This window comes from Arhodomonas sp. KWT2 (assembly GCF_041949875.1).
Classification (GTDB): Bacteria; Pseudomonadota; Gammaproteobacteria; order Nitrococcales; family Nitrococcaceae; genus Arhodomonas; species Arhodomonas aquaeolei.
The window spans coordinates 223840-279346 of the sequence record NZ_JBHFPQ010000043.1; the positions used below are offsets into that span (position 1 = coordinate 223840).

At 70.2% G+C, this 55507-nt stretch carries 53 protein-coding genes (1 of these 53 cut by a window edge); 18 read left to right on the plus strand and 35 right to left on the minus strand.

Annotation, left to right across the window (positions count from 1 at the left end):
• The 17 genes from flgK to ACEZHJ_RS10470 all read right to left on the minus strand — a co-directional run.
• Positions 1-1982: the 5' portion of a flagellar hook-associated protein FlgK gene (gene flgK / locus ACEZHJ_RS10390; RefSeq protein WP_163138567.1), read on the minus strand. The gene continues 13 nt to the left of window position 1, outside the view; only the first 1982 of its 1995 coding nucleotides appear in the window; the start codon lies at positions 1980-1982; its stop codon lies off the left edge, out of view.
• 46 nt (positions 1983-2028) lie between these two features.
• Positions 2029-3027 (minus strand): flagellar assembly peptidoglycan hydrolase FlgJ, encoded by a 999-nt coding sequence (flgJ, locus tag ACEZHJ_RS10395; protein ID WP_163138566.1) that lies wholly within the window; start codon positions 3025-3027, stop codon positions 2029-2031.
• Between the two features lie 10 nt (positions 3028-3037).
• Entirely contained in the window at positions 3038-4153 is a 1116-nt protein-coding gene (locus tag ACEZHJ_RS10400; protein WP_018717351.1) for a flagellar basal body P-ring protein FlgI, read from the minus strand.
• A gap of 4 nt (positions 4154-4157) precedes the next feature.
• Positions 4158-4862, minus strand: coding sequence for a flagellar basal body L-ring protein FlgH (locus ACEZHJ_RS10405; RefSeq protein ID WP_245558743.1), 705 nt, complete (start codon positions 4860-4862; stop codon positions 4158-4160).
• A 109-nt stretch (positions 4863-4971) separates the two neighbouring features.
• Positions 4972-5697 carry a phosphate signaling complex protein PhoU gene (gene phoU, locus ACEZHJ_RS10410; RefSeq protein ID WP_018717969.1) on the minus strand — a complete coding sequence of 242 codons (726 nt, stop codon included), beginning with the start codon at positions 5695-5697 and terminating at the stop codon, positions 4972-4974.
• A 26-nt stretch (positions 5698-5723) separates the two neighbouring features.
• Positions 5724-6542, minus strand: a complete 819-nt coding sequence (gene pstB / locus ACEZHJ_RS10415; RefSeq protein ID WP_163139066.1) for a phosphate ABC transporter ATP-binding protein PstB — start codon at positions 6540-6542, stop codon at positions 5724-5726.
• A gap of 54 nt (positions 6543-6596) precedes the next feature.
• Entirely contained in the window at positions 6597-7763 is a 1167-nt protein-coding gene (gene pstA, locus ACEZHJ_RS10420) for a phosphate ABC transporter permease PstA (protein WP_163139065.1), read from the minus strand.
• Positions 7764-7776: 13 nt separating this feature from the next.
• The gene (gene pstC / locus ACEZHJ_RS10425) at positions 7777-9027 is read right to left on the minus strand and encodes a phosphate ABC transporter permease subunit PstC (RefSeq protein ID WP_163139064.1); all 1251 of its coding nucleotides are present in this window, start codon (positions 9025-9027) and stop codon (positions 7777-7779) included.
• Between the two features lie 171 nt (positions 9028-9198).
• Positions 9199-10215: a PstS family phosphate ABC transporter substrate-binding protein gene (locus ACEZHJ_RS10430; protein WP_163139063.1), complete on the minus strand. Its 1017-nt coding sequence runs from the start codon at positions 10213-10215 to the stop codon at positions 9199-9201.
• 215 nt (positions 10216-10430) lie between these two features.
• Positions 10431-11480 (minus strand): ACR3 family arsenite efflux transporter, encoded by a 1050-nt coding sequence (arsB, locus tag ACEZHJ_RS10435; protein WP_084594147.1) that lies wholly within the window; start codon positions 11478-11480, stop codon positions 10431-10433.
• Between the two features lie 76 nt (positions 11481-11556).
• Complete coding sequence (arsH, locus tag ACEZHJ_RS10440) at positions 11557-12273, minus strand: arsenical resistance protein ArsH (RefSeq protein WP_018717963.1); 717 nt, start codon at positions 12271-12273, stop codon at positions 11557-11559.
• Positions 12263-12691 carry an arsenate reductase ArsC gene (locus ACEZHJ_RS10445; protein WP_018717962.1) on the minus strand — a complete coding sequence of 143 codons (429 nt, stop codon included), beginning with the start codon at positions 12689-12691 and terminating at the stop codon, positions 12263-12265. Before ACEZHJ_RS10445 ends, arsH begins: the two co-directional genes overlap by 11 nt.
• Before the next feature lie 18 nt (positions 12692-12709).
• Positions 12710-13090 (minus strand): metalloregulator ArsR/SmtB family transcription factor, encoded by a 381-nt coding sequence (locus tag ACEZHJ_RS10450; protein ID WP_018717961.1) that lies wholly within the window; start codon positions 13088-13090, stop codon positions 12710-12712.
• A 253-nt stretch (positions 13091-13343) separates the two neighbouring features.
• A complete protein-coding gene (gene phoR / locus ACEZHJ_RS10455; RefSeq protein WP_018717960.1) occupies positions 13344-14660 on the minus strand; it encodes a phosphate regulon sensor histidine kinase PhoR in 1317 nt (438 codons plus the stop codon).
• A 19-nt stretch (positions 14661-14679) separates the two neighbouring features.
• Positions 14680-15369, minus strand: a complete 690-nt coding sequence (gene phoB, locus ACEZHJ_RS10460; protein WP_018717959.1) for a phosphate regulon transcriptional regulator PhoB — start codon at positions 15367-15369, stop codon at positions 14680-14682.
• Positions 15370-15444: 75 nt separating this feature from the next.
• Positions 15445-16236 carry a 1-acyl-sn-glycerol-3-phosphate acyltransferase gene (locus tag ACEZHJ_RS10465; protein WP_018717958.1) on the minus strand — a complete coding sequence of 264 codons (792 nt, stop codon included), beginning with the start codon at positions 16234-16236 and terminating at the stop codon, positions 15445-15447.
• Positions 16233-18548, minus strand: coding sequence for a DUF1631 family protein (locus ACEZHJ_RS10470; RefSeq protein ID WP_163139061.1), 2316 nt, complete (start codon positions 18546-18548; stop codon positions 16233-16235). The genes ACEZHJ_RS10465 and ACEZHJ_RS10470 overlap by 4 nt, the downstream gene beginning before the upstream one ends.
• 255 nt (positions 18549-18803) lie before the next feature.
• On the opposite strand from ACEZHJ_RS10470, the gene ACEZHJ_RS10475 reads away from it, so the two are divergent.
• From ACEZHJ_RS10475 to ACEZHJ_RS10515, 9 genes are all read left to right on the plus strand, one after another.
• The gene (locus ACEZHJ_RS10475; RefSeq protein WP_375036479.1) at positions 18804-21572 is read left to right on the plus strand and encodes a monovalent cation/H+ antiporter subunit A; all 2769 of its coding nucleotides are present in this window, start codon (positions 18804-18806) and stop codon (positions 21570-21572) included.
• Positions 21573-21575: 3 nt separating this feature from the next.
• Complete coding sequence (locus tag ACEZHJ_RS10480) at positions 21576-21899, plus strand: Na+/H+ antiporter subunit C (protein WP_018717955.1); 324 nt, start codon at positions 21576-21578, stop codon at positions 21897-21899.
• The gene (locus ACEZHJ_RS10485) at positions 21896-23434 is read left to right on the plus strand and encodes a monovalent cation/H+ antiporter subunit D (RefSeq protein ID WP_259203155.1); all 1539 of its coding nucleotides are present in this window, start codon (positions 21896-21898) and stop codon (positions 23432-23434) included. Before ACEZHJ_RS10480 ends, ACEZHJ_RS10485 begins: the two co-directional genes overlap by 4 nt.
• A 1-nt stretch (position 23435) precedes the next feature.
• Positions 23436-23930 (plus strand): Na+/H+ antiporter subunit E, encoded by a 495-nt coding sequence (locus tag ACEZHJ_RS10490; protein ID WP_163139060.1) that lies wholly within the window; start codon positions 23436-23438, stop codon positions 23928-23930.
• Positions 23924-24193, plus strand: a complete 270-nt coding sequence (locus tag ACEZHJ_RS10495; protein WP_018717952.1) for a K+/H+ antiporter subunit F — start codon at positions 23924-23926, stop codon at positions 24191-24193. The genes ACEZHJ_RS10490 and ACEZHJ_RS10495 overlap by 7 nt, the downstream gene beginning before the upstream one ends.
• A gap of 12 nt (positions 24194-24205) precedes the next feature.
• Entirely contained in the window at positions 24206-24550 is a 345-nt protein-coding gene (locus ACEZHJ_RS10500; RefSeq protein WP_163139059.1) for a Na+/H+ antiporter subunit G, read from the plus strand.
• Positions 24547-25392 carry a nicotinate-nucleotide diphosphorylase gene (gene nadC / locus ACEZHJ_RS10505; protein ID WP_375036480.1) on the plus strand — a complete coding sequence of 282 codons (846 nt, stop codon included), beginning with the start codon at positions 24547-24549 and terminating at the stop codon, positions 25390-25392. Before ACEZHJ_RS10500 ends, nadC begins: the two co-directional genes overlap by 4 nt.
• Before the next feature lie 38 nt (positions 25393-25430).
• Complete coding sequence (locus tag ACEZHJ_RS10510) at positions 25431-25679, plus strand: SH3 domain-containing protein (RefSeq protein WP_163144259.1); 249 nt, start codon at positions 25431-25433, stop codon at positions 25677-25679.
• A 108-nt stretch (positions 25680-25787) separates the two neighbouring features.
• Positions 25788-26606 (plus strand): UDP-2,3-diacylglucosamine diphosphatase, encoded by an 819-nt coding sequence (locus ACEZHJ_RS10515; protein WP_163139058.1) that lies wholly within the window; start codon positions 25788-25790, stop codon positions 26604-26606.
• A gap of 10 nt (positions 26607-26616) precedes the next feature.
• On the opposite strand, the gene ACEZHJ_RS10520 is transcribed toward ACEZHJ_RS10515, so the two are convergent.
• On the minus strand, positions 26617-27141 hold the full coding sequence (locus ACEZHJ_RS10520) for a TIGR02281 family clan AA aspartic protease (RefSeq protein ID WP_163139057.1): 525 nt from the start codon (positions 27139-27141) through the stop codon (positions 26617-26619).
• Between the two features lie 72 nt (positions 27142-27213).
• Here ACEZHJ_RS10520 and ACEZHJ_RS10525 point away from each other — a divergent pair, with 72 nt between their 5' ends.
• Positions 27214-27528 (plus strand): hypothetical protein, encoded by a 315-nt coding sequence (locus tag ACEZHJ_RS10525; protein ID WP_375036481.1) that lies wholly within the window; start codon positions 27214-27216, stop codon positions 27526-27528.
• On the opposite strand, the gene ACEZHJ_RS10530 is transcribed toward ACEZHJ_RS10525, so the two are convergent.
• A complete protein-coding gene (locus tag ACEZHJ_RS10530; protein WP_259203103.1) occupies positions 27506-29767 on the minus strand; it encodes a molybdopterin-dependent oxidoreductase in 2262 nt (753 codons plus the stop codon). The genes ACEZHJ_RS10525 and ACEZHJ_RS10530 overlap by 23 nt on opposite strands.
• A 167-nt stretch (positions 29768-29934) precedes the next feature.
• On the opposite strand from ACEZHJ_RS10530, the gene ACEZHJ_RS10535 reads away from it, so the two are divergent.
• Complete coding sequence (locus ACEZHJ_RS10535; protein WP_163139054.1) at positions 29935-30558, plus strand: flagellar brake protein; 624 nt, start codon at positions 29935-29937, stop codon at positions 30556-30558.
• On the opposite strand, the gene hppD is transcribed toward ACEZHJ_RS10535, so the two are convergent.
• A complete protein-coding gene (gene hppD, locus ACEZHJ_RS10540) occupies positions 30540-31640 on the minus strand; it encodes a 4-hydroxyphenylpyruvate dioxygenase family protein (RefSeq protein WP_375036482.1) in 1101 nt (366 codons plus the stop codon). The genes ACEZHJ_RS10535 and hppD overlap by 19 nt on opposite strands.
• Positions 31641-31769: 129 nt before the next feature.
• On the opposite strand from hppD, the gene ACEZHJ_RS10545 reads away from it, so the two are divergent.
• Positions 31770-32255, plus strand: coding sequence for an Lrp/AsnC family transcriptional regulator (locus tag ACEZHJ_RS10545; RefSeq protein ID WP_259203089.1), 486 nt, complete (start codon positions 31770-31772; stop codon positions 32253-32255).
• Here ACEZHJ_RS10545 and ACEZHJ_RS10550 read toward each other — a convergent pair.
• From ACEZHJ_RS10550 to ACEZHJ_RS10560, 3 genes are all read right to left on the minus strand, one after another.
• Positions 32247-32549 carry a chaperone modulator CbpM gene (locus tag ACEZHJ_RS10550; protein WP_259203087.1) on the minus strand — a complete coding sequence of 101 codons (303 nt, stop codon included), beginning with the start codon at positions 32547-32549 and terminating at the stop codon, positions 32247-32249. The genes ACEZHJ_RS10545 and ACEZHJ_RS10550 overlap by 9 nt on opposite strands.
• A gap of 71 nt (positions 32550-32620) precedes the next feature.
• Positions 32621-33841 carry a ribonuclease H-like domain-containing protein gene (locus tag ACEZHJ_RS10555; RefSeq protein ID WP_375036483.1) on the minus strand — a complete coding sequence of 407 codons (1221 nt, stop codon included), beginning with the start codon at positions 33839-33841 and terminating at the stop codon, positions 32621-32623.
• The gene (locus ACEZHJ_RS10560) at positions 33819-36233 is read right to left on the minus strand and encodes a DEAD/DEAH box helicase (RefSeq protein ID WP_259203084.1); all 2415 of its coding nucleotides are present in this window, start codon (positions 36231-36233) and stop codon (positions 33819-33821) included. The genes ACEZHJ_RS10555 and ACEZHJ_RS10560 overlap by 23 nt, the downstream gene beginning before the upstream one ends.
• A gap of 125 nt (positions 36234-36358) precedes the next feature.
• Here ACEZHJ_RS10560 and lexA point away from each other — a divergent pair, with 125 nt between their 5' ends.
• Together lexA and ACEZHJ_RS10570 are read left to right on the plus strand one after the other, a co-directional pair.
• Positions 36359-36958, plus strand: coding sequence for a transcriptional repressor LexA (gene lexA / locus ACEZHJ_RS10565; RefSeq protein ID WP_259203081.1), 600 nt, complete (start codon positions 36359-36361; stop codon positions 36956-36958).
• 1 nt (position 36959) lies between these two features.
• A complete protein-coding gene (locus ACEZHJ_RS10570; RefSeq protein WP_375036484.1) occupies positions 36960-38144 on the plus strand; it encodes a histone deacetylase in 1185 nt (394 codons plus the stop codon).
• On the opposite strand, the gene ACEZHJ_RS10575 is transcribed toward ACEZHJ_RS10570, so the two are convergent.
• Entirely contained in the window at positions 38065-39384 is a 1320-nt protein-coding gene (locus ACEZHJ_RS10575) for a hypothetical protein (RefSeq protein ID WP_375036485.1), read from the minus strand. The genes ACEZHJ_RS10570 and ACEZHJ_RS10575 overlap by 80 nt on opposite strands.
• A 253-nt stretch (positions 39385-39637) precedes the next feature.
• On the opposite strand from ACEZHJ_RS10575, the gene ACEZHJ_RS10580 reads away from it, so the two are divergent.
• Complete coding sequence (locus ACEZHJ_RS10580) at positions 39638-43132, plus strand: FAD-dependent oxidoreductase (RefSeq protein ID WP_375036486.1); 3495 nt, start codon at positions 39638-39640, stop codon at positions 43130-43132.
• 102 nt (positions 43133-43234) lie between these two features.
• Here the strand turns inward: ACEZHJ_RS10580 and murI are convergent, their stop codons facing one another.
• The 10 genes from murI to ACEZHJ_RS10630 all read right to left on the minus strand — a co-directional run bounded on the left by murI (position 43235) and on the right by ACEZHJ_RS10630 (position 52427).
• A complete protein-coding gene (gene murI, locus ACEZHJ_RS10585; RefSeq protein WP_018717934.1) occupies positions 43235-44059 on the minus strand; it encodes a glutamate racemase in 825 nt (274 codons plus the stop codon).
• 134 nt (positions 44060-44193) lie between these two features.
• Entirely contained in the window at positions 44194-44727 is a 534-nt protein-coding gene (locus ACEZHJ_RS10590) for a DUF2937 family protein (RefSeq protein ID WP_018717933.1), read from the minus strand.
• 142 nt (positions 44728-44869) lie between these two features.
• Positions 44870-45697 (minus strand): hypothetical protein, encoded by an 828-nt coding sequence (locus ACEZHJ_RS10595; protein WP_375036487.1) that lies wholly within the window; start codon positions 45695-45697, stop codon positions 44870-44872.
• Between the two features lie 51 nt (positions 45698-45748).
• The gene (locus tag ACEZHJ_RS10600) at positions 45749-46252 is read right to left on the minus strand and encodes a hypothetical protein (RefSeq protein ID WP_163143564.1); all 504 of its coding nucleotides are present in this window, start codon (positions 46250-46252) and stop codon (positions 45749-45751) included.
• A 129-nt stretch (positions 46253-46381) separates the two neighbouring features.
• Positions 46382-47071 (minus strand): CPBP family intramembrane glutamic endopeptidase, encoded by a 690-nt coding sequence (locus tag ACEZHJ_RS10605; RefSeq protein ID WP_375036488.1) that lies wholly within the window; start codon positions 47069-47071, stop codon positions 46382-46384.
• Positions 47068-47532, minus strand: a complete 465-nt coding sequence (locus ACEZHJ_RS10610; RefSeq protein WP_018717929.1) for an FxsA family protein — start codon at positions 47530-47532, stop codon at positions 47068-47070. The genes ACEZHJ_RS10605 and ACEZHJ_RS10610 overlap by 4 nt, the downstream gene beginning before the upstream one ends.
• Positions 47533-47563: 31 nt before the next feature.
• Positions 47564-49924 carry a helicase-related protein gene (locus tag ACEZHJ_RS10615; protein WP_375036489.1) on the minus strand — a complete coding sequence of 787 codons (2361 nt, stop codon included), beginning with the start codon at positions 49922-49924 and terminating at the stop codon, positions 47564-47566.
• 420 nt (positions 49925-50344) lie between these two features.
• Entirely contained in the window at positions 50345-50854 is a 510-nt protein-coding gene (locus tag ACEZHJ_RS10620) for a phosphatase PAP2 family protein (protein WP_375036490.1), read from the minus strand.
• A gap of 131 nt (positions 50855-50985) precedes the next feature.
• Entirely contained in the window at positions 50986-51327 is a 342-nt protein-coding gene (locus tag ACEZHJ_RS10625) for a DUF3301 domain-containing protein (protein ID WP_084594135.1), read from the minus strand.
• A gap of 11 nt (positions 51328-51338) precedes the next feature.
• On the minus strand, positions 51339-52427 hold the full coding sequence (locus ACEZHJ_RS10630) for an AEC family transporter (protein WP_259203952.1): 1089 nt from the start codon (positions 52425-52427) through the stop codon (positions 51339-51341).
• Here ACEZHJ_RS10630 and ACEZHJ_RS10635 point away from each other — a divergent pair.
• The gene (locus ACEZHJ_RS10635; RefSeq protein ID WP_018717924.1) at positions 52426-53088 is read left to right on the plus strand and encodes a hypothetical protein; all 663 of its coding nucleotides are present in this window, start codon (positions 52426-52428) and stop codon (positions 53086-53088) included. The genes ACEZHJ_RS10630 and ACEZHJ_RS10635 overlap by 2 nt on opposite strands.
• A 94-nt stretch (positions 53089-53182) precedes the next feature.
• A complete protein-coding gene (locus ACEZHJ_RS10640) occupies positions 53183-54295 on the plus strand; it encodes an alkene reductase (RefSeq protein WP_375036491.1) in 1113 nt (370 codons plus the stop codon).
• Positions 54296-54340: 45 nt separating this feature from the next.
• Here ACEZHJ_RS10640 and ACEZHJ_RS10645 read toward each other — a convergent pair whose 3' ends face one another.
• Positions 54341-54583, minus strand: a complete 243-nt coding sequence (locus ACEZHJ_RS10645; RefSeq protein WP_018717922.1) for a YdcH family protein — start codon at positions 54581-54583, stop codon at positions 54341-54343.
• 327 nt (positions 54584-54910) lie between these two features.
• Here ACEZHJ_RS10645 and ACEZHJ_RS10650 point away from each other — a divergent pair, with 327 nt between their 5' ends.
• Entirely contained in the window at positions 54911-55240 is a 330-nt protein-coding gene (locus tag ACEZHJ_RS10650) for a TraR/DksA C4-type zinc finger protein (protein ID WP_018717921.1), read from the plus strand.
• The last annotated feature ends 267 nt before the right edge of the window (positions 55241-55507 follow it).

Sequence of the window (55507 nt, forward strand, 5' to 3'; positions counted from 1 at the left end):
GCCGACAGCAGCGCGTCGAAGGTGGTGCGGGCGATGGAGATGGACTGTGCGGCGGCCTGGTAGGCCTGCTGGAAGCGCATGAGGTCCGCCGCCTCCTCATCGAGGTTCACGCCGGAGACCTCGTCACGGGCGGCCCTCGCCTGCTCCAGCACGGATTCCTGGGCATCGCGGCCGGTCTGCGCCTGCAGGGTCTTCGTGCCGACCTCGCCGACCAGCCCGGCATAGAATTCCTGCAGGGTCGTGTCACCGCCGTCGAACACGCCCTGCTCGGCGATGTCGCCGAGGGCCACGGCATTGCTGCTGTCACCCACGGCGCCGGTATTGCGCTCCAGGGTGAACGCGTCGCCGACCTCGGGACGGCCGCTCAACGCGCCCGAGACGGTGGCAGTATTGCCACCGCCGAGCGCGACGTCCACCGAGAACGCCTTGCCCGCGGCGTCAGTCGCGGGATCGTAGGCGATCGTAACCGGGTTGCCGGCGCCATCGTTCACCGCGTTGCCGCCGCCGTCCACCAGCTCGTAGCCCGTGCCACCACCGGGCAGGCTGTCGGTGTATTCCAGCCGGTAGGCCGGCCCGCCCGACGGCAGACCGTCGATGCTGTCGACGCTGAAATCGTCGACAGCCGCATCACCGTCGTTGCCGCTGACCTCGCCCACCCGCAGCGGGGCGGCGACAGCGACCTGGCTGGCCCGGTCGATGGCGACCCGCATGCCTGTCGCGGCGTCCTGCAGTGGATCGACGCTGATGGTCGCACCATCGGAGGCACCGGAAACCTTACCCATGTCCAGGTTCATTCCGGCAAACGAGACGACCTGGTCATTGTCCTGAAACGTCTGCGTGTCGCCGGTGGCGACGTTCTCCGCAGTCCACTGCGAGCTCGCCTGGTCGAAGGTCAGGCGCACCCCGTTCAGGGCCGGTTCGCTCTCGGGGTCGAAGGCCGCAAATCCGCTGTCAACGGTGGCACCATCGGCGACGCTGCCGGGCCCGCCCAGCGAGAACAGGTCGCCGCCGAGGCCCCCTTCGTTGCCGCCTCCGAACTGCAGGCCGTCGCGATGCTGGGCATTGAACGTCTGCGCCAGGCCGGCGGCCATGCGGTCGATCTCCTCGCGGGTCGGGTTGAGTACATTCTCGCGATAGTCGAGCAGACCGCCGATCTCGCCACCGCCTATCTGGCGGGAAATGTCGGTGGTACCGCCGGAGCGGGTGGTGATCGCAACGTTCAGCCGAGTCGGGTCACCGTCGGGACGGACGGTGGTCAGCTCGGAGTTGCTGAATCCGGAAACCAGTGTCTGGCCGGTGCCCACGAAAACGTTCAGCGAACCGTCGCTCGCCTCCACCGTGCGGGTGTCCACGAGTCCGGAGAGCTCGCGGACGAGCTGGTCACGCTGGTCGAGCAGGTCGTTCGGCGGCTCGCCGAAGCGCCCGCTCTGTACCGAGATCTCCTGGTTGAGGTCCGCAATCGAGCCCGCGAGCTGGTTCACCTCGGCGGTCTTGCCCTTGAGCTGGGTATTGACGTCGTCATTGAAACCGCGGAGCTGCTCACCGACGCCGCGGAAACGGCTGGAGAGGTTGCGCGCCTGCGTGAGCAGCGTATCCCGACTGGTCGCGGACGATGGATCCGCGGCGACATCCTGGACCGCGCCGTAGAAATCCTGCAGGGCGCTGGAGATCCCCGAGGATTCGTCGCCGAGCATGTCGTCGATGCGCCCGGCGCTGTTGGCCAGGGTCTCCAGGCGCTGGTACTCGGACGTGTTGCGCTGTACCGAGGTCTCCCGGGTCTGGTCGAAGATCCGGCGCACGGTCTCCACCTCCACGCCGCTGCCGGAGAAGCCGTTGCCCGCACCAAGGGGCGTACGGGTGGCGAACTCCGTGCGCTGACGGCTGTAACCGTCGGTGTTGACGTTGGAGATGTTGTGCGAGGTGGTGTTCATCGCGCGCTGCAGGGCCTGCAGCGCGGAGACACCGTTTTCGAATACACCCATACCGGTTCCCTCGTCGGGCCCCTCGCGCGCTCACGCGGGGTACATGTCAGGTTGTCGACCGTTCGCCGGAATCCTTGAGACCCGCCATCGTGTCCCGGAGGGTGGGACCGTCAAGGATCCGGCGCAGTTTTTCCGAATAACGCGGGTCCGTCGCGTAGCCGGCGTCCTCCAGGGCGTCGGCGAATCCGGCGGGATCGTCGTCGCCCGCGTTCAACGCGTCGCGATAGCGGGGATTGCTCTGCAGGAAGTCCGCATAGTCTGCAAAGGCCTCGTCAACCGAGCGGTAGGCGCGGAACTCGGCCTGCTCGCGCACCGCCGCGCCGTCGCGGTATTCCAGCGTCGGCACCCGCACCCGGGCGCCCTGCCAGCCGTGGGCCTTGATGTTGAACATGTTGAAGCTCGGACTGCCGTCAGCGGCCTGCAGGGTTCTCGCCCCCCAGCCCGTCTCGAGGGCCGCCTGGGCCACCAGGGCCTCGGGGGGGACGCCAAGGCGCTCCGCGGTACGCCGGGCCGCGGGGAGGACGTCCTCGACAAAGGCCTGGGGGCTCTCCCAGCGTCCGCCACCGTCATCGCTGTCCGTTGCCCCGACGCTCTCGTCGGTCTGCCCGGCGGTGCCGCTCCCGGAAGCGGCGGCATCCGCCCCGGCGGCCGCCCAGCCGGTCGGCGGCGCAGCGGCGGGTACGGCCCGCTGCCGGTAATCCGCCAGTGACGTCCCGTTAACCACGCCCGCGCCGCCCTCGGCCTGGCCCCGCATCTGGCGCTCGACCATGGCGGCGATACCGAAGCCCTGACCGTCGGCGGTCTGCATCGCCACCTGCTTGTCGAAGAGCTGCTGGTACTGGCGCGTGGCGTTATTGGAGAACATCCCACCGTCACCGATGGAGGCATCGCGCATGCCCTTGAGCATCATCTGCACGAACAGCGACTCGAACTGCTTCGCCACCTGCCGGACGGCGTCCTCCCCGCCGGAACGGGCGTCCCGGCGCAAACGCGTCAGGTCGCCGGAGTTGACGGCGTTGTAGCCTCCCAGTCCATCGGCACGCATGGCGACGGCCTCAGATCACTATCAGCTCGGCACGCAGGGCGCCGGCCTTGCGCAGTGCCTGGAGGATGGCGACCAGGTCGCTGGGAGAGGCACCCACGCGGTTGACGGCATTGACGATCTCCGAGAGCTGGGTGCCGGGGCCGAACAGGAACATGGGGTTGTTCTCCTGATCGACCTGTACCCCGCTGTTCGGTGTGACCGTGGTCTGCCCCTGAGAGAGGGGCTCGGGCTGGCTGACCTGGGGATTCTCGGTGATGGTGACGGTCAGACTGCCATGACTCACCGCCGCGGCGCGCACCTCGACCTGGTTGCCGATCACCACGGTACCGGTGCGCGAATTGATGATCACCTTGGCCGGCGCCTCGCCGGGGTCGATCTCCAGGTTCTCAAGGAAGGAGACGAAACTCACCCGGGAGTCCCGGTTCGCAGGGGCACGCACGCTCACGGTGGCGGCGTCCATGGCGCTGGCGGTGCCGTCGCCGAGCTTGCCATTGACCTTGGCAGCGACACGTTTGGCGGTGGTGAAGTCCGGAGTGTGGAGGTTGAGCATCACCGTGCGACCCTTGCCGAAGCTGTCCGGCACCGTGCGTTCGACGGTGGCGCCGTTGGGGACCCGGCCGCTGGTCGGGATATTGACGGTGACGTTGGAGCCGTCGTTGCCGCCGGCGCTGAAGCCTCCGACGAGGAGATTGCCCTGGGCCATGGCGTAGACGCGGCCGTCCGCGCCCTTGAGCGGGGTCATCAGCAGGCTGCCGCCACGCAGGCTGTCGGCATTGCCGATGGAGGAGACCGTGACGTCGATGCGCTGGCCCGGCTTGACGAAGGGCGGGAGCTCGGCGCTGACCATCACCGCCGCGACGTTCTCGACCTGCAGGTTCTGGTCCGCCGGCAGGGTCACGCCCTGGCTGGCGAGCATCGACTTGATGCTCTGCACGGTGAACGGGGTCTGGCTCGTGCGGTCGCCGCTGCCGTTGAGGCCGACCACGAGGCCGTAGCCGACGAGCTGGTTCTCACGCACCCCCTGCACGGAGGCGAGGTCCTTGATCCGTTCCGACCAGGCCGGCGGCACGGCGAGCATCAGCGCAGTGAGCACGAGGAGAATGAGTCGCGTGCGTGTCATGTTCATGCCCTCAGAACGGCCAGACCACACTCAGGAAGAAGCGTCCCAGCCAGCCCATGCGACTGCTCGACGCCAGCGCACCGGAACCGGTGTAGCTGACCCGGGCGTTGGCGACGCGGGTGGAGGAGACGGTGTTCTGTGCATCAATGTCGTCCGGCCGGACCACCCCGGAGATGGTGACGTACTCCTCGCCCCGGTTCAGCGTGATCTGCTTCTGCCCCCGGATGACGAGATTGCCGTTGCGCTGCACGCGGACGACGGTGGCCGTCACCGTGCCCGACAGGGCGTTGCTCTGGGACGCGGAGCCGCCGCCGTCGAAGTCCTGCTCGCTCTGCACATCAAACGACAGCGGATTGCCGTCGACCGTGGGCGTCTTCCCCGCGAGGGTCGGCGACGGCATGCTGTAGCTGGAGCTGCGGCCGAGCGCCATGTTGGCGTTCTTGCTCGCGTCGGTCTCCTCCTCGAGCCGCACCGTCACGATGTCGCCGACGCGATGGGCGACGCGGTTCTCGAACAGCCGCGTATCCAGCCCTGGCTGGTAAATCGCGCCATTGTCCTGCTGCTCCGGCTCATAGAGCTTGGGCTGGGGCAACGGCTCCGGCGGTGTGCGTGGCGTGCTCGCGCAGCCGACGAGGAACAGCGCCACCAACAGGCAGGCGAGCAGCCCGCGCAGCATGCCGGCACGGCCGCCACCCGCGGCGGGCCATGACGTCACGCAGGTCGGCTGCTCCCGGCAGCCGACATCCCGCCAGATCGGCCGCGAACCTATCGCTCGGAAGCGATCGACAATCGGCGGTCCGCAACCGGCGCCTACCGGGACCGGGCTAGCGCCGGTCGCCGGTGGCCTCGGCGGCCATCTGCTCGAAGCTGGTATGGCGTACATCCTTGCCGCGGACGAAGTAGACCACGTACTCGCAGATGTTGCGGGCACGGTCACCGATACGCTCCAGCGAACGCGCCGACCACATGATATCCATCACCGGCGAGATCGCCTTGGGGTGATCCTCCATGTACTTCATCAGGTGGCGCATGATGCTGTCGTACTGCGCGTCAGCCGTGATGTCCTCCTGGGCCACCCGCACCGCCTGCTCGGCGTCCATGCGCGCGAACGCATCCAGGGCACCGCGAAGCATGCCCTTGACGTGCTCGCCCAGGGCCTCGATCTCACCCATGGGCCCGCTCTGGCGGTCCGCCTCCAGCAGATGCAGCGCCATGCGGCCGATACGCTCGGCCTCGTCGCCGATACGCTCCAGGTCCGTGATGGTCTTGATCACCGCGAGCACCAGGCGCAGGTCGCTCGCCGTGGGCTGGCGGCGGGCGAGCACCTGGGTGCACTCCTCGTCCAGCTCCACCTCGATGGCGTTGACCTTGTAGTCACTGGTGACGACCTTCTCGCCGCGATCCGTGTCGCCCTCCACCATCGCCACCAAGGCGTCGGCGAGCTGCTGCTCGACCATCCCGCCCATGGCCATGACGCGGTTGAGGATCGCCTCGAGCTCCTCGTTGAACTGCTGGGAGATGTGCTGGGAAATCGATTTCTTGTCCACCATCCTTTCCTACCCCGCTGGACCGGTGCTCAGCCGTAACGCCCGGTGATGTAGTCCTCGGTCTTCTGCTCACGCGGGTTGGTGAACAGCGTGTCGGTATCGTTGAACTCCACGACCCGCCCCAGGTGGAAGAACGCCGTGTAGCCGGCGACACGGGCGGCCTGCTGGAGATTATGGGTCACGATCACGATGGTGTAGTTGTCTTTGAGCTCGTCGATGAGCTCCTCGATGGTGGCCGTGGCCAGCGGATCCAGCGCTGAGGCGGGCTCGTCCATGAGGATCACCTCCGGATTCACCGCGATCGCCCGGGCGATGCACAGGCGCTGCTGCTGGCCGCCGGACAGCGCCGTACCGGGCGTGTGCAGCCGGTCCGCCACCTCGTTCCACAGCCCCGCGCGACGGATACTCATCTCCACGAGGTCGTCCATCTCCGAGCGGCCGTTCACGAGCCCGTGCAACCGCGGCGCGTAGGCGATGTTCTCGTAGATACTCTTGGGAAACGGATTGGGCTTCTGGAAGACCATGCCGACGTGGGAGCGCAGCTGCACGACATCCACGCTCGGGTCGTAGATGTCCTCGCCGTCGAGCTCCACGCGCCCCTCGATGTGCACCCCCGGGACCAGGTCGTTCATACGGTTGAGGCAGCGCAGGAACGAGGACTTGCCGCAGCCGGAGGGCCCGATCAGCGCGGTGACCTGACGCTCCTGGATGTCCATGTTCACGTCGAACAGGGCCTGGGTGTCGCCATACCACAGGCGCAGGTCCCGGACCTCCACCTTGGTCGGCGGCGTCTCCGAGTGACGGTCCCGTGGGGTGGCGGTAGTGTCTTCGGTGTCGGTGTTCGTCATCTCGGACCGGCTTTCAAGCGTTTCGGCAGAATACATAGCGTTACGGTCCCCTGGCTACCAGCGGCGTTCGAAACGGCGGCGCAACAGCACGGCGGCCGCGTTCATGGACAGCAGCACGACGAGGAGCACCACGATGCCCGCCGCCGTCTTCTCGACGTAGGCCCGCTCCGGCATGCTCGCCCAGGTGAAGACCTGGGCGGGCAGCACCGTCGCCGCCTGGGTGATGGAGGTCGGCGCATCCGGGATGTAGGCGATCAGGCCGACGATGATCAGCGGTGCCGTCTCGCCGATGGCCTGGGCCAGGCCGATGATCGTGCCGGTGAGGATCCCCGGCAGCGACAGCGGCAGGACGTGATCGCGCACCACCTGCCAGCGCGTCGCCCCCATGGCCAGGGCACCCAGCCGGATCGGGTCGGGCACCGCGCGCAGCGCCGCCCGCGAGGAGATGATGATGATCGGCAGCGTCATCAGCCCGATGGTCAGCCCGCCCACCAGGGCGGAGGAACGCGGCACACCGAAGAAGTTGATGAACACCGCCAGCCCCAGCAGGCCGAAGAGGATCGACGGCACCGCGGCAAGGTTGTTGATGTTCACCTCGATGGTCTGGGTGAGGCGGTTGTCCGGCGCGAACTCCTCTAGGTAGACGGCGGTCATCACGCCGATCGGAAAGGCGAACAGGAATGTCAGCACCAGCAGATAGATCGAGCCCACCGCCGCAGACCAGATGCCCGCCATCTCCGGCAGCTTGGAGTCGCCGTTGGTGAAGAACGGCGTATTGAACGCGGTGCGCAGCCGCCCGCTTTGCTCCAGCTCGTGGACGGTCTGCACGACGTCATCATCGAGCTTTTTGGTATGCCCCTTGCGGAACTGGTCGATGTCGGACTTCGCCGGCACCCAGCGCTCCACGGTGGTCCCCAGCAGGTCCGGGTTCTTCTCCACCTCCTGCGGGATCACCCGGAGCACGCCACGGGAGACGATGGGCCGCAGCTTGTCAGAGACCGCCAGCGGCGGCAGCTCCACCGTATCCTGGTTATAGGTGATCTGCGCCTTGACCTCGGTGTAGTAGAACGCCGGCAGCCCCTGGCTGAGGATGTCTGCGAAGAACGCCACCAGGAACGCCACGGCGAGCAGGATCGCGCCCCCGCAGATGGTGTGGAAGCGCCGCTCCGCGCGATAGCGCCGGCGCAGACGCGGATTGTCCCTGGAACCCTTGAGTTTCATGCGCTGGCCCCGTTCAGTCGTACTGCTGCTTGAAGCGCCGGACCATCACGGCGCTGATCACGTTGAGCGAGAGGGTGATGATGAACAGCACCAGGCCCAGGCCGAACGCCGAGAGCGTCGCCGGGCTGTTGAATTCCTGATCGCCCGTGAGTGCGTCGACGATACGCACGGTAACGGTGGTCATCGCCTCCAGCGGGTTCGCGGTCAGGTTCGGACGCAGGCCCGCGGCCATGACCACGATCATCGTCTCGCCCAGCGCCCGGGAGACGCCCAGCAGCGTCGCCGAGACGATGCCCGGCGTGGCCGCCGGCAGCAGGATCTGCTTGATGGTCTCGCTCTTCGTCGTACCGAGCGCATACGCCCCCTCCCGCAGGCTCTGGGGAATGGCGTTGATGACATCGTCGGACAGCGAGGAGATGAAGGGGATGATCATGATCCCCATCACCAGACCCGGCGAGAGGATGTTGTTGTAGGACGCGTCCAGCCCGAAAAACGCGGCGATATCCACGATCAGCGGGCTAACCGTGATCGCGGCGAAGAAGCCGTAGACCACCGTGGGGATACCCGCGAGCACCTCCAGAACCGGCTTGGCCATACCACGGACCCGGCGGCTCGCGTACTCGGACATGAAGATCGCGGAAAACAGTCCCACCGGAAGCGCCACCGCCATCGCAATGAGCGTGACCATGAACGTGCCCGCGAACAGCGGCACCGAACCGAAGGTATACCCCGAGGCGCCCGCCTCGCCGGCCCGGCCGGCACCGACCAGGAAGGCCTTGTCCGGCGCCCACTCCGTGCCGGTCACGAAGTTCCAGATGCTGACCACCTTGAAGAAGCGGATCGCCTCGAAAACGATGGACAGCACGATGGCGATCGTCGTGGCGATAGATACCAGCGCCGCCGCGAGCAGCAGCCAGCGCACCAGCCGGTCCAGGTGATTGCGTGCACGCAGCTCCGGGCGGATCCGGTGCAGCCCGGCGGCCAGACCGCCGGCGGCCAGCACCAGTGCGGCGGTAAAGGTCATCGTCACCGGCGGATGGGCAATGCCCAGCAGGCCGGCGAAGCTCGCCACCAGGGCCACCGCGATGGCCGGCATGGCCATCCAGACCACGGCGTACCAGCCATACTGCTGGGGCCGCGAATGCATGCGTTCACCGCCGCCGCGGGCCAGCGAGACCGCGCGCCGCCGCCCCATGACGAAGGCAGCATAGCTCAGGGGGATCAGTCCCCCGAAGAACACCAGGATTGCATTACCCGTATCCACCGGGCCCTCCGTTCAGCGTCTGCACCGCGGGTCGAGACTGGGCGCAAGCCTAAGGCAAACGCGCGCAAGCGCAACCCCTACCAAAGGAACCGGCCACCCTCCGGATGGCCGGTTCCAGTCGCGGGGCGCCGCCACGTGGGGTGATGGCGCTCCGCTCCACCTCACCGCGTGTTACTTGAGCTCGGAGAGCTTCAGCGGCTCGAGGTTCTTGACCACCTCACGGTACTTGTCCTGCACGTCCTGTGGCAGCGGGATCAGGCCAAGATCCTTGAGGTAGCCGACCCGGCTGATCATCTTCTTGCTCATGAACAGGTTGGCGTATTCCTGGATGCCCGGGACCTGACCGACGTGGGCGTTCTTGATGTAGAAGTACAGGCTGCGCGAGACCGGATAGTCACCCGAGGAGATCTTCTCCGGCTTCGGCTCGACACCGTCGATGGAGGCACCCATGATCTTGTCGGTGTTCTCCTCGAGGTAGCTGTAGCCGAAGATGCCGAACGCGTCGGTGTTCTGGGCCAGCTTCTGGACGATCAGGTTGTCGTTCTCGCCAGAGGGGACGTAGACGCCGTCCTGGCGGATATCGGTGTAGCCGCCGCCGTAGGCGTCGATGTCCTCGGAAGCGGCCTCCATGACCAGCTCCTCGAAGGCGTCACGGGTGCCGGAGGAGGTCGGCGGGCCGTAGATCACGATCTCGCGATCCGGCAGGCTGGAGTCGATCTGGTTCCAGTTGTTGTAAGGGTTGTCCACGAGCTTGCCGTCCTGCGGCACCTTGGCGGCCGTCGCCAGCAGCAGCTGCTCGCGGGTCAGGTTGATCGGCTCATCACCCGCGGACTGGGCGAAGACGATGCCGTCGTAGCCGACGACCGTCTCGGTGATTTCGGTCACGCCGTTGTCCTGGCAACGCTGGAACTCGCTGACCTTGATGCGGCGCGAGGCGTTGGTGATGTCCGGGGTGTCCTCACCGGCGCCCTCGCAGAAGAGCTTCAGGCCGCCGCCGGAGCCCGTGGACTCGATGACCGGCGTGGGGAAATCGGTAGTGGCACCGAACTCCTCGACCACATAGCTCGCGAAGGGATAGACCGTGCTCGAGCCGACGATGCGGATCTGATCACGCGCCTGCGCACCGGTGGCGGCGCCCAGAGTGATCACGGCGGCAGCCGCGATGGCGGACTTCTTCCAGGTCTGCATCAGGTAACTCCTCGTTGACGTCGGGCAGATATTCCCCCGTTCGGGGGCCTGGCAACGTGGCCCGGCCTGTTTTTCCCGCCGGGCAACTGGGCGCAAAGTCTAGGCATGGAAAATGACAAACATGTGAACGCAAGGCTGAAGTTCGATGGCAGCCCGCACCCGGACTCCGCACCGTACCCTCTAGCAGCGCGCCCCGGACGGGTCCATGCGTCAGATCACGCCCGCCGACCGGCGGCCGCCACGGGGGCAGGAAAGTGCCCGCGGGTGGCGTTGGCGATGCGCACCAGTGCGAGCATCAGCGGTACCTCCACGAGCACGCCCACCACCGTCGCCAGCGCCGCCCCCGACTGCAGCCCGAACAGCGCGATGGCCACCGCCACCGCGAGCTCGAAGAAATTGCTCGCCCCGATCATCGCACCGGGCGCCGCCACGCAGTGCGGCACCCGCCAGGCCCGCGCCCAGCCGTAGGCAAGGAAGAAGATCAGGAAGGTCTGCACGACCAGCGGCACCGCGATAAGCGCGATGTGCAGCGGCGCCCGCAGGATCACCTCGCCCTGAAAGGCGAACAGCAGCACCAGGGTAATGATCAGCCCCGCCGGGGTCACCGGGGCGATCCGGGCGAGGAAGACCTGCTCGTACCAGTCACCGCCGCGCCGCGCGGTAAGCGCCCGCCGTGTGAGATAGCCGGCGGACAACGGGATGACGATGTACAGCACCACCGACAGCGCCACCGTGTCCCAGGGCACCTGGATGCTGGAGACCCCGAGCAGGAACACCACGATGGGCGCAAAGGCGAACAGCATGATGAGGTCGTTGAGCGCGACCTGCACCAGCGTGTAAGCGGCGTCCCCGCGGGTGAGCGTGCTCCAGACGAACACCATCGCCGTGCAGGGCGCCGCCCCCAGCAGGATCGCGCCCGCGAGGTATTCGTTCGCCAGCGGCACCGGGATGAGCGGCGCGAAGACCACCTTCAGGAATAACCACGCTATGGCGAACATGGTGAACGGCTTGATCAGCCAGTTCACGGTGGTGGTGATGATCAGCCCGCGGGGCTGGTGGCGCACGCCGATGACCGCGGTGAAATCGATCTGCGCCATCATCGGGAAGATCATCGCCCAGATCAGCACCGCCACGGGGATCGACACGTGGGCATATTCCCAGCGCGCCAGGGCCTCGGGCACCGCCGGTGCAAACTGGCCCAGGGCGACCCCCGCCGCGATGGCCAGCGCCACCCACACGGAGAGGAAACGCTCGAATACGCCCATCCCCTCGCTGACGGCCGGTGCGGCGGTCTGTGTCTGTTGCTCGGCGTTCAAGGCGCCCCTCCTGTTGCCCGGCGCCTCACAGGGCGCGCTGATTGACCCGCGCCGAGAGCGCGTCAGCACTCTCGCGACGCTCGGAGTAGCGGTCGGTGAGTGCCCCGACACGGTCCCGGACCAGCCAGGTGAAGCGCACCAGTTCTTCCATGACGTCGACGATCCGGTCGTAGTACGGGGACGGTTTCATGCGATCGTCGTCCCCGAACTCCATGAAGGCCTTCGGCACCGACGACTGGTTGGGGATGGTGAGCATCCGCATCCAGCGCCCGAGCACGCGGAGCTGGTTGACCGCGTTGAACGACTGGGAGCCACCGCTGACCTCCATCACCGCTAGGGTCTTGCCCTGGGTCGGTCGCACGGCGCCCAGCGACAGCGGGATCCAGTCGATCTGCGCCTTGATGACGCCGGTCATCGCCCCGTGACGCTCCGGCGAGCACCACACCATGCCCTCCGCCCAGGTGGCGAGGTCGCGGAGCTCCTGGACCTTCGGATGCGCCGCATCCCCGGCGTCCGGCAGCGGCAGGCCGCTCGGGTGGAAGATGCGCGGCTCCGCGCCCATGGCCCGGAGCAGTCGCGTCGCCTCCTCGACCACGAGCCGGCTGAACGAGCGTTCCCGCAGCGAGCCGTAAAGCAGCAGGATACGCGGCGGGTGCGTCACCTCCGGCTTCAGGCCAAGCTCGGCGGGGTCCGGCGCACGGAACAGCTCCGGGTCGATATTGGGCAGGTCTTCATGCGCCATCGTCGTCACCCTCGTTGAGAAGCCGTGACACGCGCTCGCGGATTCCGTCACGGCAGGCGTGAAAGATGGCCCGGAGCGTGTCCCCGTCGCCATCGGCCCGGGCCGGGTCGTCCACGGCCCAGTGCACCCGTCGGGTGCCCGGCGGCAGGACCGGGCAATGCTCGTCGGCGTGTCCGCAGACGGTGACCACAAGATCAGCCCACTGCAGGTCCTCGCCGGTCAGCCGATGGGAGGCCTGCCCGGAGATATCCACACCGGCGTCGGCCATCGCCTCCACCGCCCGCGGGTGCAGCCCGTGGGCCTCGATGCCGGCGGAGCGCACGTCAACACGCTCACCACCGAGATGACGGGCCCATCCCTCGGCCATCTGGGAGCGGCAGGCGTTGCCGGTGCACAGGAACAGAATGCGGCGTTTCACGATTCCACGGCCCCCCGCTCAGCCACAGCGCGCGCCCGGGCGCTCCGGCATGGCGTCCAGGCGGTCCCGGTCGGCCGTGAATGGTGCCCGCGCCGCCAGCTCGCAAGCGGTGCTCTCCAGCACCCGCAGCTGCCAGGCGGGCAGGGACGGGGCGATCCGGTAATGGATCCACGCCCCTTCGCGGCGATCGCGTACCAGTCCGGCCTCACGCAGCGACGCCAGGTGGCGTGACATCTTCGGCTGGGAGACTCCGATCGCCGCGGTCAGCTCGCACACGCACAGCTCCCCGGCCGCATGCAGCAGCATGACCGCCCGTAACCGTGTCTCGTCACCCAATGCCCGGAAAAACGCCGAAGCGGCGCCGTCCATGACCCCGGTTACCGTCGCCGGCTCCCCCATGCATTCACCTCCATATCCCACGGCACAGCACCACCGGCCAATCCGGCACGCCAGTCCGTGAGGTTGTACCCCGGGAATATATTTGGATATTCGTATATACGCAATTACAGATATATTACCCGGGCCACGCTGGCTGCCAGTGACGACGCTGCCCGATGGGACATGGCGGCGAACGCCAGCGGGGCCGGTCGTCCGGACGGCACGGGGTTAACCGCGCCATCAAGGGATGCACGGCGCCGGAACCGGTGAACGGTCAGTGCCGGCGCTCGGCAGCCCCCGCACGGACCCGCCGGTAGACCGGAAACAGGCAGCAGAAGGTGCTGCCCTCGCCCACCCGGCTCTGGATGTCGAGCCGCGCACCGTGGCGCGAGAGCACGTGCTTGACGATGGCGAGCCCCAGCCCGGTGCCGCCGGAAGCCTGGCTGCGGCCACCGTCGACGCGGTAGAAGCGCTCGGTGAGGCGCGGGACGTGGTGGGCGGGGATGCCGGGCCCGGTATCCGCGACGCACAGGCCGGCGCCGCCCGCGCCCTCCTGCCAGCGCACGTCGATGTGCCCGCCCTCGGGGGTGTACTTCACCGCGTTGACCACGAGATTGCTGAACGCACTGCGCAACTCGCCCTCGTCGCCCTCCACCACCAGGGCCGGATCCGCGGTGAGGTGGATGACGTGCCGCCCGTCGCTGAGCGCCCGGGCCTCCTCCACCACGCCTTCGAGCATCGCAGCAACGTCCACCTGCCGCGGCTCGCGGGGCCGGTCAGCGGTCTCCAGGCGGGAGAGCAGGAGCAGATCGTCGATCAGCCGTCCCATACGCCGGGTCTGCTGGTCGATGAGCTCCAGCGAGCGGCTGATCTCCTCCGGCTCGCCGCCGAACTCCGCCAGCGTCTCGGACAGGCCCTGGATCACGGTCAGCGGGGTGCGCAGCTCGTGGGTGATGTTGGCGACGAAGTCCCGCCGGATCACCTCCAGGCGGTGCACGCGGGTGACGTCGCGGGCCAGCAGCAGGCGCCGGTCCTCGCCGTAGGGCACGATCCGGATCTCCAGGGTGAGCTCCTCGTCCACCGGCGAGGGGATCTTCACCGCCTCGTGGGTCTGTCCATTGGCGAGGAATTCGGCGAAGTCGGGATGACGCAGGAGGTTGGCGACACGCTGCCCCTGATCCAGCGGCCAGCGCAGCCCCAGGTAGCGCGCCGCCTGCGGGTTCCACCACTCCATCTCGCCACCGGCACGGAGAACGACGGCCGCGTCCGGCAGGGCGTCGCTGGAGGCCTTGAAGCGGTGCAGCAGCGAGACCAGACGCCGTCGACGGCGGACCTGGGCGCGCTGGCGGCGAAACAGCAGCTCCGCGATATGCGCCCAGACCCCCTCCAGCCGCGGCGGATGGACCCGGCGGCCCTGGCGGACCCAGCGCTCCAGGCGCATGAGCATACGCCCCTGCCACGCGATCCAGGCGAGCAGCACCAGCGCCAGCACCATCCACGGACGGCCGGCGAGTGCACCCACGACGAGCGCCCCCGCGACCATCAGGGCCACCTGCAGCCAGGCCTCCGGCCAGGGGTTGCGCGGCATCATCGGGGCGGCGCCGGGACGGTCACGCCTGGGCGGAGAAGCGGTAGCCCGTGCCCCGGACCGTCTGCACCAACCCGGCGTGGCCGGTGGGCTCCAGGCCCTTGCGCAGCCGACGCACGTGGACGTCCACGGTGCGCTCCTCGACGTAGACGTTGGTGCCCCAGACGTTGTCGAGGAGCTGCGAGCGGGTGAACACCCGTTCCGGGTGGGTCATGAAGAAGTGCAGCAGCCGGAACTCGGTGGGCCCCAGCTCCACGCTGTCCTCACCCGCATTGACCCGGTGACTGACGGGATCGAGCCTCAGCCCCTCCACCTCCACCGGCGACTCGCCGGCAGTGGGCTGGGTACGGCGCAGCACCGCCTTGATCCGCGCGATCACCTCCCGCGGGGAGAAGGGCTTGCTGATGTAGTCGTCCGCGCCGGTGTCGAGGCCGCGCACACGGTCCTCCTCCTCGCCGCGGGCCGTAAGCATGATGATGGGGATGTCGCGGAAGTCGGGACGGCGCTTGAGCCCGCGGGCAAAATCGAGCCCGCTCTGGCCCGGCAGCATCCAGTCCAGCAGGACCAGATCCGGGCGCGCCAGGCGCATCGCCGCCTCGGCATCCTCCGCCGATTCGGCGTGACGGACCTCGAAGCCGGCACGGCCCAGGCCCATGGCGATCATCTCGCGGATCGGTGCCTCGTCCTCGACGATCAGAATGCTCGCAGCCATAACTCATCCATCCTCTGAGATCGCGCGGCATTATCCACGTAAAAGGTGACAGCACCATGACAGGAGCCCGCCGTCTCAGGAACGCTCCAGTATGCCCTCCGGGGCCGCCGCCTCCTCCTCCGCCGCACCGGACCGAAGCCCTCTCCGGACATCCTCGCAGGTGGCGCGGGCGAGTTCGCTGCGGCCGAGCTCTTCGGTGGTCCGGGGCGGCCCGACCGTCACCGTCACGGTCAGCCGGGGATAGCCCGCCACCTGCCAGAGGTTGGTGACCAGGCTCTGATCGTCGGTAAAGGGCACGGCCTCGGCGTGACCGTCGTCGGTATGGTAACGCAGTGCCACCGCCTGCACCGGCGCACCGGCATCAATGGCCGCCTGGTAGAGCCGGGCGCGAAACGGGCGCACCCCGAGCCCGTCACCGGTGGTCCCCTCCGGGAAGAAGAGCACGCGGGCACCGGCATGCAGGCGATCGCGCATGGCCGCCACCGCACGCGCCGCGGCCGCCTGACGCCCGCGCTCGATATAGACCGTCCCCAGCGCCGTCGCCGCCTGCCCGATCACCGGCCAGCGGCGTACCTCCGACTTGCTCAGAAAGGCCACCGGCCAGAGCGCGGCGAGGCACACGATATCCAGCCACGAGACGTGGTTGGAGACCAGTAGCACCGGTCCAGGCACCGGGCGGTCGCCGCGCACGACCAGCCGCGCACCCAGCAGCCGGCAAAGGCCCCGGCACCACTGGCGCTGCGCCCAGCGGCCGAGCCCGTGGGGCGGCACGCCGGCGCGGCGCTCCAGCGCCACCGCGGAAACGATCCAGACCCCGCCGATCAGCGTGTACACTCCGGCGAGGACGACCCGCAGCAGTCGTCTCATTCCGCGTAGATCTCCCTCAGCGAGGCGATGACACGCTCCAGCGCCTGGTCGAACGCCGCCACCTCCTCGAGCTCCACCACGTCGGCATCACGCACCGCCCGGGCCATCTCCGCCGCCGCGTACTCGGCGACGCGGAAACCGGCACGGTTCACGAACACGTAACGCCGTCCCTCGTCGAGACGCGCGGAGAGCTTGGCGCGGACCACCGGATCATGGTCGCGCAGCTCGAACCAGCTGCCCACGCCGAGCGACTCCACCCGTGCCATGTCCTCGGCGTCCGGTGGCCGCTGTCCCCAGCCCGCCGCGGACGACGACGTCTCCGCAGTCCGCGAGGACGCGGACCCGTCGGCGCCCTCCTCCTCGCCGGCCGGGTCCTCCCCCGGCGTGAGACAGCGCAGGTGAACCGACTCCAGGTCACGAAACAGCTGGGTCATTTCGTGAGGGTTGTACATGATGCCGTTGAGGCCCTCGCGAAGGTCCTGGAGCAGCCGCGGCATGAGCTGGAGCATGCGCTGGCGTTCGTCGGCATCGCGTTTGGGCCGCACGCTCCAGAGCAGCTCGTCCATGACCGTGAGCTGACGCCGCCAGGTCTCGCTCTCACGGCCCTCGCGCACGGCGGTGATGAACAGGACCCGGAACCATGCCTCCTCGAGCAGCCGGACCACTACCGTCGGCACCCGCTGCTCTGCGAGCCGCGCCTCCACCTCCGACTGGACCGCCTCGCGGGCGACCTCCACACGCAGGTTGCCCTCGGCGGTCTGGCGCGTGCGCTGCTCGATGACCCGGGCACGCTCCTGCTCGCGCTCGACGAAATAGCGTATATCCCGCAGCGCGACGTCGAAGACCCGGACGTCATCCTGGTAGCGGGTGACCACGCGCTCGACCACCTCCGTCACCTTGCAATAGAGGGGGTCGGTGTCGAGGTCCTGGGGCTCGGTCCAGCCCGTGGCCGCGCCGGCGAGCTCGTTGATCAGGCGGCGGGCTGGGTGTTCGGGCTGGCTGAAGAGCTTGCGGTCACGCAGCGCCACCCGCAGCACGGGTATCTGCAGCCGCGCGATCACCACCCGCAGCGACGGTGCCAGCCTGGGATCGGCGAGCAGATTGTCGAAAAGCATGCTCACGAGGTCGATGACATCGTCCACCGACGCCTCAAGGGCAGTGGCGTGGCCGTGCTCGCCCAGCCAGTGATTGACCTGGGCCTTGATCCGGTCCGGGTCGGTCTCCTCGCTGTCGAGCACCTCCTGCTGCAGGGCCGTCAGCGCGCGCAGGACCACCCGGCGATCCGCGACGCCGCCGGCAGCGCCGGCCGCTCCGCCCCCTCCGGGACCGGCACCGTCTCCGCCACCGGGGCCCCCGGTGCCGGTTCCAGTGCCGGCGGTGGCGCCGCTTCCCGGGGCGGCCTCGGCTCCGGCACCGCCCCATCCGCCACCGCCATTGCCCGGCGAGACGGCGGGGCGCGCCTGATGCTTCATGCGGCGCATCAGCCGGTAGAGCAGCTCGGCGACACCCCGCTCATCGTCGGCGCCGTCATCGTCTTTCCCGTCGGGGTCCTCCGGCGGCGCGGGTGCCGCCGGCTCCGCGGCGTCGCGGGTCTCCTCCGGTGTCTCGCCCTCGGGCCGCTCGGCGCGCTCATCCTCCGTGTCCGCACGCGCGCCCGCCGCCTCGAGCTTGGCGTCCACGGCCTTGAGCACGCGGGGCAGCTCCAGGTCGAGGGTGCGCTCGAAGAGCTTGTAGAGGATCAGCCGGGGATTGAGCGCGATGTCCACGTCCTGCATGGCCAGGGAGAAGGCCAGCACGACGGTGTGGGGATGGAACGGACTCGCATCCGAGGTGAGCTCGTCGAGTTTGAGCAGATGACGCAGGCGCGCGTTGACGCTGCCGACGAGCACACCGTGACGGCCGCGCAGGCGCGTGGTCGCCGACTCGATGGCAACCGCCTCCTCGAGACGGCGGTCGTCCATGAGGGTGAGGTCCTCGCTGTCGGCGTCACCGGCGGTCTCGCGCGAACGCAGGGGGGCAGGCCGGTGGCGGGCAAGGCCGCTGAACAGTCCCTCCAGCGTCTCGCGGAATTGCGCGACCACCCGCCGGCGCTGCAGGCGCAGCTCGCGCATGGCCTGGAAATAGGCCTCCTGGGTATCCGCCTCCGCGGCACGCTCGGCGCGCTCGAAGAGGACGTCGTCACTGCGGTCCAGGGTCCGGGTCGCGGTGCGCACCAGACGTTCGGTGGCAAGATGGCGCAGGTCCTGCACGACCTCGGAGACGCGCTGGCGATGCCCGTCCCTCAGGTACACGACCTTGTCATCGGCGTTCATAACCCTCCCGTCACGCTAAACACCCCCTTGGACGGAATACCGCGCCCATTCCACCGTTTATACATCACTTTGACCGAGAAGGGGCGCACACGTCGACATCTCCGGGCCCTCGTGCCGCATGGGATGAGTTCTGCTAGACTGCCGCCGATCCCGAACGCCCCGCGCCGCATACACGCCGGCGGCATCGCCGGCGCCAGCGGGGTGTTGCGGTACACGCCGGGCCAGGCACCGGGACCGTTGGCATAGAGAGACGACATGAAGCTCCTGTTGATCGTGTTGCTACCGCTGGCGGGCATTGTACTGCCTCCCGTGCTGGTACGCGCCGGGCGCACCGCCAGCGCATGGGCCGCCGCCACCCCCACCGCGCTGGCACTGGTGCTGCTGGCGGGGCTCGCGCCGACGGTCTTCGAAGGCGGCGTGGTCGAGGCGAGCTGGCCGTGGATGCCCGCACTGGGCCTGAACCTCGCCTTCTTCCTCGACGGCTTCGGGTTGCTGTTCGCCGGCCTGATCCTCGGCATCGGGCTCCTGATCATACTCTACGCGCGCTACTACCTCAGCGAGGACGACCCCATGGGTCGTTTCTACGCGATGCTGCTGGCGTTCATGGGGGCGATGCTCGGCATCGTGCTCTCCGACAACATCCTGCTGCTGGTGGTGTTCTGGGAGCTCACCAGCATCAGCTCGTTCCTGCTCATCGGGTACTGGCGCCACCGCGCCGACGCGCGCCAGGGCGCGCGCATGGCGCTGACGGTGACCGGCGCCGGCGGACTGTGCCTGCTCGCCGCGGCGATCCTGCTCGGACACGTGGTCGGCAGCTACCAGCTTCAGACCATCCTCGCCGCCGGCGACACCATCACCGCGAGCCCGCTGTACCTGCCGATCCTGGGGCTGGTGCTGCTCGGCGCGTTCACCAAATCGGCGCAGGTGCCGTTCCATTTCTGGCTGCCCCACGCCATGGCCGCGCCGACGCCGGTCAGCGCGTACCTCCACTCCGCCACCATGGTGAAGGCCGGTGTATTCCTCATCGCCCGGCTCTATCCCGCGCTCTCGGGCACCGAGGAATGGTTCGTGCTGGTTACAGTGATCGGGCTGGCGACCATGGTCTTCGGCGCCTACGGCGCACTGTTCAAGGACGACCTCAAGGGGCTGCTCGCCTACTCCACGATCAGCCACCTGGGGTTGATCACCCTGCTGTTCGGGCTCAATACCCAGGCCGGCGTGATCGCCGGGGTGTTCCACATCATCAACCACGCGACGTTCAAGGCGTCGCTGTTCATGTCCGCGGGCATCATCGATCACGAGACCGGCACCCGCGACATCCGCAAGCTCGGCGGTCTGCGCCGCTACATGCCGGTGACCATGTGGCTCGCGGCCATCGCCGCGGCCTCCATGGCCGGCGTGCCGCTGTTCAACGGCTTCCTGTCCAAGGAGATGTTCTTCACCGAGGTGGTGGTGGAGAGCGAGCGCCTCGGCGGCATCGGCTGGCTGCTGCCGGTGTTCGCCACCATCGGCGGACTGCTGAGCGCGGCCTACTCGCTGCGCTTCGTCCACGACGTGTTCTTCGGCGACGAGACCGGCGCCCTGCCCCGCCACCCCCACGAGCCGCCACGCTACATGCGTGTGCCCGTGGAGATCCTCATCCTGATCTGCGTGATCGTCGGCGTGGTCCCCTCGCTGGTGATCAGCACGGTGCTCACCGCCGCCGCCGGCGGCGTGCTGCTCCAGGCGCCGGAGCCGTTCAGCCTGGCCCTGTGGCACGGCTTCAACATCCCGCTGGTAATGAGCGTGATCGCGCTGGCCGGCGCCGTGGCCCTGTACTACCGCCGCGACGCCGCGGAGCGCTGGCACGAGCGGACCTTCCCGGCGTTCACCGGCAAGGGCTGCTTCGAATCGCTGCTGGCCGGCGCCATCGCGGCGAGCCGGCGGCTCACCGCCTGGCTCGACGACGGCAGCGTACAGCGCAACGTCGTGCTGGTGGTCGGCGCCGCGGTGGTAATGGCAGCGGCGGGCGGCGTCACCGGTGGGCTGGACGCGGGCAGCCGGGCGCTCACCCCGGCGCCGCTGCCGGCGGTCGCGGTCTGGCTCATGGGCGTGATCGCCACGGTGGTGATCGCACTGCGCCACCACGACCGCTTCCTGGCGCTGGTGGCCACCGGCGTGGTCGGCCTGCTCTCAGCGCTGACCTTCATCTATATCAGCGCGCCGGACCTCGCCCTCACACAGCTCTCGGTGGAGGTGGTCTCCACGGTGCTGCTGCTGCTCGCGCTCAATGTCCTGCCCAAGGAGACCCCACACGAGAGCAGCCCGGGACGGCGCTGGCGCGACGGTGTCCTGGCGGTCGCCGGCGGCGGTGGCATCGCCGCGCTGGCCTATGCCGCGATGACCCGGCCGCTGGACTCGATCTCGCGCTACTTCCTCGAGACCAGCGTGCCCGGCGGCGGCGGCCACAACGTGGTCAACGTCATCCTCGTCGACTTCCGCGGCTTCGATACCTTCGGCGAGATCACCGTGCTCGGCATCGCCGCACTGTGTGTCTACGCGCTGATCCGTGACGAGGCCCACACCATGGCGAGCGCGGACACCGAGGCCCGCCACCCAAGGATGCTGCTGATCGGCTCCAGGGTGATGCTGCCGCTGCTCGCCGTGGTCACCGTGTACGTGTTCCTGCGCGGCCACAACCAGCCCGGCGGGGGGTTCATCGCCGGGCTGATCGCCGCCGTGGCGATGGTCACCCAGTACATGGCGAGCGGCGTGCACTGGACCGAGCAGCGCCTGACCGGCAACTACTTCCCGATGATCGGCGCCGGCCTGCTCACCGCCGGGTTCACCGGCCTGGCGAGCTGGCTGTTCGACGTGCCCTTCCTCACCAGCACGTTCTCCCACGTGAACTGGCCAGTGGTCGGGGACTTCGAGATCGCCAGCGCCGTGGCCTTCGACCTCGGCGTGTTCCTGACCGTGGTCGGCTCGGTGGTGCTCATGCTCTCGCAGTTCGGCAAACAGCAGCCGCCGGTGGAGGGGCGCTAGCTCATGGAGATCCTCATCGCCAGCGGTATCGGCGTGGTCACCGCCGCCGGTATCTACCTGACGCTGCGGGCGCGCACGTTCCCGGTCATTCTGGGGCTGACGCTGCTCTCCTACGCGGTGAACCTGTTCCTGGTCAGCACCGGGCGGCTCGCGATCAACGCGCCGCCGATCGTCCATGAGGGCACAAAGGCCTACACCGATCCGCTGCCCCAGGCGCTGGTGCTCACCGCCATCGTCATCGGCTTCGCCATGACCGCCTTCGTACTCGTGCTCGCGCTCAAGGCCCGGCGCGAGCTCGGCAGCGACCACGTGGACGGACGCGAATGACACACCTGCCCATACTGCCCGTGCTCATCGCGGCGTTCGCCGGCTTCGTGCTGGTGCTGATCGCCGGCGCGCCGCTGTTCGTCCAGCGTGTGCTCTCGGTGACCGCCACCGCCGCCGGACTGGTGACGGCGATCGTGGCTGTCACCGCAGTCAGCGACGGCTCGGCGATCGCCTACGCCCTCGGCGACTGGCCGGCGCCCTACGGTATCGTGCTCGTGCTCGACCGCCTGAGCGCGCTGATGGTGCTGCTCACCGCCGTAATCGCCATGATCGCGCTGCTGCAGGCGATCCAGGGCACGGACCGGCGCGGGCGGTTGTTCCATGCGCTCTACCAGTTCCAGCTCATGGGCATCTACGGGGCGTTCCTCACCGGGGACATCTTCAACCTGTTCGTGTTCTTCGAGATCCTGCTGATCGCGTCCTACGGCCTGCTGCTCCACGGCCACGGGCCGGGCCGCACCCGCGCGGCGGTGAAGTACGTGGTGATCAACCTGGTGGGATCGGCGCTGTTCCTCGTCGGGGTGGGCACGCTGTACGCCGTGGCCGGCTCACTCAACATCGCCGACCTCGCCGGCCGGGTCGCCGACGTCGCGCCGGCGGACCGCGGCCTGCTCTACGCCAGCGCCTTCCTGCTGGTCACGGTGTTCGCGATCAAGGCGGCGCTGGTGCCGCTGTCGCTGTGGCTGCCGGACGCCTACGCCGGCGCCACCACGCCGGTGGCGGCGCTGTTCGCGATCATGACCAAGATCGGCGTCTACGCCATTCTGCGGGTATACACGGTGGTCTTCGACGCCCCGGCCTCGGCGGCGGTGGAGGCCGTCGGCCCCTGGCTGCTCGGCGCCGCGCTCGCCACGATCGTCATCGGCATGACCGGCTCGCTCGCCGCCGCCGGCCTGCGGCGGCTCGTCGCCTACGCCATGCTCACCTCTGTGGGCACCATGGTCGTGGGCATCGCCGTGTTCACCCCGGCGGCCATCGGCGGCGGGCTGTACTACCTGCTCCACAGCACCATCGCCACGGCGGGGATGTTCCTGCTCGCCGGCGTGCTCGGTGAGCACCGCGGGGAGTCGGGGGACCGTTTCGAGCCGGCACCCCGCCCCGGCGGCTGGGCCCCCCTCGGCCTGCTCTTCACCGCCCTGGCGGTGGCCGTGGCCGGCCTCCCGCCACTCTCCGGCTTCCTCGGCAAGACCCTGATCCTCCAGTCCGTGGCCGGCGTCTCGCCCACCGCCCTGGTATGGACGGTGGTGCTCGCCGGCAGCCTGTTCACGGTGGTGGCGCTCAGCCGCGCGGGCAGCGCCCTGTTCTGGAAGGACGAGCCGCCGGCGGGGCCGGTCGCCGCCCCGGACGCGGCCGCCTACGTCCCCGCCGGGCTGTGCGTGGCTCTGGTGGTGGCGATGACGGTCTTCGCCGGGCCGATCAGCGGCTACACCCGGGCCACGGCGGGTGATCTCCTCGATGGCCCGGGGGCCTATACCCAGGCCGTCATGGACGCCGGGCGACAGACCAGCCCCGGCCACCACGACGAGGGGGCGTGACATGCTGGCGAGACTGCTTCCCAATCCGGTGCTCTCGGGGTTCGTGCTGGTCATCTGGATGCTGCTCGTCGACAGCATCGGCGCCGGCGCGATCCTCGTCGGGGTGATCCTCGGCCTGGTCATCCCGCAGCTTACCCAGGGGTTCTGGCCGGACCGGATCCACTTCCGCCGCCCGAAGGTGCTGCTCACGCTGATCCCGGTGGTGGTCTGGGACATCATCGCGGCCAACGCCGCCGTGGCCTGGATCGTGCTCACGCGGCGCAACCGCGACCTGCGCCCGGCATTCCTGATCATCCCGCTGGAGATCCGCGAACCCCACGGGGCGATGGCGCTGGCGAGCATCATCACGCTCACCCCCGGGACGGTGTCGGTCCAGTTCAGCGCGGACCGGGGCACCCTGTTCGTGCACATGCTCGACTGCCCGGACGAGACGGAGGCCGTGGAGGACATCCGCACACGCTACGAGCGCCCGCTCAAGGAGCTGCTGGAATGCTGACGGTGACGCTCTACATCGGCTTCGCCGCGGTGATCGCGGCCATGGCCATGAACCTTTACCGCCTGCTCGCCGGCCCCACCGCCGAGGACCGAGTGCTGGCCCTGGACACGCTCTACATTAACGCGATCGCGCTGATCCTGCTGGTCTCGATCCAGTTCGCCGACCGCATCTACTTCGAGGCGGCGCTGCTCATCGCCATGATGGGCTTCGTCGGCACCATTGCGCTGGCCAAGTACCTCGGCCGCGGCGCGCTCATGGACTGAACGGAGGCGACCGTGTCGGAAGCCATCACCGCCGTGTTCATCCTCATCGGGGCCTTCTTCGTGCTCGTGGGCTCACTGGGCATGCTGCGCTTCCCGGACTTCTTCACCCGGCTGCACGGCCCGACCAAGGCGACGACGCTGGGGCTGGCCAGCCTGCTCGCCGCGTTCGTGGCCTACGCCGCGGGCACGGAGAGCGGGGTGAGCGTGCGCGAGTTCCTGATCACCTTCTTCCTGTTCATCACCGCACCGGTGAGCGCCTTCATGCTCGGGCGCTCGGCGCTGCGCCGTCGCGTCGACTCCGTCGCCCCACGGCCCGCGGCCATCGACGACGACGAGACGGAGGACGACCCGGCGTGATCGATCCCCAGCGCGTCGCCGACGATGCCCGCCGCGCCCTGGACGAGGACGTCGGCAGCGGCGACATCACCGCCGTGCTCCTGCCCGCCGGGCGGATCGACACGGCCACGGTGATCGTGCGCGAGCCCGCCGTGATCTGCGGCCGCCCCTGGTTCGACGCCGTCTACCAGGCCCTCGACCCGGCGGTACACATCCGCTGGCACGTGAACGACGGAGATGCCGTCGACGCCGATACCCTGCTGTGCACCCTCACCGGCCCGGCCCGCAGCCTGGTCACCGGCGAGCGCACGGCGCTCAACTTCCTGCAGCTGCTCTCCGGCACGGCCACCACCGCGCGCCGCTACGCCGACGCCCTGGCCGGCACCGGCTGCCGCGTGCTCGACACGCGCAAGACCCTGCCGGGACTGCGCCGCGCCCAGAAGTACGCCACCGCCTGCGGCGGCGCCGTGAACCACCGCCAGGGACTGTTCGACGCGATCCTGATCAAGGAGAACCACGTCCTCGCCTGCGGCGGCATCACCGCGGCCGTGCAGGCCGCCCGCCACCACCACCCGGACGTCACCGTCGAGATCGAGACCGAGACCCTCGACGAGGTCGCCGAGGCACTGGCCGCCGGTGCCGACATCATCATGCTCGACAACTTCCCGCTGGCGGCCATGCGCGAGGCGGTGGCCATGAACGCCGGCCGCGCCCGGCTCGAGGCCTCCGGCAACGTCGAGTGGGAGGGGCTGGCCGGCATCGCGGCGACGGGCGTGGACTACGTCTCCACCGGGGCACTGACCAAGCACGTCCGCGCCGTGGATCTGTCCATGCGCCTGCAACCCGGCACCCCCCAACGTTAACGTAAACACATCCACCGCGACCGACACGGAGGTTCGACATGTCGCGCTACACCCTCGTCCTTGCCGCCCTGCTGCTCCTCGCCCTGCCCACGGCCGCACCGGCCGGGAACGCGAAGGCCCGCTATTCCGCGCCCTATCTCCTCGACGATCCGGACTCCACCGCCGACCGCGGCCGGCGCCTGGAGCCCGGCGAGCCCGTGACCACCGGCCGCCGCGAGGGCCGCTACGTGCACGTACGCACCCGTAACGGCGACAGCGGCTGGGTCCGCAGCAGTCAGCTGCGCTGAGCCCCGCAACCCACGGCGCCGTGTCACGAAAGCGGCGCCGTGGCATCACATCCGTGAAACCCCGCCGTGCCAGCGTGGGCCGCGTCCCGGCAAGCCCGAGGGGGCATCATGGCGAAGGCGACACGCACGCTGACAACGCGCTACCGCAGCATCTTCATCTCGGACGTGCACCTGGGTTTCCGAGGCGCCCAGGCGGAGTTCCTGCTGACCTTCCTGCGCCAGACGGAAAGCGACAACCTCTACCTGGTCGGCGACATCGTCGACCTCTGGGAGATGCACCGCCGCCGGCGCGTGCACTGGCCGGACGCGCACACCGCGGTGATCCACGAGATCCTGCGCAAGGCGGAGAACGGCACGCGGGTGATCTACGTGCCCGGCAACCACGACGAGGCCCTGCGGGATTACGCCGGCAGCGAGGTCCGCTGCGTCAGCGTCCACCGCGAGATCGTCCACGAGACCGCGGACGGTCGCCGGCTGCTGGTCTTCCACGGCGACGAGTTCGACACCGTCGTGCAGTGCGGTCCGCTGCTCACGGCCCTGGGCAATCACGCCTACGACACCCTGCTCTGGCTCAACCGCTGGGTGAACCGGGCCCGCCGCCTGCTCGGCTTCCCGTACTGGTCGCTGGCCCACGCCGTGAAGCACCGGGTCGCCAACGCCACGGACTACATCGCCCGATTCGAGCACGCCGCGGCGCGTGAGGCCCGGCGGCGGGGCGTGGACGGCGTGGTCTGCGGCCACATCCACCGCGCGGAGATCGAGCGCATCGACGGGGTGCTCTACACCAACTGCGGTGACTGGGTGGAAAGCTGCACCGCGCTCACCGAGGCCGCCGACGGCCACCTGGCGCTGGTGCACTGGAGCGATGCGGCACGGGTGACCCTGAAGCGCTGCGACGCCACCCCGCCCCGGCAGGCCGCGGCCTGAGCCCGCGGGCTCAGCGCCGCTGCTGCGGCGCGCGGATGATCATGCGCTCGCCGCTGAGCTGGATGTCGAAACGGCCAAGATAGCTCATGCCGAGCAGCGCGGTGTCGTCGCCCAGCCCCGGGTTGACGGCACCGCGCACATCCCGGGCCGCGAGCCCTCCGAGGGCGACGGTATCCAGCCGTGTGAGGTGGCCACGTACCCGGCCGTTGGCCGTGCTGAAGGTCGCCGCCGGTCCCTCCCGCAGGCCCAGACGCGAAGCCGTGCCGGGCGAGACGGTGACGTAGGTGGCGCCGGTATCGAGCAGGAAGGTCACCGGCTCACCGTTGATACGTCCGGTGGCGACGAAGTGCCCGGAACGGTTGCGCTCCAGCACCACCCGCCCGTCTCCGCCGGTCTGCGCCACGCCCGCGTTCGGGTTGCGCCGGTCCTCGAGCACGCCCTGGAACCACCAGGTCCCGAGCCCCAGCACGAGCACCCAGAACGCCATCATCATGCCCCGGCCCATGCGGCGCTGCCCCCGGGCCTGCTCATCCATGGCCGTCACCTCCTGTCATCAGTGCGCCACCGGGGTATCATCGGCGACGGACATCCATCCGGGAGCACAATCATGCAGGTCGACGGCGCCCTGCTGCGCGAGATCGTGCAGCGGCTGGCCACCGGGCCGGTCGCCGCCGCGGACCTCCCTGGCCGGCCCGCGGAGACCGTGGCGGTGCACCTTCACTGGCTGCGCAACGCCGGCCTCGCCACCGCACCGGAGGCGACCGGCCGCCCTTCCCGGCTCACCGCGCTGACCGACGACGGTACCGCCCTCGCCCCCCTGGCGGCGGACGGGCAGCGCTGGGAGGCGCTCGTCGAGCGCCTGCGCCGCTACCCCCCTCACCAGGTGGCCACGGCGCTGTTCACGCTGGCGCGGACGCACTGACCCCCGCCTCCGGGACGATGTCCACCAGGCAGGTCTGGGCGCTCGGCGCCTGCCCCAGCCCGGAGGTCGGGACGTCCCGGGTGAGCACGTTGGGGTTGCCCGAGCGCTCCGGCCCGCCCGCCGGGTCCGGGGTATAGTCGGAGCCCGTGGGCAGGACCGCGACCCCGGCCATCACGCCGTCCCACAGCCGCGCACCGGCGAGGCAGGCGCCGCGGTCGCTGATCACGCGCACCGTGTCGCCGTCACTGATCCCCCGGGCGGCGGCGTCCTCCGGGTTGATGAGCACCGCCTCACGGCCGTCGATCCGCGCCCGCCGGCTCGGCGCGGCGTGGGTGTACTGCCCGTGCAGCCGGTTCGCCGGCTGGTGGGAAAGCAGGTGCAGCGGGCGCTGACGCGCGCTCTCCCCGCCCAGCCACTCCGACGGCGCCAGCCACTGCGGATGGGGCGGACAGTCCGCCAGCGCCATCGCCTCGATACGCCGGGAGTGGATCTCGATGCGCCCGCTCGGGGTCGGCAGGGCGTAGCGCTCGGGGTCCGCGCGGAAGTCGGCGAGCTGCACCCGCTCCACCGGCGGCTCACCCTCACCGAAACGGTGATAGCCCCGCCGGCGGAAGGCGTCGTAGTCCGGCAGCTCCGGGTAGCGTTCGCGCAGGCCCCCGTGGATGTGGCGCAGCCAGCCGGTGACGTCTCGCCCCTCGGTGAAGCGCTCGCCCTCGCCCAGGCGCTCCGCCAGGTCGGCGAAGATCGCGTAGTCGTCGCGGGCCTCGCCGTAGGGCGGGAACGCCTGGTCCATGGCCACGAGCGTGTCGTCCGCCGACGATCCGCCGATGTCCTCGCGCTCCAGCGGCGTTGTCACCGGCAGCACGATGTCCGCGTGCCGGGCGGTGGCGGTCCAGAACGGCTCATGGACGATCACCGTCTCCGGGCGCTGCCACGCCCGCACCAGGCGGGTGAGGTCCTGGTGGTGGTGGAACGGGTTGCCGCCCGCCCAGTACACCAGCCGGCATTCCGGGTAGCGGCGGCGCTCGCCGTCGTAGTCGAAGGACTCACCGGGGTGCAGGAGCATGTCCGCGATGCGGGCCACCGGGATGAAGGCCTCCACCGGATTGGGCAGGGGCGGCAGCCGGGTCAGCTTCCGGCGGTGGGCGCCGTTGCCCACCGACCCCGCGGCGGAGTAGCCGGCGCCGAAGCCGCCCCCGGGCAGTCCGATCTGCCCGAGCATGGCCGCGAGCACCATACCCATCCAGTAGACCTGCTCGCCGTGATCCGCGCGTTGCAGCGACCAGCTCAGGTTGATCATGGTCCGCGACCCGGCCATCTCCCGGGCCAGCTCCCGCAGGGTCGCGGCGGGCACGCCGCTTACCGAGGCCGCCCAGTCCGCGTCCCGCGCCGGGGCGTCCGCCTCGCCCATGAGCGTGCGCCGGAAGGGCTCGAAGCCCTCGGTGTAGCGCGCGAGGAAGTCCCGGTCGTGCAGGCCCTCCTCGACCAGCGTGTGGGCGATACCCAGCATCACCGCGAGGTCGGTGTTGGGGCGCACCGGCTGCCACACCGCACCTGCCAGGGCGAGGTCGTCGCGCAGCGGCGAGAGGTTGACCATGCGGCAGCCCCGCGCCGCGGCGGCCTCCAGCGCCGGGCCGACCACGTGGCGGCCGATGCCGCCGGACTGCATCTGGGCGTTCTTCCACGGCGTGCCGCCGAAACACACCAGCAGCTCCGTCTCCCGCGCGACCACGGACAGCGAGGTGGAGGCCGCGCGGAAGGTGTTGAAGTCGTAACCCACCACGTAGGGCGTGATCACCTCCGCCGCGGCGAAGGAGTAGCTGTTGACCGAGCGGACGTAACCACCGATGGCGGCGAGGAAACGGTGCACCTGACTCTGGGCATGGTGGAAGCGCCCGGCGCTGGCCCAGCCGTAGGAGCCACCGTAGATGGCCTCGTTGCCGTACTCCCGCCGGGTGCGTGCCAGGGCGCCGGCGACATGCTCCAGCGCCGTCTCCCAGGAGACCGGCACGAACTCGTCCGCGCCCCGGGGGCGCTCGCCGGTGGACGCCCCGTCGAGCCAGCCGCGGCGGATCATCGGCCGCTCGACACGCTCGGGGCCGCGGGTCTCGCGCAGGACCTCGCCCACCGGCGAGGGGTCCGGATCATCGGGCCAGGGGTGGACGGCGGTGACGGCCTCGCCGTCGATATCGAGCTGATAGGCGCCCCAGTGGGCCAGGGTGCGGACAGTGCGGGTCATGGGGTGGCTCCATTCAACGCGTTTTCCCGGGCGCCTACCGCCCGGACGCCCAGTCTAACCCGTTCGCCGGTGACCACGCTCGACCGGCCCCGGCGGGTTGCCGCCGGCGTTAGCCCCTAACCGCCGGCGCGGGTAGACTCCCTGCGGACGACGACACGGAGGGGACAATGGCGGAGGCGACACAGGACACCGGGGAGCTGTTCTTCTGTGGGCTTAACATGCAGCTCCAGGTGCCGGGCTATGCCAGCCGTATCGTCACGACACTGCTCGGCGCACGCGCCGACCGGTATCTCGCCCTGCACGACAACGCCGGTGGCGGCGGGCTGGAGCGCCTGCGCCTGAGCCCGGGCGACCCGCTGGTGGTGCGCTTCTTCCACGAAGGTGTGGCCTACGGGTTCAGGAGCTACGTGCGCCAGCTCCTGCGCGAACCGGAGCCCATGGTCTTCATCGCCTATCCGGAGGAGACCGAGTCATTCGCGCTGCGCCGGGAACCGAGACTCAACTGCCAGCTCCCGGCACGCGTGCGCATGGGCGACGGCGAGGAACACAACGCGCTGATCCTCGACGTCAGCGAGCAGGGTTGCCGGGTGGCGCTGCCCCCCGCCGCGGCGGTCTGCGAAGGCGGGACCCTGCACATCAGCCTCGCCCTCCCCGAAGAGACGGAGCCGCTGGTCCGTTTCTCTGCCGACGTACGCCGCCATAGCGAGGAGGACGGCCGGCAGGTCCTGGGGTTGAGCGCGGACCTCGGCCGGACCTTCCGGCGCCTTGGCGCCTACTTCCCGTCAGGCTGATCCCCCCCGTCGAGCACGCCCCGGCGCATCTGGTCCTCCTCGATGGACTCGAACAGGGCCTGGAAATTGCCCTCGCCGAAGCCCTCGTTGCCCTTGCGCTGGATGAACTCGAAGAAGATCGGCCCGATCACGGTCTCACTGAAAATCTGCAGCAGCAGGCCCTGGCCCTCGGTGGGCGCGCCGTCGATGAGGATGTTGCGCGCGCGCAGGGCCTCCAGATCCTGGCCGTGGCCGGGCACCCGCTCGTCGACCTTCTCGTAATAGGTCGCCGGCGTGCTCATAAGCCCCAGGCCGTTGCCCGTCAGCGCGTCCACGGTGGCACAGATATCGTCCGTGCCGAGGGCGATGTGCTGGATACCCTCGCCGTTGTACTCGCGGAGGAATTCCTCGATCTGGCTCCTGTCGTCCGACGACTCGTTGATCGGGATACGGATGTGCCCGTCCGGACTGGTCATTGCCCGGGAATGCAGCCCGGTGCGCTTGCCCTCGATATCGAAGTAGCGGATCTCGCGGAAGTTGAACAGCTCGGTGTAGTAGTTCGCCCAGTAATCCATATGCCCGCGGGCGACGTTGTGGGTCAGGTGGTCGATGTAGGTGAGCCCCGCGCCCGCCGGATTCGGATCGGCACCGGGCACGGGCTCGAAGTCCACGTCGTAGATCGACTGCTCACCGTAGCGGTCCACCAGATAGACCAGGGCACCGCCGATACCCTCGATCGCGGGGATGTTGAGCTCCATCGGCCCGGTGCGCGGGGCCACCGGGGTCGCACCGCGGGCCACCAGGGTGTCCAGCGCCGCCGCGGCGTCGCGCACGCGGAAGGCCATGGCGTTGGCGCAGGGGCCGTGCTCGCGGGCGAAGGCCGCACCCTGGCTGTCCGGCTCCGCGTTGACGATGAAGTTGATCCCGCCCTGGCGGAAGAGGCTGACCGCCTTGCTGCGGTGACGGGCCACCTCGCTGAAGCCCATGCGCCGGAACAGCGCCTTGAGCCCCTCCGGCTCGGGGGCGGCGAACTCCACGAACTCGAAGCCGTCCGTGCCCACGGGGTTGTCCCAGAGATCCTGATACTGCTCGGCCGCGCTCATGATGCGCCTCCTGCACGTCGGGTGGGTATGTCCGGGACGATACCGCACCGGTGACGCACTGTTTTTGCAGAATCACCGTCTCACGCGCAGACTGTGCATTGAACCTGCATTGACACCGATCAATACGCAATGGACACGCACACCCTCGCGTTCGACACCTATGACCACCGCCTGCTCGAGGCACTGCAGGCGAATGCGCGCCTGTCCAACGTCGCCCTCGCCGAGCGCGTGCACCTCTCGCCGTCGCAGTGTCAGCGCCGGCTCAAGCGCCTGGAGTCCGCCGGGGTCATCCGCGGCTATGCCACCGTGCTCGACCGCCGCCGCCTCGGCCTGGGGGTGATGGCGTTCGTGAACGTCTCGCTGGAGAAGCATGGCACGGATCCGGCGCGCGCCTTCGCCGAGGGGATCGGCGCGTTTCCCCAGGTGCTGGAGTGCTGGGCGGTGAGCGGGGACTCGGACTACCTCCTGCGCGTGGTCTCGCCGGATCTCGAACGCTTCTCCGAGTTCCTGCTCCACGAGCTGCTGGGCCTGCCGATGGTCGCAAGCGTGCGCTCGAACATCCTGCTCCAGCGGCTCAAGGAGACCACGGCCCTGCCCCTGGACCAGCTAGGATAGCTCCGAGCGCCGGGCGTCCAGCGCCTCCATGAGCTCCAGCGCCAGTGCCGCCCCCGGGGCGTTCACGCCCAGGTCGCGCATCAGCCGGGCGGCACGCTGCACGCGTACCACCGCGTCGCCGCCGAAGCGCCACTCCGGTGGCCCGGCACCCTCCGCGGGCTCGATGGCGCCCTCGTCCACCAGCGCCACTACCCAGCGGGTCTCCACGCGGCAGAGGCCGCTCACCTCGTCCAGGGTCCAGCCCCGGGTGTGCTCCAGTATCACGCCGCTCAGGGCCTCGTCGGCTTCCGTCATGCCATACCTCGCATCCGTGTATGGCGGCATGCACCGCCGTTTATCCCAAGCATAGGTCATCCCCGCCGCGGTCACCGCGGGAAGAGATCGCCCTGGGCACCGTCGCGGCCGCGCTTGCGCGCGAGCCTTTCACGACGCCGTTCGGTCTCCTCGGCACCGGCGGGCAGGCGTGACGTCCAGGCGAGCGCCCCCTGCCAGTCCCGCCGGACGTGCTCGTGGTATTTCGCCAGCGCCTCCGCGGCGTGCGCGTCGCCGGCTTCGGCCAGGCCCTGCCAGATCGCGCGCGCCCCGGCCCAGTCGCCGGCGCGGCGGCGCAGGCGGGCGAGCTCGTGGCGCCCCGGCGCATCGAGGGCCGGAGCGGCCTCCAGCACCGCCCGCGCCCGGCGCTCGTCGCCACTCATGTACCATGCCCGGGCCGCCGCCCGGGAGCAGGCGCCCCAGCGCGCGGGCTCGGCGAAGACCTCCCCCAGCACCGGCCACAGTGCCGCCAGCGAGAGGAGGTCCCGACGGTTGTGATCCAGCACCGCCGGCAGCCGTTCGGTGGTTCCGCCATGCAGCAGCTCGGACCACACCAGCGGCGCCTGGTTCCCGGGCAGATCGTCGTCCCGGCGGAAGCCGAGCAGGCGCGCCTCCGCGGTGGCGAGCCGGCAGTCCGGCCACGTCCGGCGGAAGAGCCGGCGCACCGGGTGCAGGAGGTCCGCGTGGCCGGTCCGTTCAAGGGGGTGGTACTGCCGGGCCAGGCGGAAACGGTCGCGCAGCAGCGGCGCGTCGAAGGACTTGCCGTTGTAGCTGACGAGGACGTCGTCGCCGCCCAGTGCATCGCGCACAGCGGCGAGCATGGCCGCCTCGCCAGCGAACGCCGTGATCAGGTACTGCTCCAGCGCCAGCGCCGTGCCATCCAGGCGCGCCAGGCCGACGAGGTAGGCCACCGTGCCGGTGCCGCCGGCGAGACCGCTGGTCTCGGTGTCGATGAACACCGCGGAGCGGCCGGGGAACGCCCCCACGCCGGGCAGCGCGACGGCGTCGCCGACGCGGCCCAGGGCCACGTGGCCGTGCGCGCTCTCCAGCGGGATGCGCTGGCGCACGCGCACCAGCGAGTCCGCCACCACCTCACCGCCGACGCACGCGGCGACGTCCGCCGCCGGCACCGGCCCCGCCGCCGCACCCGGGCGCCGACGGCCGCCGTCAAGGCGACGCAGGCGCTCGCGCAGGGCGTCGTCGCCCCCGCGCTCGGGGGCGTCGTCCGTGCCGGCCTGGCGCCGGAGGGTGTCAAGACGCGCGCGGAGACTCATCACCGATGAACAGCTCGAGCACGGTCAGCGCCGCCTGTCGGGGCGAGAACCCGCGCTGGTCCTCCGAGGCGAGGATCGGGCCGACACAGCCTGGGCAGCCGTGCTCACAGCCGCAGGCCGCCACGAGATCCCGCGCATCCGCCGCCACGGCGTGACGCTGGCCGAACAGCGGCTCGGAGAGGCCGACGCCGCCGGGGTAGTTGTCGTACAGGAACACCGCGGGGCGGAAGTGGCGCTCCGCCTCCGGATCCACCTCGCCGCCGTCCAGGGTGCGCAGGCTGCCGCGCCCACTCGCGCCCACGGTTGCGAACCAGCGCGCGTCGCCGTCACCGACGGCCCGGCCGAGGTCGTTGGGCTCGGCCATGATCCGCAGCGCCGCCACATGGTGCATAGCGTAGGCCGCGCCGAGAAAGCCGTCGATGGCCTGCTGGCGGCCCGGCACTGCGTCCGCCAGGGCCCGGGGCTCGACCTGCCACCACACCGCGGTGGTGTGCATCTCCTGGTCCGGCAGGTCGATGTTGCCGAAGCCGATGTTCTCGTGGCTGTAGTAGCGGATCTTCTTGTAGCCCGGGATCCGCCGCACCAGGTGGACCTCGCCGTTGGCCACCTCCGCGTCGGCCGCCCGGGCGGACTCGAAGTTCTCCAGGATCTTCAGCCGGGTGTAGTCGATGGCGTCGGTGTAGTAGTCCGCACGGGTCTCGCGCACGTAGGCCTTGCGCCCGGTCCAGTCCAGGTGCTCGACCTGGTAGGGGCTCGCCTGCACGAGATAGATCGCGCCCTCGTAGATCGTCTCCGCGGCGCTGGAGAAGTCCACCTCGGCGATGATGCGCCGCGCCCCGTCGGTGGTGTCGATGACCACGAAGTTGCCCTCGGCCACCGCGCGCAGGCTCACGCTGTTGGCCGGGTAGCTGTCCTCCATCCAGTGCCAGGCCTCGCCCTCGCGGTGGAGCACGCCCTGCTCGACGAGATAGTCCAGCAGCGCCTCCAGGTCCTCGCCCCCGAAGCGCTCGCCCCGGCGGAACGGCAGCTCGAAGGCCGCGCAGCGCACGTGGTCGAGCAGGATGAGGAGCTGGTCCGGGCTGATGCGGGCGTGCTCCGGCGAGGCCCCGAGGAAGAACTCCGGGTTGCGCACGATGTACTGGTCCAGGGGCTCGCTGGAGGCGATCAGCACCCCCAGTGCCGGACGGTTGCGCCGCCCCGCCCGGCCGAGCCGCTGCCAGGTGGCCGCGATGGTGCCGGGATAGCCGTTGAGCACGCACACGTCCAGCGCGCCGATGTCCACGCCCAGCTCCAGCGCGGAGGTGGCGATGACGCAGTCGACGTCGCCGCCGCGCAGGGCCTTCTCGGTGCCCCGGCGCTCGGTGGGGAGGTAGCCGCCGCGGTACGCGGCGACCCGTGCCGGGCGGCGGGGATCGCGGTCGAAGACGTCCTTGAGGTACTTGGTGAGCACCTCGACCATCAGCCGCGAGCGCGCGAACACGATGGTCTTCATGCCGCCGCGCACGGCGGTGCGCGCGATGCGCGTGGCCTGCGAGCGCGCCGAGGCACGGATACCCAGATCGGCGTTGACCACCGGCGGGTTCCACAGCAGCAGGTGCTTCTCCCCTGCCGGCGCACCGCTGTCGGTGATCGCCGCGACCTCGTCGCCCACCAGCGAGGCGGCCAGCTCCGCCGGGTTGGCGATGGTCGCCGAGGAGAGGATGAACACCGGGTCGGCGCCGTAGAAACGGCACACCCGGCGCAGCCGGCGGATGACATTGGCCACGTGGGAGCCGAACACGCCGCGGTAGGTGTGCATCTCGTCGATGACAACGTACTTCAGCGACTCGAAGAACTGCGCCCACTTGGTGTGGTGCGGCAGCACGCCCTTGTGGAGCATGTCCGGGTTGGAGACGACGATGTCCCCCTTGGTGCGCACCGCCTTGCGGGCGTCACCGGGTGTGTCGCCGTCGAAGGTATAGGCGCGGATGCCCAGCTCCCCGGCCTGGTTGAGCTCGGTGAGTTCCGCGACCTGATCCTGGGAGAGGGCCTTGGTCGGGAAGAGGTACAGCGCCTTCGAGCGTTCCGTGAGTGCGGACTGGAGCACCGGCAGGTTGTAGCACAGGGTCTTGCCCGAGGCCGTGGGCGTGACCACCACGGTGTGCCGGCCGGCGCGGACCTGGTCCCAGGCCTCGCGCTGGTGGCTGTAGAGCTGTGCCACGCCCCGGGCGCGCAGCGCGCCGGCGAGTGCGGGCGCGAGCTCGCCGGGGATATCGGCATAACGGCCGTCCCGCGCGGGCACCGTCAGCTCACCGGTGATTCGTCCGCTATACTTTCGCCGCAGGCGCCCGGCGAGCCGGCGCACCGGGTCGAGCAGGCGCGCGTCGTCGGTTTCCGCTGCCGCTATGCCCATTCGTGCCCCCGTTTGCCAGCGACTCGGCTCAATGACGGCGTCACACCGCCGTTTTCGTTTGCATCAGCGGGAGAGCCCGTTGAGAATGAAAAGATTATAGAACCCAAAGAGAACGAACAAGCGCCATGCCGGTTCTCACACGCCGCCAGCAGGACATCCTCGAATTCCTCCGGGACTGCGCCCGCGAGGGCGAGGCCCCGACCCTGGGCGAGATCTGCCGCGCCTTCGGGCTGCGCTCGCGGGGCTCGCTGCACAAGCACGTCAGCGCGCTGATCGAGGCCGGCCTGGTCGAGCCGATGAACGGCCGCCGCCGCGGCGTCCACCTCACCGAGGCGGCACAGGACAGCGACAGCCTGCCGTTGCTCGGGCGCATCGCCGCGGGCCTGCCCATCGAGGCGGTGACCGACAGCGAACCGGTGGCCGTGCCCGAGCTGCTGCGCGGGCGCGGCGAGTGTTACGTGCTGCAGGTGCGCGGCGACTCCATGATCGACGACGGCATCCACGACGGCGACTGGGTGGTGGTCGAGCACCGCGAGCACGCCCGCGACGGTGAGGTGGTGGTCGCGCTCATCGACAACGAGGCCGCCACCCTCAAGCGCATCGAGCAGCGCCCGGACGAGGTGATCCTCCACCCCGCCAACGCGGACCACGCCCCCCAGCGCTACGCCCCCGACCAGGTCACGGTCCAGGGCGTCGTGGTCGGCCAGATGCGTCGGTACGACTGACATGGCCGGTGCGGACGAAGTGCTCGTCCTTCACGACGAGCACATGCTCGCCCACCGCCCGGACGCGCATGACCCCTTCCTGCCCGGCCGCCTGGAGCGGCGGGTCCGCGAGATCCTCGCCGGCCTCGGCGTGCAGTGGAACTACCCCGAGCACCCCGGCCGGCTGACCGCGATCCTGGAACTGCTGGAACGCGAGCCCGTCGCCGGCATACGCTTCGGCCCGGGCCGGCAGGCAGAGGTCGACGAGCTCGCCCGCGTACACACACGGACATACCTCGACACCATCTTCGCGCTGCGCGGCAAGCACGCCTGGGTGGACGTGGACACCACCGCTGTCTCCCCGGGCAGCGTCGAGGCCGCGGAATGGGCGGCCGGCACCGCCATCGCCGCGGTGGAGGCGGTGGTCGCCGGCGAGGCGCCGGCCGCCTTCGCCCTGGTCCGTCCGCCGGGCCACCACGCCGAGCCCGTGCGCGCCCGCGGCTTCTGCCTGTTCAACAACGTCGCCGTGGCCGCCGCCCACGCCCAGGCCAGGCTGGGCTGCCGGCGCGTGCTCATCGTCGACTGGGATGTCCACCACGGCAACGGCACCCAGGACATCTTCTGGGCCGACCCGGACGTGCTGTTCTTCGACGCCCACCGCGCCGCCCCCTTCTACCCCGGGACCGGCGCCCTGGAGGAGGTCGGTGTCGGACTCGGCGAGGGCACCACCGTGAACGTGCCACTGCCCGGCGGGGCCGGCGATACCGCCATGCTCAAGGCCTTCCGCGAGATCCTGGTCCCCGCCGCGGACTGGTTCGAGCCGGACCTGGTGCTGGTTTCGGCCGGTTTCGACGCCCACCGCCTGGACCTGGCGCTGAACGTCACCTTCGAGGGCTTCGCCGCGATGACCGCCATCGTACGCGAGATCGCTGCCCGCCACTGCGACGGCCGCCTGGCCTTCGTCCTGGAGGGGGGCTACCACACGGAGGCACTCTCCCGCGGCGTGCGCTCGGTGCTGGAGGTGCTTGCCGGCGGCGACGCCCCCGAGCCGGGCGAGAGCGGCGTGGCCGAGGTGGCCGCGGCCGCGGCCGTCCACCGCCGCGCCGTCGTGGACGAGCGCTGCGCCCTCAGCCCGGCACACGCCGGGCGTAGCGGACGAAGGCAACGGTACTCGCCGCGACCATCACCCCGCCGTAGCGCCAGTTGAGCCGCACCACCCGGGCGGGGGCGACGTCATAGGCGCCCTGCAGGGCCAGATTCAGTCCGGAGAGCGGACTCACCGCGACGCCGATCCCCCAGCCGGCGAGAAAGGTCATCGCCAGCAGGCTGGGGTCCGGGGAGAGCGGCGCGAGCAGCGTGCCAAAGGCAGCGATGCCGATTACCGGGTGCACGCCCACCAGCGAGACCGCCACCATCAGCGCCAGCACCACCCCGGCCTGCAGCCCCCCGAAGTGGGCGAACGGCACCCAGCCGCCGAGCGTGGCGACCACGCCCTCAAGCCCCGCGGCCAGCATCCCGGCGGCGAGAAACAGGCCGAGCTCGTTGGCCATCAGCGGCAGCCGCGCGACGACCTGCCGGCTCAGCAGCCGCACCGGCGCGGGGTCGCGGAAAGGCAGCACCGCCGCCGTGAGCAGCGGTGCGAGGACGGTGATCATGCCGAGCACCGACAGGGTCGGGTCCCACCAGTGACCGGCCAGTATGATCGCGGCGAGCACCCCGGGCAGCCACAGGCTGCCCCAGTGCAGCGGATAGCCACGGAAGTCCCCCAGCGGCTCACGGGCGAGCTCCACGGCGGTGACGGCCAGCGCCACCGCCGCCAGCGGCACACCCACCATCAGCAACGGTGTCAGGTGCGCGCCGGGGGCATAGGTGAGTGCCGCCGCCATGGCCGCGAAGAACGGCGACCAGAACGCCGCCGCGGGGAACCCACGGGTGAGCACGCGCAGCTGCCGGTCGTCGAGACGACCGTCGCGCACCATGCGATGGGCCATGATGAACACGGTGGAGAGGTTGACCACGGCGCCGAACAGGTGGAGCCCGAGCAGCGTGCCCACCACCCCGCGCCGGCCGGACGGCAGCCGCTCCTCGCCGCCGCCCGCCGGCGCGGCGATCAGACGCAGGAAGCCCACCGCCGAGAGCATACCGATGAGTGCGGCGTTGCCCGCCAGCGCCCGTCCCCAGGCCAGCGGCTCACCGTTGGCCGCGGCCCACACCAGCCCGGCGCTCCCGGCGACGAGCAGGGCGAGTACCTGACGGCGGGTGCGCGGGGCCACATCCGGCCACAGCAGGCCCCCCGCCAGCCAGGTGAGCACGCCGGCGAGCGCGATCGGTACCACGGGCACGAAGGCATGCACGCCGGCGGACGCCATCGCCAGCCCCAGCGCCGTGCCAGCTACCCCGCGCCGCCGGCGACGCCGTGCCTGCGCACGTATCCGTCTGCCTTCCATCGCCCCCGCCTTCACGCCGCGCCCGGCCCCGCCAGCCCGCGGCTGCCGGGGGGATGCACCGGGCAAAGCGTGGCAGTATATCAGCCCGGCTTCACTGTCCCGGGGCGGCGCCCGCGGTGACGTCCGTGCCGTGGCCCGGCAAAAACCGCACACGGATTGACTTGATGGGACGACGGCGGCCCCGCATCCTTGCATCCTGCCGCGGCCCCGCGTCGCGATCCCGAATCAACTGCCACAGCGATCCGACTGACTCATGAATCTCGACTCCGCACTCGAGCGCTTCGGCCTGAGCTTCGAGGCCCTCCAGCAGCCCGGCGGCCTCGCCCGGCTGGACGCCCTGTTCCGTGACCGCCTCGCCGCCCGGGCGCCCGAGCTCGCCACCCGTCTGCTGCGTTACCGCCGCGGCGAACCGCTTTCGGCCACCGACACCAGCGCACTGCTGCTGGAGCTGGGCCCGGAGCTGGAGGAGTTCCTCGGCGAGCTCTTCGACATCGGCGCCGCGCTGGATCGCGCCCGTGCCGCCACCCTCTCCCACGACGTGGTCATGGGCTTCAAGCAGGAGTTCGTCCAGCGCCGGGTGAAGAAGCACCGCCGCCCGGTGGAGACGTCCTTCGCAGAGCTGGACGCCTGGCTCGAGGAGCGCACCGGCGGCCACGACGGCGACCGCGAGCACCGCGTCGCCACCTACGCGATGGGCCTGCTGGCCGACAGCGACGCCAACGCCGAGGCCATCGAGCGCGTCACCGCCTGGTGCAAGCTCGCACGCAAGGAGCCGGAGGCCGCCCGCACCGTCGCCGGCTGGACCAGCTTCCGGCTGCCCCAGCGCGTCGACCACACCGCACTGGTGCCGCTGCAGGAGACCGGCGACGGCGTCGCACGCCGCGAGGCCGGCGAGGGCCACAAGCGCCGCCGCGACGGCTTCGGGCTCACGGACGGCCGCGCCAGCGCCCGCGCCGTTCAGGGCGAGGTGCACTACTGCATCTACTGCCACGAGCACGACGGCGACTTCTGCTCCAAGGGCTTCCCGGAGAAGAAGGGCTCCCCGGAGCTCGGCCTCAAGGAGGACCCGCTCGGCAACACCCTCACCGGCTGCCCGGTCGAGGAGAAGATCTCCGAGATGCACTCCTTCAAGCGCGACGGACACACCCTCGCCGCGCTGGCCGTGGCCATGGTGGACAACCCCATGATCCCCGCCACCGGCCACCGCATCTGCAACGACTGCATGAAGGCCTGTATCTACCAGAAGCAGGACCCGGTGGATATCCCGCAGATCGAGACGCGCTGCCTCACCGACGTCCTCGACCTGCCCTGGGGCGTGGAGCTCTACCACCTGTTCACCCGCTGGAACCCCCTGCGCGCCGAGCAGTTCCTGCCGGCGGCGGACAACGGCCGCCGGGTGCTGGTGGCCGGCATGGGCCCGGCGGGCTTCACCATGGCGCATCACCTCACCCAGGCGGGCTGCACCGTGGTGGGCGTGGACGGGCTCAAGATCGAGCCCCTGCCTCGGGCGCTGCTGGAGGAGCCGGTGGAACGCTGGTCCGACCTGGTGGAGGACCTCGACGAGCGCATCCTGATGGGCTTCGGCGGCGTCGCCGAGTACGGCATCACCGTGCGCTGGGACAAGAACTTCCTCAAGCTCATCTACCTGACCCTGGCCCGGCGGCCGAACTTCAGCGTCCACGGCGGCGTGCGCCTGGGCGGCACCGTCACCCTTGAGGACGCCTGGCGGCTCGGGTTCGACCACGTCACCATCGCCACCGGCGCCGGTCTGCCGCGGGTCCTGCACATGGGCAACAGCCTCGCCCGCGGCATGCGCCAGGCGAACGACTTCCTCATGGCGCTGCAGCTCACCGGCGCAGGCAAAGACTCCAGCCTCGCCAACCTCCAGGTACGGCTGCCCGCGGTGGTGATCGGCGGCGGACTCACCGGCGTCGACACCGCCACTGAGGTGCAGGCCTACTACATCAAGCAGGTGGAGAAGGTCCTCCACCGCTACGAGACCCTCACCGCCGCCCGTGGCGAGGAGGCCGTGACCGCCTCGCTCAACGACGAGGACCGCGAGACCCTCGCCGAATTCCTTGCCCACGGCCGGGCGGTGCGCGCCGAGCGCGAGCGCGCCGCGGCCGCCGGCGAGGCGCCGGACTTCGCGCCGCTGCTGCGTGAGTGGGGCGGCGTGACCATCGCCTACCGCAAGGGTATGAACGCCTCGCCGGCGTACACGCGCAACCACGAGGAGCTCACCAAGGCCATGGAGGAGGGGCTCTTCTACGCGGAGGGCCTGGAGCCGCTGTACGCGGACGTGGACCGGTACGACCACGTGAAGTCGCTGGTCTGCCGGCGCATGCAGCGCGTCGAGGGGCGCTGGCTCGCCACCCGCGAGGAGGTGACGCTGGACGCCCGCTCGATCTTCGTCGCCGCGGGCACGGTGCCCAACACCATCTACGAGCGCGAGTACCCGCGCACCTTCGCGCTCAACGGCAACCACTTCCTCCCGCACATCGCCCGGCGCGAGGAGCTCCAGCCCGTGGAGGACGCCGATCACTGCAAGTCCCCGGAGTTCGGGCCGTTCACCTCCTATGACGAGGACGGCCACCGGGTGAGCTTCATCGGCGACACCCACCCGGCATTCAATGGCAGCGTGGTCAAGGCCATCGCCTCCGCCAAGCGCAGCTATCCGCAGATCCTGCGCTCGGTGCAGTCCAAACCGCAGGCCTCGGACGCCAGCGCCGCGGGCTTCCTTGCCGAGATGGACGAGCAGTTCAGCGCCCGGGTGGTCTCGGTCAACCGCGAGAATCCGGCGATGACCGAGGTCTGGGTACGTGCCCCCCTCGCCGCACGGAACTTCCGCGCCGGCCAGTTCTTCCGGCTGCAGACCTTCGAGAGTACCAGCCCGGTGGTCGAGGGCACACGACTCCAGGTCCCGCTGCTCACGGTCAGCGGCACCGGCGTCGACGGCGACTGCATCCGGCTGATGATCCTCCAGTGGGGCGCCGGCCCGCGGCTCGTCGGCCGGCTCCAGCCCGGCGACCCGCTGGTACTCATGGGCCCCACCGGCGCGCCCACGGACATGCCCACCGGCAAGACCATCATGGTCGTCGCCGGGCGCTGGGGCGCGGCGGTGATGCTCGACATCGGCGCCGCCCTGCGTGCCGCGGGCAACCGCGTGCTCTACGTCGCCGCCTTCGGCAGGGCCGGCGACGTGGACCACCAGGACGAGCTGGAGGGCGGCGCGGACCAGATCCTCTGGTGCACCGCCGGCGAGCCCACCATCGAGGCCCGCCGGCCGCAGGACACCAGCCTCGTCGCCACGGACATGCTCGACCTCGTCCGCCGCTACGGCGACGGCGAGGTCGGCCCCGCCGACGGCATCCCGCTGTCGGACGTGGACCGGGTTATGGTCATGGGCGGGACCGGACTGCTCAAGGGCTTCCAGGCCGCACTCAAGGGCGAGCTGCGCAGCTATTTCGCCCCCGGTGTGGAGGCCTTCGGCACCGTCGGCTCGCCCATGCAGTGCATGATGAAGGGCGTGTGCGCCCAGTGCCTGCAGTGGCAGATCGACCCGGATACCGGCGAGCGCACCCGCCCGGTATTCACCTGCGCCGGCCAGGACCAGCCGCTGTCGTGGATCGACATCGACAACCTCTCCGCGCGGCAGCAGCAGAACCGCCTCACCGACCGCCTCACCGGCCAGTGGCTGGACTACGTCTTCGAGCGGGAGGCCCAGGCGGACAACCCGGCGGGCGGATAGACCGCGGGGGACCGGGGCCGGCCATTCACGGCCGGCTGCCGTCGGCCCTCGCGATCGCGCAAGCGGCCCCGCGCGGGCCGTCACCGCTGGATATGGCGCCGGTCAGGTCCGTGCAGGCACGCTCGGCAGCCCCGGCAACACGGAAATGGCCGCCGGATACGGCCAGAGTGCCTCCAGAATCCGCTGCGTACCGGCCTCCCTGGCGCTCGTGAACAGCCGGCTGCCGGGGGCGGCCCCGGAAAACTCGTCACGAAGCAGATCGTCCTCGGCCAGCCTGCGCCGGACCTCCCGCGCCACCGCCTCCCCCGTCTCGATGATCTCCACGTCCGACCCGACCCGCTCGCGGATCAGCGGCGTGAGGAAGGGATAGTGCGTGCACCCCAGCACCAGCGTGTCCACCCCCGCCTCGATCAGCGGTTCGAGATAACGCGATACCAGCGAGCGGGTCTCCGGCGTATCCAGCGCGAGCCGCTCCACCTGGTCCGCCAGCCCCGGGCAGGGCTGCAGGAGCACGCGCTTGCCCGCGCTGAACCGCCCGATCAGCGACCGGATCCCCGGACTGGCAACGGTGGACGCCGTGGCCAGCACGCCGATCACTCCGCTGCGGCTCGCCAGCACCGCCGGTTTCACCCCCGGCTCCACGCCGACGATGGGCACCTCGAAACGCTCGCGCAGCGCACGTATCGTCGCCAGGGTCACGGTGTTGCAGGCCACCACCACCGCCTTTGCGCCCTGCTCCACCAGATACGCCGTCAGCGCCATCGAGCGTGAGAGAATGAAGTCGTGGGGCTTGTCGCCGTAGGGCGCGTGGCGGGAATCGGCGATGTAGAGCACGTCCTCCGCCGGCAGCAGCCCGCGGATGCCGCGGGCGATAGAGAGACCGCCGACACCGGAGTCGAAAATCCCGATCGGTTGTTCGGACTGCATCAGGGGCGGATACGGCCAAGTGTGAGCGACGCCTGCAGTATACCCCCGCACCGAACCGCACCAAACGAGGCCCGGCGCCCTTCATTCGAGGGGGTAAGGGAAGGGCTCTCGACGGTCGGGGCCCCTGATGCAGGTCAGGCCCGGCCTCGGGAAACCGCCCGTCTCCGCCGCCGCGCCGACCGAACCAGCAACATCCCGCCACGTGCCAGCAGCTCGAGCACCAGCGTCAGCGCCACACCGACCCCCAGGCCGAACACGATCGCCCCGGGATCCAGCCGGATGACGTAGGAGTAATCGCTCAGCACCGCCCGTTTGATCTCCGGCACCGGCCTGACCAGGGCCTGCGTATACGCACTCACCGGCCCCGTCCGGTACCGCGTCAGGCTGCGCTCCAGCACCAGGTTGCGGTGATAGATCGCCTGGATGCTTTCGCCGCCCGCCTGGAAAACCTCGTCGTCACTGTCGCGGTAGTGCGACACCAGCTCGGCGATGCTGCCGTCGAAGAACCGGTCCGCCTCGTCCTGGAACTGTCCCAGGCTCCGTTGCGACTCCGCATAGTGTGCGGCGAGCGTCTCCCCGTACTGGCCCACATAGAACGGCACCTGCACGGCCAGCAGCGCCGTGCCAAGCAGGACAAACAGGCGGGCACAGGAAAGCAGGGTCTTCACAGGCTCTCAACCTCGGACGCGCCGGGTACGGGTACACGAAAGCCTCTCGCTACCGGGACAGGCATGCAAGCCGGACCTGTCCACGGTCTCAATAAGGCGGCCCGGCATCCAGCACCTCTGCCCCCAGGAGCACGCGCTCTCGTCACACATCACCAAGCCGCTGAAGCAGCCGATTGGCCGCCGACTCGCTCAGCGTCTTCCCGGGGTCCGGCGCGTAGTAGAGATACAGGGCCAGCGGCCCCCTGGAGCTGGAGCCGGTCAGGCTCCAGAGGAAGTCGCGTGTCTCCCACTTGCCACCCGAGAAGGTCTCCCCGTTCTCGGCGGGGCGGGTGACGATCAAGCCCAGGAGCACGGTTTCGGTTCGCGGGTCGCCGGCACGGAGGCTGGACAGGTTCGCCGTGGAGAACTCGCCCAGGCCGGCGCGTTCGATCTGCTGCCGGTAACGGTCTTTCGCCCTGTCCATCAGCTGACGCCGGGCGTCCGAGCGTGCGAGCACATGGACACTTCCCTCCCTGATATCCGTGGGATCGGTGATATCCAGCAGCTTGTCGAGGACCGCGCGACGCTGCTCGGGGGTGGAGAACTCCGCCCACATGAACATCTCGTCAAGGGCATCCACCTTGCTCCCGGGAAGCACCATGACGGCCTCCACCAGACGCCGGTCGATATCCTCCGGCTCCGGCACGAAAGTCACGAAGAGCTGGATCACAACCATTATCGCGATAACTGCGAACATCACCCTGGCGAATGGCCCGTCGCCGGAACCGCCACTACCGGTACCACCGCCGGCTGCACCACCACCACCACCACCTCCTCCTCCTCCTCCTCCGCCTCCGCCTCCGCCTCCGCCGCCGATAGCGGCCCACGGCCGGTCGTCCGCGGGCGCGAGGGCGACGCGTGGATACACGCCCATGGCACAGGGCGCGAACGGCCCATCGATGGGGGTGAAGGAAACGACGGACGTACTCATATCGGGATCCAGAGGGGGCGTTGTGGTGTTGGTTTTACCGCAGCGTGCGCACTACGCCCGATCGATGCGTCGCCGGAGATCCTCGGCCATGCGCTCTCCCGCCGCCTCCTGCGCGGCCGCGGAAGGGCCGCTGTGCGCCGTCCGGGCGATGAACCGCACCGCGCTGCCGAAGCGGCACGACTCCCGCAACGTCAGGTGCAGCACGGGCAGAACCCGCTGGCTGCTGCCGCTTAGCGGGCACCAGCGGAAATCCACGTCCGCAAGGCCGGACAGGGGCACTCGCTCGGTATCGCGTCCGTCGCGCATCACGAGTGCATCGCCGGCATCGTAGACGTCGTCGACCAGCCCGGTGAACGTGCTCTGCCACTGCCACACGAGTAGTGCACCGGCGAACGGCAGGAAGGCGGCCACTTCGAACCGGCCGGCCAGCGCACTGAGCGTGACCGCCGCGATGCCGCAGACCAGACAGAACGCCAGCAGGATACGACGCCCCGGTCCGGTCGCACGGGTGAGACCGCCCTGCATCTGGCGCCTGGAATCGGATATCCGCCGCATGCCCGTCCCCTCACCGTCTCACGAATGCGCATCCGTGCTTATCACCGGCACCATGCCGTACACGAAAGACCGGCCCGAGCGTGAAGGCTGTACGGCATGGCAGGGATTGTCCAGAGAGCGCCGGGACGGCTACGTCGCCGCAAGCACCCAGAGCGACACGGCGTTGATGAGCGCGTGGGCGATGATGGCGGGCCAGAGGCTGGCGTAACGGAGGACGGCGACGGCGAGTATGGCACCGACGAGGGCGGTCTGGATCACGCCGAACGCCCCCTGGTAGACGTGGCCGAGGCCGAAAAGGAGGGAGGACAGCAGCACCGGCCCCCACAGGCCGCCGAGCAGCGCGCGGGCGCGCTGGAGCAGGAAGCCGCGCGCGAGCAGCTCCTCGTAGAGGCCGATAAACAGGCTCAGGCCCAGGAGCTCGGGCACGCCTATCCCGCCGGCGACCCGGTTGCCGAGCTCGGTGATGCGCGCAAGCTGGCCACTGACGGCGTCCGGGAAGAGCTGCATGACGAACAGCCGCAGCAGAATGTTGACGGCAAAGACGACCACCAGCAGCTGTACGCCGCGCAGCACGTCCCGCCAGCCGGGAGCAACCAGGCCAAGCCCCGTGAAGGTGACCCCGCGCCAGTAGCAGAGCAGCGCGAGGCCGGCGAGGATCACCACGCCCTGCGCCACGACCACGCCGATCAGCCCGCTCGCCGGCGCGAACCCGGCGACGACCAGCGGCGCGGCACTGCCCGCGGCGAGCACCAGGGCCAGCGCGAGACACAGATCCGCCAGGGCGGCGAGCCGCCCCGGCGTCCGGGAGCGGGCGCTCACTGCCCGTCCCGCGGATCCCTGCGCTGGAACTCGCCCTCGATGACGTCACGGTGACCACGCTGGCCGTAGCCGCCCCCGGGCCCATTTCCCGGCGGCGGGCCGTAGCTCACGTGGACGTGGCGCAGCACCCAGCGGATCAGGAACCGTCGTGTCCAGGGGATGAGGCAGGCAAACCCGAACACGTCCGTGATGAATCCCGGAGTGAGCAGCAGGACACCGCCCAGTGCCAGCGCCACGCCCTCGAAAAGCTCGATGGCGGGCACGCTGCCCCGGTTCATGTTCGCCCGCGCGCGGGTGAGTGTCTCCAGCCCCTGCTGGCGCAGCAGCGCGGTACCGGCCGCCGCGGTGAGCAGACACAGGGCGATGGTCGGCAGTGCACCGATGGCGCTCCCCACCTCGATGAGGACGTACAGCTCCATCAGCGGCGCACCGATGAACAGCAGCAGAATCAGTAATGGCAAGGCTCTACTCCGTTGATAACTGGGCGGCCGGTCACCGCACCTCCACCTCGCGGCTCGCCTGGCGGAACTTCACCCGCCAGCCGGACCACACCGGCAGCTCCCACCGCCGGGGGTCGCGTTTGCGCACGCCGGAGACCTTCTCGGCGACGACCTCCCGGCGACGGACATCATAGTGCACGCGCATGTGGAGGTCGGTCAGCCGGACCTCACGGGGATACGTGCGGTCGAACCAGTCCCTTTCCCACCCCGGCACGCCGTCGAATGCCAGATCCTCCGGCTCGATGAGCGCGAGATCCGCGCCCTCCTCCATGCCGAGCGCACCCAGCCGCGCCGCGAGCCACGCCTGCGGCTCGGGCACCTCGCCCTCGCCGTGGCCCAGCGCGACGTACAGCGCCCAGGCGTCGATGTCCTCGCGCAGGCGCGCCCCCGCCGGGGCGAGCAGCCGGTCTTCCAGGATCAGCGAGGCCGCGGCCCGCCGGGCCGCCGGGCCGGTCAGGACCTCGCGGTCCTCGCGGATGGTGCGCTCGGCATAATGGTGGACCACCGTACCCACCAGGGCGTCGTCCTCCAGCGCGGCAGGCCCGGGACGGGTCTCCGTGATCCCCAGCTCAGGGAGCGCATCCAGCGGCAACGGCGACAGGCAGGTGGCCAGGGTGACGTTCTGCCGCGTGCCGCGACGGCCGGGGACACTGTGATCGTCGAGGACCAGCGCGGCCTCGTCCTCCTCGCCGAACAGGCTGTCGCCAACCGGGAACGCCTCGCCCTGCCCGTTCGCCAGTGCTTCCCGACGTTTGGTGCGGCGCACGTGCACCAGCTCCGGCATCGCCACCGCGGCGGCGCGGAGCGCGGTGCCGGCCTGCGTGGCGAGATCCGCGTCCTCGCCGGCGGTGCCCGGCAGGTCCATGGCCTCGCGCAGCTGCGCGGCCAGCCGCCCGGCCTCGGTCCGCTGGCGCCGGTCCACGCGCACCCCCGGCAGATCGACACCGCGAAGCGCCGCCACCCGCAGCGTCGCATCGCAACGCCGGCCCAGAGCCTTGCCCAGGCGCTCGCGCTCGTCCGGATCGCCGGGCGGGGACGCCAGCCCCCGGCCGGCAGAGAGCGCCGCGGCGAGGTCGGCCATGAAGGCCGCCGTGACGGCGTCCGGCATCGCCACCACCAGGTGCGCGAGCCAGGCGTCCACCGGCAGCGAGAACAGCCGGCGGCCGCGCTCCGTCACCGTACCCGTCTCGTCCAGCGCAGCGATGGCCTGCAGCCGCGCCCGGGCGGCGGCAAGCGCGTTGTCCGGCGGCGCCTCGGGGAATTCGAGCGCCGCGGCATCCCGCCCGGCGCACGCGGCGGCCAGCACCAGCTCGGTGAGATCCTCGCGGACCACCTCCGGCGGCGTGATCTCGGCGAGCGGCGCGCGTTCGCCCCACAGGCGCAGGCATACGCCGGGGGCCGTTCGTCCGGCGCGCCCCCTGCGCTGGTCCGCACTGGCGCGGGAGACCGCCTGCAGCGCCAGCACGGTGCGGCCGTTGCGCCGCATCGTGCGCCGCTCCAGGCCGCTGTCCACCACGGCGGTGACGCCGGGCACGGTGAGCGAGGTCTCCGCCACGTTGGTGGCGAGAATCACCCGGCGTGGCCCCTCGGGGCTCAACGCCCGGCGCTGGTCCGCCGCCGGCGCGCCCGCGTGCAGCGCGATGACCTCCGCCTGGACCCCGCCGAGCGCCCGCGCCGCGTCCGCGATCTCCCCGCGGCCGGGGAGGAACACGAGCACGTGCCCCTCCGTCTCCGCCAGGGCCCGCTCCACTGCGGGCGCAAGGCGGGTCTTCAGCTCACGGCTGTCGGGCATCCCCCTGGGATCGTCGCCGAGGTGGTGGACGCTCACGGGATAGGCCCGGCCCGCCGCCTCCAGCAGCTCGGCACCGAGGTGGCCCGCCAGGCGCTCGCCCTGAATCGTCGCGGAGGTGATGACCAGCCGCGGCCCCTCCGTGCGGGCACGCAGCAGCGCCAGGAGCAGGTCCGTGTCCCAGCGCCGCTCGTGGAACTCGTCCAGCACGACAGTGGCGAAACCGGCAAGCCCGTCCGCCGCCAGCCAGCGCAGGGCGATACCGGGTGTGACGAACACCACCTCGCTGTCCGGACCGTGGCGGACATCACCGCGGATGGCATGGCCCACCCGGCCGCCGGGCGACTCGCCCAGGTTGCCCGCGACGAAGCCGGCCAGGCTGGTGGCCGCGAGCCGGCGCGGCTCGATCACCAGCACCCGCCCCTGCCCCCGCGCCCACAGCGGCAGCCGCGTGGACTTGCCCGAGCCTGTGGCCGCGGACACCACCACCGGCCCCTGCGCCAGGGCGGTACGGAAGGACGGCTCGATGACGTCAATGGGGAGTTGGGGCGCGCTCTCGGTCATGGCCCGACAGGGTATCCGCGCGCGGCGACAAGCCCAAGGGCCGGCGCAGTAACTCGTGCGCGATCTTCGGCACCGGATCCGCGTCGTGGCGAGCGGCGTAGGCTGGCCGCCCCAGGCCGCAAAGATCCAACGCGGCGAAACGGAGAGTGTCGGCTGCCTCGAGCAGCCGATCTACGGCAGGAATCCCGGGCGGTGACAGGCCGCGCGGGTTGGCCGCTCCTGGCAGACCGGTAGGTCGTGCACGGCCGCGTGCTGTGTGCGACATCTTCAATGAGCACGCCGGAATGTCGCACGCCTGCGGCGCACGACCTACGCGAATTCCCGTAGGTCGGCTGCTCCTGGCAGCCAACATCAAACCGCGTGAAACGGAGGATGTCGGTGGCCGTCAGCAGCCGAGCTGCGGTAACGATCGCGGCCGGATCAGTACGCCACCGGCACCTCGAGCACGCCGCGGGCGATGGCGTAGCCCATCGAGGCCCCCATGGCGACATCCGTGGGATAGTGCAGGCCGAGCACCACCCGGGAGCAGGCGATCAGCACGGTAAGCACGGCGAGCGCCCCGGTCAGCGCCGGGAAGTGGGCCGCCGCCACGGTGGTGAAGCCCACCGCATGCAGGGTATGGCCGGAGGGGAAGCTGTACTGGTCGAGCATGCGCGTCGCCGAGCGGATGCCGGCGTCCGTGGCGCAGGGGCGCGGCCGCGCCGTGCGTGCCTTCACCCATTTGTAGGCCGCTAGCCCCGCCAGCGCGAACGCCGCCATACGCAGGCTCGCCTCCGCTCCGGCGCGCCCCTGGGTCAGGGGCAGCACGAGCATGAGCACGTACCAGAATACCCCGTCGCCCAGGCGGCTGACCCCGGTGAACAGCCAGCGCACCGTGGTGAACCGGCAGGCGCGGTTGGCGTGCAGACACAACGCCCGCTCCGCCGTCATGACCCGTCCCCAGCCTGCAATCGCCCGTGTCGGCCGCATCGACGCACCCTCGCCGTGGTTGCAACGGCCTCAGCGTGCCCCGGGCAGGTGGCAGCGCGGTGACGCGGTTATGACGGGTTACGGTCAGCGGGCTATTCGGTGCCCGGGTGCTCCACATCGGCGCCGCCGTCGGCGCGCTCCAGCGCGACGGCGACCACCACCGGCCCGGCGAGACGGACCCAGCCGCGGCCGCGCTCCTGCTCCGGGCCGTTGAACTCGAAGCGGTACACCCGCCCCAGACGCAGCCGCCCGGTGGCGTCGCGCACGAGGTAGTAGCGCTCCAGGGCCACGGTATCGTCGAGCAGGGTGACGCCGCGCCGGGTGCACACGCGCCGGCAGCGTCCCAGCGCCGCGGCCCGCGCACGGAGGTTCACCCACCAGGCCATGGCGAGGGCGGCAAGCAGCGTCAGCGGCAGCAACCCGGGCGGTGTCATCGCCTCCCCCCTCAGGTGAACGCCAGGACCACGATCATCGCCGGCACGGCGAGCAGGCTGCTCAGCAGGATCAGGCTGGAGGCCAGAGCCTCGTCGCCGCCGAGCTGGCGTGCCAGCACGTAGGAGGCGGACGCTGCCGGACAGGCCAGCATGATCAGCGCGATGCGCGTGTGAGCCGGCGACAGCCCCAGCGCCCAGGCAAGGAGCGCCCCTATCGCCGGCAGCGCCGCAACCTTGAGCACCGCCCCGGCCAGCGCCCAGCGCACCCGCCCGCGCACGCGGGACGTGCACAGGGTACCGCCGATGCACACCAGCGCCAGGGGCAGTGCCATCTGCCCCACCGCGGCGAGACTGCGGTCCAGCATCACCGGCAGCGTCGCCCCGGCCAGGGCGAGCCCCAGCCCCAGCGCGCAGGCGATGAGGATAGGATTGGTCACCAGGCCGTAGGCCAGTCCGCGGATCATCCCGGCCCCACCGCCGCGGCCGGCGAGCAGCACCACGACGGCGGCGATGTTGTAGAGCACCACCAGCGGACCGAAGAGCAGCAGCGCGCTGGACTGCGCCGCTGCCACCGGCGCCCCTTCAACCGCCTCGAAGGCATAGATCACCACCGGCAGCCCGATGAACGCGAGATTGCCACGGAAGACGCCCTGCACGAACGTCCCCGTCGCCGAGGCCGGCAACCCCAGCATCCGGGCCGCCACGTAGGCGATCAGGATCCCGCCCACGGTGGCACCGATGGCGACCGCGAGCAGCCCGGTGACCGCGCCGAACTCCGGGTTCGCGGAGGCGATGCGCTGCACGAGCAGCGACGGCAGCCCCACCCAGTAGGTCACACGATTGAGCTCGCGCAGGGAGCGCTCGGAGAGAAAGCCGGTTCGGGTCAGCCCCCAGCCCAGCGCAATGACGAAGAACACCGGGGCCAGGGCATTGAGGATGGCGAGCAGGACGGGCCTCCTTGATCGGTGGACACAACCCCGTCGAGGGTGATGCGCTTCACACAGTAGCTGTCTATCCGCCGCTACTATGGCGGTAAAACAACAGCATAACACCGCCGGCCACCCCGGATCGGCGGGACAACGAGGAGGAGAAGAGCCCATGGCCTGCGTGATCGCGGAGATTCGCGACGAGGCGCAGTCCGGTGGCCGGGTGGCCCCGCTGGTCCAGCGGGCGGTGCTGCTCGCCACGGTGCTGCGCACCCGGCATACGCTCGACTGGCTCAAGACGGAGCTGAACGGCTATGCCCATGATGCCACCCTGCCGGACTACCGCCGTGGCGACGGCGGCGTGCTGATCGCCTGGCGCCCGGGCGACGGCTGGATCCAGGCCCCCATCTCTCCGGCAATGGCCTCGCGGCTGTCGCACTTCGAGCTGCGCACCGGCGTGGAGGACCTGGAGACCCAGATCGAGGAGCAGGGCCCGCGCGGGGCAGCGCGGATGGAGTTCGACGGCGACGAGCTCGCCGCCCTTCAGCAGGAGGCCAGACTCGACACCCGGTTATCCCTCGCCCTGCCCCAGACGGCCATCCCCACGGTGCTGGAGACCGTCCGCCAGGGCCTGATCGCGTGGGCGGACGCGATGCTGGAGGCCGGGGTCGAGGGCGAAGGCAGCGCCTTCAGCCGCGAGGAACGGACCCTTGCGGAGCCGGTGGACGAGGACTTCCACAACCTCGTGGAGACCGCTGCCGAGCACGCCCGGGCACAGGTGGCGGCCAGCTCGTCGCGCCGGCGCGGGTTCTTCTCGCGGCTGTTCGCGGGCTGACGGCGACAGCCGGACAGCGCGGGCGGGGGTTTCACGGACGGATCAATTGTTCTTATACTAACAGTCCGTGTAACGATCAAATTCAGGGAGCAACATGCAGTCGTCACCCCGCAATCCCGCCGTCGAGCCCCTGTTCCAGCCGCTCCGGGTCGGTGACGTGGCGGTCCCCAACCGCATCGTCATGGCCCCGCTTACCCGCAACCGCGCCGGCGGGGGCAACGCCCCCACCGAGCTGATGGCCCGGTACTACAGCCAGCGCGCCGGCGCCGGCCTGATCGTCGCCGAGGCGACCCAGATCCGACCGGACGGCCAGGGGTATCTCTATACCCCCGGCATCCACAGCGACGAGCAGGTGGCCGGCTGGCGCCGCGTGACCGACGCCGTGCACGAGGCCGGCGGCCGTATGGCACTGCAGCTCTGGCACGTGGGCCGTATCTCCCACACGTCACTGCTCAACGGCGAGGCGCCGATCGCCCCCTCGGCGATACGCGCCGAGGCCAAGACCTATACCGCCAATGGCTTCGAGCCCGTCTCCGAGCCGCGGGCGCTGGAGGCCTCGGAGATCCCCGGACTGGTCGCCGACTATGCCCGGGCCGCCGAGCGCGCCCGCGACGCCGGCTTCGACCTCGTGGAGATCCACGCCGCCAACGGCTATCTCATCGAGCAGTTCCTCAAGGACGGCGCCAACCAGCGCACCGACGACTATGGCGGCTCCATCGAGAACCGCGCCCGTCTGCTATTCGAGGTCACGGACGCCATCATCGAGGCCGTCGGTGCCGGCCGGGTGGGCATCCGGATCTCTCCGGTGACCCCGGCCAACGGGATCAGCGAGAGCGACCCGACACCGCTCTACGAGCACGTCGTCGACGGCCTGGCCGCCCGCGGCCTCGCCTACGTGCATATCATCGAGGGCGCGACCGGGGGGGACCGGGAGTTCCAGCCCTTCGACTATGCCGCCCTGCGCCGGCGTTTCCCCGGCTGCTGGATGGCGAACAACGGCTACACCCCGGCAATGGCGGGCGAGGCCGTCGCCAGCGGCTACGCCGACCTGGTCGCGTTCGGACGCTCGTTCATCTCCAACCCGGACCTGGTGCAGCGCATCGCCCTGGACGCGCCGATGCAGAAGGCGGACTCCAGCACCTTCTATGGCGGCGACGAACGCGGCTACACCGACTACCCGTTCATGGAGCAAGCGGCCACCGCGTAGTCCCGGCCGGGCACGGAGCGGCCCTGCAGGGCCGCTCCGCGGCGGTCACTGGCCGTCGCTGAGCATGGCGTAGAGTTCGTCCTTGAGCTGGACGCGGCGCTTCTTGCGATCCTCGACGTAGTCGTCGGAGGGGGTCTCGTTGCCCTCCTCGATGCGCCGCACCTCATGATCCACCTCGTGGTACTCGTCGAACAACCGCGCGAAATGCCGGTCGTTCATCTTGAGCTCGTGGATACGCTCGCGGAACTCGGGGAACTCGTGGACGAGGTCGTGTTTCTCGATCTGCATCGTTACGCCTTCTCGCTGTGACCGTTCGGGGATTACTAATCTTCTCAGAGGTCTTGTCATGCGTCAGCCGGACCGTGCGCCAATGGGGCAAGACGCCAGGCGCGCGATATAACCGGCACCATGAGCGGCGAGCAACGCAGTCCCATCGGCGCACGGTCCAGCCCGAAGGGAGCGCCAGAGCGCTCAGACACGAGACAAGACCTCTGAGAAGATCAGTATCATGGCCCGGCAGCGGCAGGACCGCTTGACCCGGATCATCTATCCGCCACGATGAGGGTGGGGGCCGGAGACGACAACCGACGACAACCACGGAACAGGGACTACCCGATGAGCGAAGACCGCGTGACCCGACTGAAGGCCATGGAGCGCGAGGAGCTCGAACGGATCGAGGGCTACGAGCGCCACGTCCGCCGCGCCGACGGCGCCCTCGACCGCGATACCGAAGAGCAGGCCATCGAGCTGGAGAACGACGAGGTCGTCGAGCGGCTGCTGCAGACCAGCCGCGAGCGCGTCGAGCAGATCCGCCACGCCCTCGCCCGCATCGACCAGGGCCAGGGAGGGACCTGTGAGTCCTGCGGCGGTCCCATTGCCGCCGATCGGCTGGAGGCACTGCCTACCGCCACGCTGTGCAGCGACTGCGCCAGCGAGCAGGACTGACCCAAGCGCATCCCGGAGGAGGAGAGACCCATGCCCGCATTCCATGGAATGCGCCGGGCCCTTGTGGCCCTGGCGTTCACCGTTCCCCTGGCCGCGGGGGGGGGCGTCGGGGGCGGGACCGGCGCCCGCAGCGCGGGGCGCCCTCGCCCCTGCCCCGGCTGCCGACGGTCGCGCCGCGGTCGGCGCCCACCGCGGCCAGGGCAACGGTGAACGCCAGGGCCACAAGGGCCCGGCGCATTCCATGGAATGCGGGCATGGGTCTCTCCT

Bases quoted from the DNA above. Each gene is read 5' to 3' on its own strand.
- flgJ (WP_163138566.1), bottom strand. From the start codon at position 3,027: ATGCGTGCCGATGGACTGGGAGGCTACAACGCCGTCAACTCCGGCGAC.
- ACEZHJ_RS10400 (WP_018717351.1), bottom strand. From the start codon at position 4,153: ATGAACATGACACGCACGCGACTCATTCTCCTCGTGCTCACTGCGCTG.
- phoU (WP_018717969.1), bottom strand. From the start codon at position 5,697: ATGGTGGACAAGAAATCGATTTCCCAGCACATCTCCCAGCAGTTCAAC.
- pstB (WP_163139066.1), bottom strand. From the start codon at position 6,542: ATGACGAACACCGACACCGAAGACACTACCGCCACCCCACGGGACCGT.
- pstA (WP_163139065.1), bottom strand. From the start codon at position 7,763: ATGAAACTCAAGGGTTCCAGGGACAATCCGCGTCTGCGCCGGCGCTAT.
- ACEZHJ_RS10430 (WP_163139063.1), bottom strand. From the start codon at position 10,215: ATGCAGACCTGGAAGAAGTCCGCCATCGCGGCTGCCGCCGTGATCACT.
- arsB (WP_084594147.1), bottom strand. From the start codon at position 11,480: ATGGGCGTATTCGAGCGTTTCCTCTCCGTGTGGGTGGCGCTGGCCATC.
- arsH (WP_018717963.1), bottom strand. From the start codon at position 12,273: ATGGCGCATGAAGACCTGCCCAATATCGACCCGGAGCTGTTCCGTGCG.
- ACEZHJ_RS10450 (WP_018717961.1), bottom strand. From the start codon at position 13,090: ATGGGGGAGCCGGCGACGGTAACCGGGGTCATGGACGGCGCCGCTTCG.
- phoR (WP_018717960.1), bottom strand. From the start codon at position 14,660: ATGATGCCGCGCAACCCCTGGCCGGAGGCCTGGCTGCAGGTGGCCCTG.
- phoB (WP_018717959.1), bottom strand. From the start codon at position 15,369: ATGGCTGCGAGCATTCTGATCGTCGAGGACGAGGCACCGATCCGCGAG.
- ACEZHJ_RS10465 (WP_018717958.1), bottom strand. From the start codon at position 16,236: ATGAGACGACTGCTGCGGGTCGTCCTCGCCGGAGTGTACACGCTGATC.
- ACEZHJ_RS10470 (WP_163139061.1), bottom strand. From the start codon at position 18,548: ATGAACGCCGATGACAAGGTCGTGTACCTGAGGGACGGGCATCGCCAG.
- ACEZHJ_RS10475 (WP_375036479.1), top strand. From the start codon at position 18,804: ATGAAGCTCCTGTTGATCGTGTTGCTACCGCTGGCGGGCATTGTACTG.
- ACEZHJ_RS10480 (WP_018717955.1), top strand. From the start codon at position 21,576: ATGGAGATCCTCATCGCCAGCGGTATCGGCGTGGTCACCGCCGCCGGT.
- ACEZHJ_RS10485 (WP_259203155.1), top strand. From the start codon at position 21,896: ATGACACACCTGCCCATACTGCCCGTGCTCATCGCGGCGTTCGCCGGC.
- ACEZHJ_RS10490 (WP_163139060.1), top strand. From the start codon at position 23,436: ATGCTGGCGAGACTGCTTCCCAATCCGGTGCTCTCGGGGTTCGTGCTG.
- ACEZHJ_RS10495 (WP_018717952.1), top strand. From the start codon at position 23,924: ATGCTGACGGTGACGCTCTACATCGGCTTCGCCGCGGTGATCGCGGCC.
- ACEZHJ_RS10510 (WP_163144259.1), top strand. From the start codon at position 25,431: ATGTCGCGCTACACCCTCGTCCTTGCCGCCCTGCTGCTCCTCGCCCTG.
- ACEZHJ_RS10515 (WP_163139058.1), top strand. From the start codon at position 25,788: ATGGCGAAGGCGACACGCACGCTGACAACGCGCTACCGCAGCATCTTC.
- ACEZHJ_RS10520 (WP_163139057.1), bottom strand. From the start codon at position 27,141: ATGGATGAGCAGGCCCGGGGGCAGCGCCGCATGGGCCGGGGCATGATG.
- ACEZHJ_RS10525 (WP_375036481.1), top strand. From the start codon at position 27,214: ATGCAGGTCGACGGCGCCCTGCTGCGCGAGATCGTGCAGCGGCTGGCC.
- ACEZHJ_RS10530 (WP_259203103.1), bottom strand. From the start codon at position 29,767: ATGACCCGCACTGTCCGCACCCTGGCCCACTGGGGCGCCTATCAGCTC.
- ACEZHJ_RS10535 (WP_163139054.1), top strand. From the start codon at position 29,935: ATGGCGGAGGCGACACAGGACACCGGGGAGCTGTTCTTCTGTGGGCTT.
- hppD (WP_375036482.1), bottom strand. From the start codon at position 31,640: ATGAGCGCGGCCGAGCAGTATCAGGATCTCTGGGACAACCCCGTGGGC.
- ACEZHJ_RS10545 (WP_259203089.1), top strand. From the start codon at position 31,770: ATGGACACGCACACCCTCGCGTTCGACACCTATGACCACCGCCTGCTC.
- ACEZHJ_RS10550 (WP_259203087.1), bottom strand. From the start codon at position 32,549: ATGACGGAAGCCGACGAGGCCCTGAGCGGCGTGATACTGGAGCACACC.
- ACEZHJ_RS10555 (WP_375036483.1), bottom strand. From the start codon at position 33,841: ATGAGTCTCCGCGCGCGTCTTGACACCCTCCGGCGCCAGGCCGGCACG.
- ACEZHJ_RS10560 (WP_259203084.1), bottom strand. From the start codon at position 36,233: ATGGGCATAGCGGCAGCGGAAACCGACGACGCGCGCCTGCTCGACCCG.
- lexA (WP_259203081.1), top strand. From the start codon at position 36,359: ATGCCGGTTCTCACACGCCGCCAGCAGGACATCCTCGAATTCCTCCGG.
- ACEZHJ_RS10570 (WP_375036484.1), top strand. From the start codon at position 36,960: ATGGCCGGTGCGGACGAAGTGCTCGTCCTTCACGACGAGCACATGCTC.
- ACEZHJ_RS10575 (WP_375036485.1), bottom strand. From the start codon at position 39,384: ATGGAAGGCAGACGGATACGTGCGCAGGCACGGCGTCGCCGGCGGCGC.
- ACEZHJ_RS10580 (WP_375036486.1), top strand. From the start codon at position 39,638: ATGAATCTCGACTCCGCACTCGAGCGCTTCGGCCTGAGCTTCGAGGCC.
- murI (WP_018717934.1), bottom strand. From the start codon at position 44,059: ATGCAGTCCGAACAACCGATCGGGATTTTCGACTCCGGTGTCGGCGGT.
- ACEZHJ_RS10595 (WP_375036487.1), bottom strand. From the start codon at position 45,697: ATGAGTACGTCCGTCGTTTCCTTCACCCCCATCGATGGGCCGTTCGCG.
- ACEZHJ_RS10600 (WP_163143564.1), bottom strand. From the start codon at position 46,252: ATGCGGCGGATATCCGATTCCAGGCGCCAGATGCAGGGCGGTCTCACC.
- ACEZHJ_RS10615 (WP_375036489.1), bottom strand. From the start codon at position 49,924: ATGACCGAGAGCGCGCCCCAACTCCCCATTGACGTCATCGAGCCGTCC.
- ACEZHJ_RS10620 (WP_375036490.1), bottom strand. From the start codon at position 50,854: ATGACGGCGGAGCGGGCGTTGTGTCTGCACGCCAACCGCGCCTGCCGG.
- ACEZHJ_RS10625 (WP_084594135.1), bottom strand. From the start codon at position 51,327: ATGACACCGCCCGGGTTGCTGCCGCTGACGCTGCTTGCCGCCCTCGCC.
- ACEZHJ_RS10635 (WP_018717924.1), top strand. From the start codon at position 52,426: ATGGCCTGCGTGATCGCGGAGATTCGCGACGAGGCGCAGTCCGGTGGC.
- ACEZHJ_RS10630 (WP_259203952.1), bottom strand. From the start codon at position 52,427: ATGGGCTCTTCTCCTCCTCGTTGTCCCGCCGATCCGGGGTGGCCGGCG.
- ACEZHJ_RS10640 (WP_375036491.1), top strand. From the start codon at position 53,183: ATGCAGTCGTCACCCCGCAATCCCGCCGTCGAGCCCCTGTTCCAGCCG.
- ACEZHJ_RS10645 (WP_018717922.1), bottom strand. From the start codon at position 54,583: ATGCAGATCGAGAAACACGACCTCGTCCACGAGTTCCCCGAGTTCCGC.
- ACEZHJ_RS10650 (WP_018717921.1), top strand. From the start codon at position 54,911: ATGAGCGAAGACCGCGTGACCCGACTGAAGGCCATGGAGCGCGAGGAG.